This window comes from Solimonas variicoloris DSM 15731 (genome assembly GCF_000382285.1).
Classification (GTDB): Bacteria; Pseudomonadota; Gammaproteobacteria; order Nevskiales; family Nevskiaceae; genus Solimonas; species Solimonas variicoloris.
Genome location: NZ_KB907944.1, coordinates 1 through 50,051, shown reverse-complemented (window position 1 = coordinate 50,051; position 50,051 = coordinate 1). Strand labels below are relative to the sequence as shown.

The window sequence follows — 50,051 nt, the reverse complement described above, 5'->3', positions numbered from 1 at the left end:
GGAAAATCGGCGCGGCGGAAAACGCTTGCCGCCTCACCTGATCGCAGCCCTCGCGACGCTAGCATCCCCGGCTTCGCCGGGGCCCCTGCACGCTGCTCGGGCTGCTACTCCCACTCGATCGTCGCCGGCGGTTTGCCGGAGATGTCGTAGACGACGCGGGAGACGCCGCTGATTTCGTTGACGATGCGGCGCGAGCAGACGTCGAGCAGGTCGTACGGCAGGTGCGCCCAGTGCGCGGTCATGAAGTCGATGGTCTCGACCGCGCGCAGGGCGATGACCGGCTCGTAGCGGCGGCCGTCGCCGGTGACGCCGACGCTCTTCACCGGCAGGAACACGGCGAAGGCCTGGCTGGTCTTCTCGTACCAGCCGGCGCGGCGCAGTTCTTCGATGAAGATGTGATCGGCGAGGCGCAGCGTGTCGGCGGCGGCCTTGGTGACTTCGCCGAGGATGCGCACGCCCAGGCCCGGGCCGGGGAACGGGTGGCGGTAGACCATCTCGTGCGGCAGGCCGAGTTCGACGCCGATCTGGCGGACCTCGTCCTTGAACAGCTCGCGCAGCGGCTCGACCAGCTTGAGCTTCATGTGCGCCGGCAGGCCGCCGACGTTGTGATGGCTCTTGATGACGTGCGCCTTGCCGGTCTTGCTGCCGGCCGACTCGATGACGTCCGGATAGATCGTGCCCTGCGCGAGGAACTGCACGTTCTCGATCTTGGCCGACTCCTCGTCGAACACGTCGACGAACAGCTTGCCGATGATCTTGCGCTTGGCTTCCGGGTCCGACACGCCCTTGAGCGCATCGAGGAAGCGCGCCTCGGCGTTGACGCGAATGACGCGCACGCCGAGATGCTCGGCGAAGATCTTCATGACCTGGTCGCCTTCCTGATGGCGCAGCAGGCCGTGGTCGACGAACACGCAGGTCAGCTGCGCGCCGATCGCCTTGTGCAGCAGCGCGGCGACGACCGACGAGTCGACGCCGCCGGACAGACCGAGCAGCACATGGCCGTCGCCGACCTGCGCGCGCACGCGCGCGATCGCGTCGTCGATGATGCTATCCGGCTTCCACGCGTTGCCGCAGCCGCAGATCTCGTGCACGAAGCGCGAGTAGATGCGCTTGCCCTGCTTGGTGTGCGTGACCTCGGCATGGAACTGCAGCCCGTAGTAGCGGCGCGCTTCGTCGGCCATGCCGGCGAGCGGCAGGTCCGGCGTCGCAGCGATGCACTTGAAGCCTTCCGGCAGGCGGACGACGCGGTCGCCGTGGCTCATCCACACGTCGAGCAGGCCGTGGCCCTCGTCGTTGACGCGGTCCTCGATATCGCGCAGCAGCTGCGAATGGCCGCGTGCGCGCACCTCGGCGTAGCCGAATTCCTTCTGGTCGTGCGGCTCGACGGCACCGCCGAAGTGCTGCGCCATCACCTGCATGCCGTAGCAGATGCCGAGCACCGGCACGCCGAGCGTCCAGACCGCTGCCGGCACGCGCGGCGAACCTTCGGCGCATACCGATTCCGGACCGCCGGAGAGGATCACGCCCTTCGGCGCGAAGGCACGAACCGCCTCGTCGCTCATGTCCCAGGGATGCAGCTCGCAATAGACGCCGAGCTCGCGGACGCGCCGCGCGATCAGCTGGGTGAACTGCGAACCGAAGTCGAGGATGAGGATGCGATCGGAGTGGATATTCATGAAAACCCCAGGGACAGAGCTTATTTTACCGTGCGGCCCGAGCAGCGTCGTGGCCACCTTGGCGCGTTTGTTGATGGACAATGCGGCAGCGCGGCCGGGGGGCCGCTTCTTCATTCCCTTTCGGAACCTTCCTTTCGTAGCCATGATTCGATACGAGACGCACCTGCCCGCCTCGCGCCTGACGGCGCTGGCGGCCGCCCTCGCCGCCGGCCTCGCCGGCCCGGCCGCCGCCCAGGAGGCCGCGCCGGCCGAGCCGCTGCCGACGATCGCCCTGCCCGAGGACGCGCCGCCGCCGGTCGCCGTCGATGTTCCCGAGGCCGGTGCGCTCGAAGAGGTGATCGTCACCGCGCAGAAGCGCAAGCAGAGTCTGCAGGACGTGCCGGTCTCGGTCGGCGTCGTCAGCGCCGACACGCTCAGCGAGTCGGCGAGCTTCGATGCCGGCTCGATCGAGAACTTCGTCGCCAACGTCCAGATCGACGCCGACCCGCAGGGGCCGGTCGTCGGCATCCGCGGCTTCTCGACCGAGACCGACAACGTCGGCTTCGAGCCGGCGGTCGGCATCGTCATCGACCAGCTCGCGATCGGCCGCTCGGAATTCGTGCCGGACGGCCTGTTCGACCTCGACCGCGTCGAAGTGCTGCGCGGCCCGCAGGGCACGCTGTTCGGCAAGAACACGATCGCCGGCGTCATCAACTTCATCACCAGGGAGCCGGAAGACCGCTTCACCGGCGACCTCATGCTGACCGGCGCCGACCCGCTGCAGCGCCGCGCCGAGGCCGGCGTGACGGTGCCGATCATCGACGGCCTGTCGGCGCGTGCCGCCGGCGTCTACTGGAAGAAGGACGGCGACGTCGACAACTCGACGCTGAACCGCAAGGAAAACAGCTTCGTGCAGAAGGCCGGCCGCCTGAAGCTGGAGGCGACGCCGGGCGAGCGCTGGAAGATCAGCCTGTCCTCGCAGCTGTCCGACACCAGCGTCGACTACAACAACTGGCAGCTCTACGCCGCCTCGGCGGCGGCGCTGTCGTTCGCGCAGGACTACGACGCCAGCGCCGAGGACAATCCGCTCGACGCGCACACCACGCAGAACACGCCGGGCTACGTCAACCGCCATTCCAATCTGTCGCGCGGCGTCATCGAGTACGACGCCGGCGACTGGCTCGGCTCGCACGACGTGTCGTTCACGACGGTGCTCGGCCACGCCGGTTTCTCGATCCGCTCGTACTTCGATATCGACACCAGCGCCGCCGACATCATCAACACGCGCTTCAACGTCGACTACCAGCAGAACTCGATCGAATTCCGGCCGAGCGGCAAGGCCGATTCGCTGTTCGGCCTCGGCGGCGGCGTCGACTGGACGCTGGGCCTGTACGCCTACGGCGCCGACCTCGACAGCCATCTCGACACGCTGGCCGGCGACAACCTGCTGAGCTTCGCGGCGAGCTGCGCCGGCCTGCAGGCGCTCGGCCTGCCGACCCGCGACAACTGCCTGCTCGACGCGTTGCCGCATCTGCCCGCGATTCCGCTCAACGACCAGCTGCTGCGCGGCTTCTCGCAGACGACGGAAAGCTACGCGGCGTTCGGCCAGATGACCTGGAAGCTGAGCGAGCGCCTGTCGACGATCGCCGGCCTGCGCTACGGCTGGGAGAAGAAGCGCGCCGACTTCGACACCCAGAAAGTCGGGCTCGGCCTCGTCGCCGCCGTGGTCGGCGCCGACACCTTCACCGAGCACCTCGAACGCCAGGAGACCGACATCTCGCCGAAGCTCGGCTTCCAGTACGAGTGGTCGCGCGAGCTGATGAGCTTCGCCACCTACACGCGCGGCTACAAGGGCGGCGGCTTCAACGCCACCGCCGACAACGCCGACAATCTCTCGTTCAGGCCGGAAAAGGCCTCGGCCTGGGAGGCCGGCGTCAAGAGCCGCTGGCTCGACCGCCGCCTGACGCTGAACGCGACGGTCTACTACACCCAGGTCGACGATCTGCAGACCGTCGACAACCAGGGCACCAGCTTCCAGATCGGCAATGCGGCGACGGCACGCCTCGAAGGCGTCGAGCTCGAAACGCAGTGGCGCGCGCTGAGCTGGCTGCAGTTCGTCAGCTCGCTCGCCTACGGCCGCGCTGAATACGGCAGCTACAAGAACGCACCGGCCGCCCAGGAAGACGGCGATGCCGAGACCCAGGACCTGAGCGGCAAGACGCTCGCGCACGCACCGAAGCTCAGCGGCGCGCTGTCGCCGATCGTGACCATGCCGCTGCCGGCGAGCCTGTCGCTGAAGCTCGCCGCCGACCTGTCGTACCGCAGCGGCCAGTACTCGTCGGTCGACCTCGACTCGCACAGCCATCAGGACGGCTACTGGCTGGTCGGCGGCCGCGTCGTGCTGCTGCCGGACAGCGGCAACTGGTCGTTCGTCGTCAGCGGCAACAATCTGACCAACGAGCGCGCGCTCGATCTGGTGTTCGACCACGCCGTGTTCGCGAACAGCTACGTCGCCCAGCAGATCCCGCTGCGCAGCATCGCCGCGTCGATCCAGTACCACTGGTAAAGCCGGCCCGCAGAACGCAGAAGGGCGCCGCAAGGCGCCCTTCTCTGGGTTCGAACCGGCGTGGCCCGCACTCATTCCGAGTGCCGCCCGCGCGCACGCTGGCGTGCGCCGCCGCTGCCGGAAGGCCCGGCGTTGCGATCACTCGACGCGGTAATTCGGCGCCTCCTTGGTGATCGTCACGTCGTGCACGTGCGATTCCTTGATGCCGGCCCCGGTGATCTTCACGAAGCGCGTCTTCGTGCGCATCTCCTCGATGCTCCTGCAGCCGGTGTAGCCCATGCTCGCGCGCAGGCCGCCGATCATCTGGTGGACGATCGCCGCCATCGGCCCCTTGTACGGCACGCGACCCTCGATGCCTTCCGGCACCAGCTTCTCGACTTCGGTCGTGGTGTCCTGGAAGTAGCGGTCCTTGGAACCGTTGCTGCCGCCCATCGCGCCGAGCGAACCCATGCCGCGGTAGCTCTTGTACGAACGGCCCTGATAAAGCTCGACCTCGCCCGGCGCTTCCTCGGTGCCGGCCAGCATCGAACCGACCATCACCGCTGCGGCGCCGGCGGCGATCGCCTTGGCGAAGTCGCCGGAGTAGCGCACGCCGCCGTCGGAAATCAGCGGCACGCCCGACTTCTTCAGCGCCTCGGCGACTTCCATCACCGCGCTGATCTGCGGCACGCCGACGCCGGCGACGATGCGCGTGGTGCAGATCGAGCCCGGACCGATGCCGACCTTGACCGCATCGGCGCCGGCCGCGACCAGCGCCAGCGCGGCATCGCCGGTGGCGATGTTGCCGCCGACGACCTGCAGCTTGTCGCCGTACTGCTTCTTGATCGCCGCGACGCGGTCGATCACGCCCTTGCTGTGGCCGTGCGCGGTATCGACGACGACCAGATCGACGCCCGCCTCGACCAGCGCGCTGACGCGCTCCTCGGTATCGGCGCCGGTGCCGACCGCGGCGCCGACGCGCAGGCGGCCGGCGCTGTCCTTGCAGGCGCGCGGGAAGTCGACGGTCTTCTGGATGTCCTTGACCGTGATCATGCCGCGCAGCTGGAACTTGCTGTTGACGACCAGCACCTTCTCGATGCGGTGCTCCTGCAGCTTGGCGATCACTTCCTCGCGCGAGGCCCCCTCGCGCACGGTGACGAGGCGATCCTTCGGCGTCATCACGCGCGATACCGGCTCGTCGAAGCGCGTTTCGAAACGCACGTCGCGGCTGGTGACGATGCCGACCAGATTCTTGCCGTCGACGACCGGCACGCCGGAAATCCTGTTCTTGCGCGTCAGTTTGATGACCTCGCCGATCGTCATCGTCGGCGGCACGGTGATCGGGTCGACGATGACGCCGGCCTCGTGCTTCTTGACGGCGCGGACTTCGGCGGCCTGACGCTCGGCGGTCATGTTCTTGTGCACGATGCCGAGGCCGCCTTCCTGCGCCAGGGCGATCGCCAGACGGGCTTCGGTGACGGTGTCCATCGCCGCCGACAGCAGCGGGATGTTGAGACGGATGCCGCGCGTCAGCTGCGAGCTCAGGTCGACCTGCCGCGGCAGGACTTCCGAGTAGGCCGGAAGGAGAAGGACGTCATCGAAGGTGAGCGCTTCGGACTGGATACGCATGGCTGCGGACATGGCGGCTGCGGTCGTCTGGAAGCGCGTCATTATAGTCCAAAACCGTTCGCCGGCGCAGGCCGGGCCGTGAAATCGCTATGCTTGCGCGATGCCGAGACTCCCTGCCCCCGAGCGCGCCGGCGGGCGCACGATCTACCAGGTTTCCGAACTCGCCGAGCTGCTGCGCGCCCTGATCGAGGACGCGCTGCCCCGGGTCTGGGTCCAGGGCGAGATCTCCAACCTGTCGCGGCCGGCGTCCGGGCACTGGTACTTCACGCTCAAGGATGCGCGCGCGCAGCTGCGCTGCGCCATGTTCCGCAACGCCAATCTGCACGTGCGGCCGGCGCCGAAGGACGGCGACGCCGTCCTGCTGCGCGCGCAGCTCTCGTTCTATACGGCGCGCGGCGATCTGCAGCTGATCTGCGAGCACATGGAGCCGGCCGGAGAAGGCGCCCTGCTGCGCGCGTTCGAGGAACTCAAGCGCCGGCTGGCGTCCGAGGGCCTGTTCGACGAACACCTCAAGCGCGAGCTGCCGAAACGGCCGCGCGCGATCGGCATCGTCACCTCGGCGAGCGGCGCGGCGATCCACGACATGCTGACGACGCTGGCGCGACGCTATCCGCTGGCGCCGGTCTATCTGTATCCGGTGCCGGTGCAAGGCGCCGAGGCGCCGCCGGCGATCGTCCGTGCGCTCGCCGAGCTGCCGCGCCGCGCTGCGGTCGACGTGATCCTGCTGGCACGCGGCGGCGGCTCGCTCGAGGATCTCTGGGCCTTCAACGACGAGCGCGTCGCGCGGGCGATCCGCGCCTGCGCGGTGCCGGTGATCAGCGGCGTCGGCCACGAGGTCGACGTGACGATCGCCGACTTCGCCGCCGACCTGCGCGCGCCGACGCCGACCGCCGCCGCCGAACGCGCGGCGCCGGACATCGCCGATTGGCTCGCCGCGCTGCGCAGCCACGAGAACCGCATGACGCTGGCCGCCGAGCGCCGCCTGCAGCAGGCCGCGCAACGTCTCGATGAACAGCAGCGGCGCCTGCAGGCCCAGCATCCGGGCCGGCGCCTGCGCGAACGCGGCGCCCGCCTGCGGGAACTGCGCGAGCGCCTGCAGCACGCCGAGACGCGCCTGCTCGCGCGCCTCGCGCAGCGTCTCGAACATCGCGAGGCGACGCTGCGCGCGCATGCGCCGGCGCGGCGCCTGGCCATCGAACGCCACCGCCTCGAACGCCTGCAGGCGCGCGCGCACGAGACCCTGCGCCTGCAGGCGGCGGCGGCGCGCGCGCGCCTCGAACGCGCCGAATCGGTGCTGGCCAGCCTCAACCCGCGCGCCGTGCTCGAACGCGGTTACGCGATCGCGCTCGACGCCGACGGCCGCGCGCTGACCGACGCTGCGCGCACCGAGCGCGGCGCCACGCTGCACCTGCTGCTCGCGCGCGGCAGCGCCGACGCCGTCGTCACCGCCACCTCGGTGACACCGGCGTCAGCGAAAGATCCGCACTAAAGCCGGCGCAGAGCCGATAATGCGCGCCCCGCGGGCGCGCCGCCGGCTTGCCGGCCCGTGCCCCACCCTTGCGAGAACGACATGGCCTGGCTGCAACTGCGCGTGCACACGCGCCACCCCGAATTCGCCGACGAGATCCTGCTGGCGCACGACGCCGCGGCCGTCAGCTTCGTCGACGCGGTCGACGATCCGGTCCTGGAACCGGCGCCCGGCGAGACGCCGCTGTGGGCGCAGACGGTGACGCTGGGTCTGTTCGCCGAGGGCGTGGACCTGGCGCCGGTGCAGGCCAGCCTGCGCGAGCTGCTGCCGGACGGCGCCGAGGCGCGTTTCGAGACCGAGCTGATCGAGGATCAGGACTGGGTTCGCGTCTGGCTCAAGGACTGCCCGCCACTGCCGTTCGGCGACAAGCTCTGGGTCGTGCCGCATGAGAAGGTCGACGAGGTCACGCAGCCGGACGCGGTGATCCTGCGCCTCGATCCGGGCCTGGCGTTCGGCACCGGCACGCACCCGACGACGGCGCTGTGCCTGCAGTGGCTCGCCGCCCTCGACCTCGCCGGCAAGACCGTGCTCGACTTCGGCTGCGGCTCCGGCGTGCTGGCGATCGCCGCCCTGCTGCTCGGCGCCGAACGCGCGGTCTGCGTCGACATCGACCCGCAAGCGCTGCTGGCGACGCGCGACAACGCCGCCGCCAACGGCGTCGCCGACCGCATCGTCACCTTGCCGGCCGACGCCTTCGTGCCGCTGCCGGCCGACATCATCGTCGCCAACATCCTCGCCAATCCGCTGATCGCGCTGGCGCCGACGCTGGCCAGCTCGATCAGGCGCGGCGGCCACCTGGTGCTCGCCGGCCTGCTCGACCGCCAGGCCGAGGACGTGCGCGCGGCCTACGATGCCTGGTTCGATTTCGACGCCGACCTGAGCAAGGACGGCTGGACGCGGCTGGCCGCGCGGTGCCGCATGCCGGCGCTGATCCGACGCCACCGCATCGACGCCCGCCTGCTGACTTCCGGGCAGCCGTGGCCCGAGCAGTTCGCGGGCCTTCAGCAGGCCGGCATCGAGGCCGTCATCAATCTGGCGGCACCGACCTCGCCGAACTATCTGCCCGATGAAGCGGCGCGCTGGCAGGCGCTCGGCGTGCAGTACGCGGCGCTGCCGATTCCGTGGGAGGCGCCGACGCGCGAGCACGTCGAGCAGTTCTGCGCGCTGATGGACCGCTACGCCGGACAACACCTGCTGGTGCATTGCGCACTGAACCTGCGCGCCTCGGTGTTCGTGTACCTGTATCGCGTGCTGCGCCGCGGCGAAGCGCGCGACGCGGCGCTGGCCGATCTGCACGCGGTCTGGCAGCCGGACGCGGTCTGGCAGGCGCTGATCGACGCGACGCTGGGCTGAATTCACCAGAACCGCGCGGCGCCCGCCGGCTTTTGCGGGGGGCGCCGCGAGAGTATCATTGCCGCCCCCTTTTTCCGGTCAGACCCGCGACAGAGCCGTACGCGGGTTGGAGTATCTACGCATGTCTTCGCTCCGGTCCTCGGACATCAAGCCGCTCGGTCATTCCGTCTCCGACAGTCTGGACGACTTCTTCCGAACGCTGAACGGCCACATGCCGAAGAACCTGTACGACCTGTTCCTCGACCAGGTCGAACCGCCGCTGCTGAAGGCCACGCTGCGCTACTGCCATGGCAACCAGTCACGCGCCGCCGAAATGCTCGGCCTCAACCGTGCGACGCTGCGCAAGAAGCTCAAGCAGCACAAGATCAAGCCCGACGCGGTGAACTGATCGCCCCGCGATCAGCCGCCGCGATCACTCCGACTCCCCGCTTCCGACGAGCCGCCCGATGACTACCACTTCCCGCGCGCCGGTGCGCCGCGCCCTGCTTTCCGTTTCCGACAAGGCCGGCATCGTCGAGTTCGCGCGCGAACTCGCACAGCGCGGCGTCGAGCTGCTGTCGACCGGCGGCACCTACAAGCTGCTGCGCGAGGCCGGCCTCGACGCCGTCGAAGTGTCGGCGCACACCGGCTTTCCGGAAATCATGGACGGCCGCGTCAAGACCCTGCATCCGAAGATCCACGGCGGCCTGCTCGGCCGCCGCGACGTCGACGCCGAGGTGATGGCGCAGCACGGCATCGCGCCGATCGACCTGCTGGTCGTCAACCTCTATCCGTTCGAGGCGACGGTCGCCAAGCCCGACTGCACGCGCGAGGACGCCATCGAGAACATCGACATCGGCGGCCCGGCGATGCTGCGTGCGGCGGCGAAGAACCACGCCTGGGTCGCGGTGCTGACCGATCCGGCCGACTATGCCGCGGTGCTCGCCGAAATCGACGCCGGCGGCACCACGCTGGCGACGCGCTACCGCCTCGCGGTCAAGACCTACGCGCTGACCGCGCGCTACGACGGCGCGGTATCGGCTTATCTGTCGAGCCTGCACGACGACGGCGCGCGCGATGCGTTCCCGCCGGTGTTCGGCCTGCAGTTCGACAAGCTGCAGGACATGCGCTATGGCGAGAACCCGCACCAGCGCGCGGCGTTCTACCGCGAGCGCAACGCCGAGTCCGGCACGATCAGCGCCGCGCGTCAGCTGCAGGGCAAGGAGCTCAGCTACAACAACATCGCCGACGCCGACGCCGCGCTCGAATGCGTGAAGAGCTTCACCAAGCCGGCCTGCGTGATCGTCAAGCACGCCAATCCCTGCGGCGTCGCCGTCAACGAGTCCGGCATCCGCGAGGCCTACGAGCGCGCCTTCCGTACCGATCCGACCTCGGCCTTCGGCGGCATCATCGCCTTCAACCGCGAGCTCGACGGCGAGACCGCGAAGCTGATCGTCGAACGCCAGTTCGTCGAGGTCATCGTCGCGCCGCGCGTCAGCGAGGCCGCCAGGCAGGCGGTCGCCGCCAAACAGAACGTGCGCCTGCTCGAATGCGGCGAGTTCCCGGCGCAGCGCGCGCCGGCGCTCGACTACAAGCGCGTGTCCGGCGGCCTGCTGGTGCAGGATCGCGACGATCTGATCGTCACGCTCGGCCAGCTCAAGGTCGTGAGCAAGCGCGAGCCGACCGAGGCCGAGCTGCACGATCTGATCTTCGCCTACAAGGTCGCCAAGTTCGTGAAGTCGAACGCCATCGTCTACGCCCGCGAGCGCATGACGATCGGCGTCGGCGCCGGCCAGATGAGCCGCGTCTACTCGGCCAAGATCGCCGGCATCAAGGCCGCCGACGAGAAGCTCGAAGTGCCGGGCTCGGTGATGGCGTCCGACGCGTTCTTCCCGTTCCGTGACGGCATCGACGCCGCCGCGCGCGCCGGCATCACCGCCGTGATCCAGCCGGGCGGCTCGATGCGCGACGCCGAAGTGATCGCCGCCGCCGACGAGGCCGGCATGGCGATGGTCTTCACCGGCATCCGCCACTTCCGGCACTGATCGCGCGCGACCGGGGCGAGCGCGAACCAGCGCACAGCGGCGCGCGCTGTGCGCGGCCGCGGTGAGGCAAATGTCACAAGCGCGGCTCGGGCTATCCTTACACTGCGCGTTCCGCCGGGAGGGGGCAGGTCTGCTCCGGGACTCCCGATCCACCAGAACCAGGGGAATCCGATGAAACACCTTCGCATCACGCTTGCCGCCGGCCTGCTGGCCGCCGGCGCCGCACACGCCGAGCTCAGCGCCGGCGACCAGTACAACCTCGACCAGATCCGCTCCGGCGCGCCGGCCGCGATCCGCGCCGCCGCGCAGAACATCGAAGCCTCCGGCGCGTCCTCGCCGGTCGTGACCGACGCCCTCGCCGAGGTGCTGCTGAAGAATCAGTCGCAGTCCGGCAACGCTTATGTCGACGCGCTGTCGTGGAGCTGCAAGGCGCTCGCCGCGACCGGCAACAAGCGCTACTACTCGGCGCTCAAGCAGGTCAGCGACAACCCGCAGACGCACAAGAAGACGCGCAAGTACTGCAACAATGCCGCCGCCGGCCTCGGCGGCGCCGATGGCGAGCAGTACGCGCTCGGCATGGCGGCATCGGCCGCGACTGCGGCTGTGGTCCCGGCTGCGGCTCCGGCTGCGGCCGCCAAGAGCACGGCGGCGGCCGCCGCGCCGGCCGCTGCGGCCGCGGCCGACGGCGCCTACAAGCCGATCACCGAGGTCAAGCCGGAGATGTCGCAGCAGCAGGCGTTCGCGATCGCCGGTCCGCCGACTTCGACCAACGCGCACGTCACCGGCAAGGCCTGGATCCCGTTCAACTTCAAGGGCGGCGATTCCTATCGCACGATCGCCCACTACAAGGGCCAGGGCCGCATCATCTTCTCGAACACCAGCGCCTACAGCACCGGCCAGCGTGTGCTCGAGGTGCAGATCGACCCGAACGAGGCCGGCTACTGAGCCACCCGGGCAGCACGAAAAGAAGGGGCGCGGCCGCAAGGCCGCGCCCCTTTTCTTTTGGCCGATCCGCAGCGGGCCGGCGCTTCAGCGCGGCTCGATGCGAATGTCGCCGCTGAACGTGTGCAGGTCGATGCTGCCGCGACCACCGCCGAGCGTGGTCGACACCTTGCGCACGTCGCTGCCGGCGTCGCCGCCGGTGAACGCGTTGTGCAGATCGCCGCTGAAGGTCTTCATCGTCAGCTGCGCGCTCGGCGTCTTCGGCAGGCGCAAGTCGATGTCGCCGGACAGCGTCTCGGCGCTGAGCTTGGCGGCGTCCTCCAGCGAGAGGTCCAGGCTCATGTCGCCGGACACGCTCTGCAGCGACACGTCGCGGAACGCCCCGCCCTCGATCGACAGCTGTCCGGACACCGTCTCCGCCTTCAGCGTGCCGCGCACGCCGCTGGCCGTCAGATCGCCGCTGACCGAGTTCAGCGTGGTCTTGAACGACGGCGCCTTGACGGTGAGGTCGCCGCTGACGGTGCTGGCGTTGACCTCGCCGCTGCCGACGTTCAGCTGCACGTCGCCGCTGACGCTGCGCGCCGCGATCGGTCCGCTGGTGCTGCCGACCGAAATGTCGGCGCTGACCGCGTCGAGGCGCAGGCCGGCGCGCGCCGGCACGCGCAGTTCGAGGTAGGTCTGGTCGACGTGACCGCGCGTGCCGCCCGGATAGCGCACGTTGATGCTGAGGTTCTTCGCATCGCCGCCGATCTCCAGCTTCTCGGCGTCCTCGCCGAGCGTGCCGCTGATCGCGACTTCGTTGCGGTCCCAGCCGCGCACCGTGATCGTGCCGGCCATGTTGTTGACGCTGATCTGGCCGTCGGCGGCCAGCGCCCGCGTCTCGTTGATCGGGCTGCCGTCGCGGGCCAGGGCCGGGCCGGCGGCCAGCAGCAGACCGGCGGCGAGCGTCATCGGAAGGTGCATCTTCATCGTCTACTCCAGTGCGATCAGGTCGATTGCGCCGCGAGCATGCGGCGCAATTCGTCGCTGCGGCTCTGCGTCGTCGTCAGCAGACGGCGCAGCGACTCGGAATCGGGGTCCTGCTGCAGGGCCTTGCGGATCTGCTGCTCGGAACTGCGCGACAGCTGCAGGTTGGCCTTGACCAGCGCGCGGCTGCCCGGCACGGCCCGCAGGTCGGCCGCGGTGGCCGGCCCGGCGACCCGCGTCGCCGATGCGGCATCGGGTGGCGCCGGCGGCGGCAGCAGCGTCAGGCCGATGACGGCGGTGACGCAGGCGGCGGCGGCGAGGCCCATCCAGCCGTTCGCCGACAGCCGGCGGCGCGGCGCGATGCGCGCTTCGATGCCGGGCCACAGCTCGCGCTGCGGCGCCTCGCTGAAATCGAGGCCGCGCAGCGCCGCGCGCAGGGCGTCGTCGGCCTCTTCCGGGATCTCGTCGTCACGACGGTAATTCATGACAGCCATTCCTTCATCAGCTTGCGGGCGCGGTGCAGCTGCGCCTTCGAGGTGCCGACGGCGATGCCGCTCAGCTCGGCGATCTCCTCGTGCGAGTACCCCTCGACGTCATACAGCATCAGCACGGCTCGCGCACCCTTGGGCAGACGGGCGAGCGCGCGCTCCAGATCGAGGCGCTCGCCGACCCGCTGCTGCGGATGCTCGCCGAGCATCGCCTCGCCGGCATCGCTGCCGCCGTCGGCATCGGCCGTGGCCTCGTCGAACGTCACCCAGCGCTTCAGCAGGCGATGCTCGCCGAGCACGAGATTGACGGTCAGGCGATGCATCCAGGTCGAGAACTGTGCGTCGCCGCGGAAGCTGGCGAGCTTCTCCCAGGCGCGCACGAAGGCGTCCTGCGTGTACTGCTCGGCCTTGGCGCGGTCGCCGTCGACGAGACGCAGGCACAGGCCGTGGATGCGGGCGACGTGGCGCCGGTAGAGGCGCTCGAAGGCGCGCGCGTCACCGCGGACGGCACGGCGCACCGCCTCGGCATCGTCGTAATCCCCCTCCGCTTGTTGCGCGACCTGCACGTTCCATCCCCCGGCCACGCCCGCCCCGCCGTGGCGCGGCAGCCTAGCATTGCCGGCGCCGTCGCCGCCGAGTTGCCAGAGTGCCGCCGGACCTGCCGCCAGAGTGCTGAGGTTTGCCGTCATCGTCATGTTCCTTGTCCGCCTGATAGACGCGGCAGCGGCCGAAAACGTTTGAAGCGCCGGCAGCGGTCGGCGTCGCCCCCCTGCCCCGGGCCCGGCCGGCAGCGCGTGCGGACGCTCGCGTCGGCCGCTTCGGGGCGCGAATGGCGGACCGACGCAGATCAATGCCGGTCCGCGACGACCCTTCCTAAGCTGGGCGCCCTTGCCGTGAAGAGGGCCGGGCTCATGCGCGCCATCGATGTCGTCGATCGTCCGCTCCGCCGCCAGCTGCGCGCCGCCGCCGCCGCGGAACTCGAGCGCGCGCGCCAGCCCCTGCGGCGCGGCGGGCAGCGCAACGTGCACACGGTGCGCAAACACATCAAGCGCCTGCGCGCCTGGCGCCGGCTCGCGGCCGCCGACGACGCGGCGGCGCGCCGTCTCGAACGCCGGCTGCGCCGCGCCGCGCATCGCCTCGCCGCACAGCGCGACCGCACGGTGCTGGCCGCGATGCTGCAGCGCCTGCGCCGCGGCCGGCATCTGAACGCCGCCGAGCACGCCCGGCTGCTCGCCGCGCTGCCGGCGATCGACGACGCCGCCGGAGCGCAGGCCGAAGCCCGGCGCGCGCTGAAGCGCGGTCGCGCCGCGCTCGCCAATGTCCACTGGCCGCGGCAGGCGACGACGCTGCGCCGGCGCATCGTCGCCTGTCGCAGCACCTGCCGGCGCGATTTCGCGGCCGCCGCCGCCACGCCGCGCGCCGCGGTCCTGCACCGCTGGCGGCGCCATCTCAAGCGTCTCGGCTACCAGTACGAACTGCTCGGCGCGCTGCTGCCTCAGGCGTCCGCCGAAGCCGCGCCGCTGGCCGCGCTCGAAGCGACGCTGGGCCTGCATCACGACTGGTGGCTGCTGCAGCGCTGGGCCGAAACGACCGCGCTGCCGCCGCGCCTGAAGCGGCGGCTGCTCACGCTCGCCGCCCAGCGGCTCGACCGGCTCGCGGCGCTGGCGCTGCGGCGCGGCGCGACACTGTTCGCCTGAAGCCGCGCCGTTCGCTGCCGCCGCGTCGGCGGCGCCGTATCATGCGCGGCTTCGCCCCGTCGCCCGCCGCCATGCAGGAACTTGTCACCACCTGGTATCTGGAAATGCGCTCGCCGGCGGCCTTGCGCCGCGCCGCGCGGCCGCAGCCGGAACCGCTGATCCTGCGCGCCGAGCAGCCGCTGCCGATGCTGAACCGCTTCCTCTACACCGCGGTCGGCGGCCACTGGCACTGGCGCGACCGCCTCGGCTGGTCGTACGCGCAGTGGCTGCGCTGGCTCGACCGCCCCGAAGTGCAAACCTGGGTGCTGTACGTGCGCGGCACGCCGGCCGGCTACATCGAGCTCGAGAAGCAGGCCGGCGACGACGTCGAGATCGCCTACTTCGGACTGATGCGCGAGTTCACCGGCGCCGGTCTCGGCGGCCATCTGCTGAGCGTCGGTATCGAGCGCGCCTGGGCGATGGGCGCGCGCCGCGTCTGGGTCCATACCTGTTCGCTCGACGGCCCGCACGCGCTCGCCAACTACGAGGCGCGCGGCATGACGCGCTACGCCGAAGAACGCCACGCCGTCGAGCGGCCGGCCGCCGCCGACGGCCCCTGGCCCGGCTGGGATCGCGAGAGCGGCACCGATGCTCGCTAGCGGCCTCGCCGTGTTCGGCACCGTCGCCGCGGCGCATGCGCTCGGCGTGGTCAGCCCAGGCCCGGACTTCGCGATCGTCACGCGCCAGTCGCTGGCCTACGGCCGCGCCGCCGGCGTGTGGACCGCGGCCGGCATCGGCACCGGCATTCTCTTTCACGTCGCCTACGGCCTGTTCGGCCTGCGCTGGCTGATCGCGCACGCGCCGTGGGCGCTGACGCTGATCGCGCTGGCCGGGTCCGGCTTTCTGATCTGGATCGGCAGCCGCGCCATGCGCGCACAGCCGCTACCGGACACCGGCGACGATCCGCGCGCGGCGGCGCCCGGCGACTGGCGCCACAACTTCGGTACCGGCCTGGCTACCAATGTGCTGAACCCGAAGGCGACGCTGTTCTTCGTCGCGCTGTTCAGCGCCGTCGTCAGCGGACCGATGTCGATGCCGCTGACACTGGCGCTGGCGCTGTGGCTGCCGCTGGCGACGTTCGGCTGGTTCGCGACGCTGGCGCTGCTGCTCTCGCACGCCGGCCTGCGTCGCGCGCTGCGCCGCCATGCGCACCGCATCGATCATGCGATGGGCGTGGTGCTGATCGCGCTCGGTCTGCTGGTGCTGCTGCGCAGCGCCGGCGCATGGCTGTATCGCTAGGAAAGCTCCGAAAGGCGCGCCGTCGTCGCCAGTCGCCGCCGGCGACGAAACCAGCCGGCGGCGCACGACGCAGGACGACGTTTTCGGATCACCACGGCCACGGCGCGGCCAGGTGATGACGGCCTGATGCAAACCCTTCGCCAGCACCGGCCGCCGCACATCGCGGCGCCGCTCAGCGCTGCGCGCGCAGCCAGTCGAGGCGCTGCTGCCAGCGGGCGCGCTGCTCGGGCGCCAGCCCCGGCGAGTCGGCGACGCGCTGCAGGCGCGCGCGATCGGCGCCCGGCGACACGCGCAGGCGCCAGTATTCGGCGAGCGTGACCGGATCGGCCTCGCGCTCGATCAGTTCGAGCGCGTCGCCGGCGCGGCAGCGGCCGGGCGCGAGCACGCGGTAGTACCAGCCGGCGATGCCGTGCTCGGCAACGTAGCGCGTCAGGCCGTCGACGCCGAAGCGCGCATCGATCTTCCAGCACGGCGAACGCGGCTGACTGAGCTGCAGACGCGCGCTGCCGAAGGTGTAGACGTCGCCGATGCAGACCTCGGCCTCGGTCCAGCCGCGCGTCGTCAGGTTCTCGCCGATCGCGCCCGGCACGAATGCGGCGGCCTGCTCCGTGAACGCCGCGGCGAAGCGCGCGTAATGCTCGGCCGGGAAATGATGCAGCGCCTTTTCCGGCCCGCCGTGCACGCGGCGGTCGGCCTGCGCATCGCCGACGATGCCTTCGCGTCCGATCTCGGCCTCGCCGGCCAGCGGAGTCTTGAAGATGCCGGTCGGCCGCCCGTCGTCCGGCATCGGCCGCACCGCGCCGGCGTAGATCGCAGCGACGATCGCTTTCATGGCGGCGGATTCTCCGCCGCAGGCTGTGCCGCGTAAAGGCGCGATGCCGCTCAGGCTTTCGGCTTGGCGATGGCGCGCCAGAGCATCTCGAAGATCGGATTGGCCTGCGCCGTCAGCGATTCCTTCATGCCGCGATGCACGTACATCTGCACGAGGCGCGCCAGCGTGCCCATGATGACGTCGAGCACGTACTTCTCGTCGACCTCGTCGGTGATGACGCCTTTCTCGCGGCCTTCGTGCAGCACCTTGAGGAAGGTGCCGAACAGCTGCGGGTTGTCGAACTGCTCGTGCTTGCGCCAGGTGTTGACGTAGACCGAGCTCATCTGCAGCTGCATCAGCTTCGGGTTCTTCTCGTAGAAATCGAGGCTGACCCAGAACACCTTGCGCAGGCGCTCCTTGTAGTCCTCGATGCCCTGCAGGTGATCGATCATGCGCGCGGCGAGCTTGCCGAGCCAGATGTCGAGGCTGGAGAACAGCAGCGCTTCCTTGCTGCCGTAGTACTTGTAAATGGTCTGCAGCGAAACGTTGGCGGCGCGCGCGATCTCGATCAGGCCGACGCGATGGAATTCGCGCTCCGAGAAGATGTCGAGCACGGCCTGCTCGATGCGCACCCGGGTCGCCGCATCGAGCTGCGAGCGGTCCGCCAGCACTGCGTCACTACGGCGCATTCACTGCCTCCAAAGTAATTGAAATTACACCCGCGAAAGTCGTGCCATACGGCATCGTATTGACCGCGTCCGCGCTCGTGATTACATTCTCACGGTCGCGCGCACCCCGATGCGACAGCACTCGCTTCGCCGTTCTTCCGTTATCGGAAACGGCCAAATGGTAATTTCAGTTACCTATTCGCGCAAGCCCGAGGATTCCATGACCGAGGCATTCATCTACGACGCCGTGCGCACGCCGCGCGGCAAGGGCAAGAAAGACGGCAGCCTGCATCAGGTCACGCCGATCGAACTCGCCGCCACCTGCCTGCGCGCGCTCGAAGCGCGCAACGGCCTCGACACCTCGCGCGTCGACGACGTCGTGCTCGGCTGCGTCACGCCGGTCGGCGAACAGGGCGCCGATATCGCCCGCGTCGCCGCGCTCTACGCCGGCTGGGCCGAGACGGTCGCCGGCGTCACCCAGTCGCGCTTCTGCGCCTCCGGCCTGGAAGCGGTGAACCTGGCGGCGATGAAGGTCATGTCCGGCTTCGAGGATCTGGTCGTCGGCGGCGGCGTCGAGAGCATGTCGCGCTGGACCATGGGCTCGGACGGCGGCGCCTGGGCGATGGATCCGCGCGTCAACAACGCCACCGGCTTCGCGCCGCAGGGCATCGGCGCCGACCTGATCGCCACGCTCGAAGGCTTCAGCCGCGAGGACGTCGACCGCTTCGCGCTGCGCTCGCAGCAGCGCGCGACGCAGGCGCGCGCTGCCGGCCGCTACGCGAAATCGCTGGTGCCGGTCGTCGATCTCAACGGCATGACCGTGCTCGACCACGACGAATTCATCCGCCCGGAGACCACGCTCGAAGGCCTGGCGCAGCTCAAGCCCTCGTTCGCGCAGATCGGCCAGATGGGCTTCGACGCCACCGCGCTGCGCAAGTACACGACGGTCGAGCGCATCGACCACGTGCATCACGCCGGCAACTCCTCGGGCATCGTCGACGGTGCCGCCGCGGTGCTGGTCGGCAACAAGAAGATCGGCCGCCAGCTCGGCCTGAAGCCGCGCGCACGCATCCGCGCCGCGGCCGTCATCGGCTCGGAGCCGACCATCATGCTGACCGGCATCGGCCCGGCGGCGCAGAAGGCACTCGCCAAGGCCGGCATGAAGGCCGCCGACATCGACCTGTTCGAGATCAACGAAGCCTTCGCCGCGGTCGTGATGCGCGCGATCCGCGATCTCGACATCGACGCCGAACGCGTCAACGTCAACGGCGGCGCGATCGCGCTCGGCCATCCGCTCGGCGCGACCGGCGCGATGATCCTCGGCACCGTGCTCGACGAGCTGGAACGCCAGGACAAGCAGACCGGCCTGGTGTCGCTCTGCGTCGGCGCCGGCATGGGCATCGCCACGATCATCGAGCGGGTTTGAGGAGCACCGACATGGAAGCAACGAATCCCAGCGCCGTGCGTTTCGACAAGGACGCCGACGGCATCGTCACGCTGACGCTCGACATGCCGGGCCGCTCGATGAACGTGCTCAACGAAGCCTTGAGCGCGCCGCTCGGCGACGCCATCGCCCGCATCGAGCAGGACGCCACGGTCAAGGGCGTGATCGTCAGCTCCGGCAAGAAGGAATTCCTCGCCGGCGCCGACATCGACAAGGTCTACGCGATGACGCAGGCCGAGGAGGCCTACGCGCTCGCCGAGACCTTCAAGGCGCTGCTGCGCCGCCTCGAAACCTGCGGCCGGCCGGTGGTCGCGGCGCTCAACGGCACCGCGCTCGGCGGCGGCCTCGAACTCGCGCTCGGCTGCCACTGGCGCATCGCCATCGACGATCCGAAAGCCAAGTTCGGCCTGCCCGAGGTCAAGCTCGGCCTGCTGCCCGGCGGCGGCGGCACGCAGCGCCTGCCGCGCCTGATCGGCATCCAGGCGGCGCTGCCGCTGATGCTCGAAGGCAAGGAACTGAAAGCCGCGCAGGCGCGCCAGCAGGGCATCGTCAACGAGCTGGCCAGCGATCACGACGACATGATGGCCAAGGCGCGCGCCTGGATCGCCGCCAACCCGAAGCCGGTGCAGCCCTGGGACGACAAGAAGTTCAAGTGGCCGGGCGGCGACTCGAAGAGCCCGGCGAACGCCCAGATGTGGGCGATCGCGCCGTCGCTCGCCAACGCCAAGTCCTGGGGCAACTACCCCGCCGTCGCCAACATCCTGTCCTGCGTGTTCGAAGGCGGCATCGTCGACTTCGACACCGGCTGCCGCATCGAATCGCGCTACTTCGCCAACTGCGTGGTGTCGCCGGTGTCGAAGAACATGATCGGCGCGCTGTGGTTCCAGCTCGGCAGCATCAACAAGGGCCGCTCGCGTCCGGACGGCATCGAGCGCGGCAAGGTGCACAAGCTCGGCGTGCTCGGCGCCGGCATGATGGGCGCCGGCATCGCCCACGTGTCGGCGCAGGCCGGCATCGAGGTCGTGCTGCTCGACACCACGCTGGACAACGCCGAGCGCGGCAAGGCCTATTCGGCCGGGCTGCTCGACCAGGCGATCAAGAAAGGCCGCCTGACGGCGCAGGGCAAGGACGAGCGGCTCGCCCGCATCAAGCCGACGGCCGCGTACGAGGATCTGCAGGGCTGCGATCTGGTGATCGAAGCCGTGTTCGAGGACCGCGCGATCAAGGCCGACGTCACCCGCCAGGCCGAGGCGCAGCTGGCCAGGAAGGCCATCGTCGCGTCGAACACCTCGACCCTGCCGATCACCGGCCTGGCGCAGGCCAGCGCGCGGCCGCAGCACTTCATCGGCCTGCACTTCTTCTCGCCGGTCGACAGGATGCCGCTGGTCGAGATCATCAAGGGCAAGAAGACCTCGCCGGAAACGCTGGCGCGCGCCTTCGACTACGTGCAGCAGATCGGCAAGACGCCGATCGTCGTCAACGATGCGCGCGGCTTCTACACCTCGCGCGTGTTCGCGACCTACGTGATGGAAGGCCTGGCGCTGCTGCAGGAAGGCGCGCACCCGCGCTCGATCGAGGTCGCCGGCCTGCAGGCCGGCATGCCGGTCGGCCCGCTGGCGCTGCAGGACGAAGTTTCGCTGTCGCTGTCGCTGCACATCCTCGAGCAGACGCACAAGGACTTCGAAGCCGAGGGCAAGGCTTACGCCGGCCATCCGGCGAACGCCGTCATCGAGAAAATGGTGCGCACGCTCGACCGTCCGGGCAAGAAAGCCGGCCGCGGCTTTTACGACTACCCGTCCGCCGCCGGCGGCCAGAAGCAGCTGTGGCCCGGCCTGGCGGCGCAGTTCCCGCTCGCCGCCGCGCAGCCGGCACAGGCAGAGATGATCGACCGCCTGATGTTCGCGCAGGCCAACGAGGCGGCGAAGTGCTACGAGGAAGGCGTCGTCGAGAGCGTCGCCGACGCCAATATCGGCTCGATCTTCGGCTGGGGCTTCGCGCCGCAGCAGGGCGGTGCACTGCAGTTCATCAATGCCTATGGCGTCGCGCGCTTCGTCAAGCGTAGCCGCGAACTGGAGAAGCGCTACGGCGCCCGCTTCAAGCCGGCGCGGCTGCTGGTGAAGATGGCCAAGGACGGGAGCCGCTTCGATGCTTAACGCCGCACTCGCGCAGGGCCGCTACATGAGCGACGAGCTGCGCATGTTCCAGGACACGGCGCGGCGCTTCATGCAGACCGAGGTCGCGCCGCACATCGCGCGCTGGGACGCGCAGGGCCATGTCGACCGCGAGCTGTGGCACAAGGCCGGCGCGCTCGGCCTGCTGTGCCCGAGCGTGCCGGCCGCGTACGGCGGCGGCGACGGCAACTTCGCGTTCGAGAAGATCCTGATCGAGGAGCAGGCCCGCGTCGGCTGCAGCGCCTGGGGCCTTTCGCTGCACAACGGCATCGTCGCGCATTACCTGCTCGCCTACGGCAGCGAGGCGCAGAAGCTGGAGTGGCTGCCGAAGCTGGCGAGCGGCGAACTGGTCGGCGCGATCGCGATGACCGAACCCGGCACCGGCTCGGATCTGCAGAGCGTGCGCACGACGGCGATCGCCGACGGCGACGACTACGTCATCAACGGCCAGAAGGTCTTCATCACCAACGGCCAGCAGGCCGGCCTGATCGTCGTGGTCGCCAAGACCGATCCGAACGAGAAGGCCAAGGGCGTATCGCTGCTGGTGGTCGAGACCGACCGCGCCGAGGGCTTCCGCCGCGGCCGCAACCTGGAAAAGGTCGGCATGCACGGCCAGGACACCTCGGAACTGTTCTTCGAGAACGTGCGGGTGCCGAAGGCGAATCTGCTCGGCCGTTCCGAGGGCCTTGGTTTCGCGCAGCTGATGGAGCAGCTGCCGCAGGAGCGCCTGATCGTGGCGCTCGGCGCGGTCGGCGCGATCGAACTGGCGCTCGACCTGACGACCGCCTACGTCAAGGAGCGCAAGGCCTTCGGCAAGCGCGTCATCGACTTCCAGAACACGCGCTTCAAGCTCGCCGAAGCGCGCACCGAGGCGATGCTCGGCCGCGTGCTGGTCGAGCGCTGCACCGAGCTGCTGCTGGAGAAGAAGCTCGACGCGGTGACCGCGGCGATGGCCAAGTACTGGACCACCGACAAGCAGTTCGAGATCGCCGACCTGTGCCTGCAGCTGCACGGCGGCTATGGTTACATGGATGAGTACCCGATCTCGCGGCTGTGGCGCGACTCGCGCGTGCAGCGCATCTACGGCGGCACCAACGAGATCATGAAGGAGCTGATCGGCCGCTTCCTCTGAGGAAGGGCCGAAATCACTCCGTCATCGCGCGGCACCGCAGGCGACACAGCGATCCGGCGGCGCATGCCACCGGCAATGCCTCCGGATCGCCGCGGCCGCGGCGCCGCGCGATGACGATGGATGCACTTTTTCGAGAGGGTCCCTTGAGGACCGTCGGCAGTTTTCGATTCGAAGCAGGAGACGCGCGATGTTCGGCACAGTGATGAAATGGATGCAGGCCAAGCGGATCCTGCCGCAGATTTCCGACACCGAGCGCCAGGCGCTCGAAGCCGGCTCGGTCTGGATCGACGGCCAGTTCTTCGCCGGCCGCGCCGATTTCGCCAAGATCCTGGCGCAGCCCTACGGCCAGCTGACGGCAGAGGAGCAGGCCTTCCTCGACGGGCCGTGCAACGAGCTGCTGGCGATGTTCGACCGCTACCAGATCCAGCGCACGCGCCGCATTCCCGACGAGGTCTTCGCGTTCATCAAGCAGAAGGGCTTCATGTCCTTCCTGATTCCGAAGCAGTACGGCGGCCTGGAGTTCTCGACGCTGGCGATCTCGACGATCATGGCCAAGCTGTCGGCGTACAACGGCGCGGTCGGCACCTTCGTGGTGATCCCGAATTCGCTCGGCGCCGCCGAGCTGATCAAGCACTACGGCACGCAGGCGCAGAAGGATCACTACCTGCCGAAGCTGGCGCGCGGCGAGTACGTGCCCTGCTTCGGTCTGACCGAGCCGACCGCCGGCTCGGACGCGGCCAGCATCAAGGCCGAAGGCCGGGTCTTCCGCGACGCCGACGGCGCGACCAAGATCCGCCTGAACTTCCGCAAGCGCTACATCACGCTGGCGCCGATCGCCAATCTCGCGACCATCGCCTGCCGCCTGCACGATCCGGAGCAGCTGCTCGGCAAGGGCGAGGACGTCGGCATCACCTGCGTGCTGCTGCACCAGGGCACGCCGGGCTTCAGCAACGGCGACCATCACGAACCGATCGGCGATCCGTTCTACAACGGCCCGCTGATCGGCAAGGACGTGGTCGTGCCGGTCGACAACATCATCGGCGGCGTCGCCTACGCCGGCCAGGGCTGGCGCATGCTGATGGAACAGCTCGCCGGCGGTCGCATGGTCTCGCTGCCGGCCGGCGCGGTCGGCGGCGCGCGCCTGACCGCCGCCGTCACCGGCGCCTATTCGATCGTCCGCCAGCAGTTCGGCATTCCGATCGGCCACATGGAAGGCGTCGAAGAGAAGGTCGGCCGCATCGCCGCGCTGTCGTACATGATGGAAGGCGCGCGCGTGTTCGGCTGCACCGCGGTCGACCAGGGCATCCAGCCGCCGGTCGTGTCCTCGGTGATGAAGGCCTACACCACCGAGCTCGGCCGCCAGCTCGTCATCGACGGCATGGACGTGTTCTCCGGCGCCGGCGTCATGCAGGGCCCGAACAACATCCTCGGCATGATGTACAAGTCGGCGCCGGTGTCGATCACCGTCGAAGGCGCCAACATCATGACGCGCACGCTGATGATCTTCGGCCAGGGTGCCACGCGCTGCCATCCGTACGCGCTCAACGTCGTGCACGCGGTCGAGAACAGCGACGTGCCGGCGTTCCGCAAGAACCTGCTCGGCTGGATCGGCCACTTCGCCAAGGGCCTGCTGCGCGCCGAGTGGCACTTCCTGACGCGCGGCGCCTTCGTCAGCGTGCCGGACGTCGCGCCGCCGACGCGCCGCTACTACCAGCGCCTCGGCTGGACGGCGGCGCGCTTCGGCGTGCTCACCGATCTGGCGATGTTCGCGATCGGCGGCAAGCTCAAGGCGCGCGGCAAGCTGACCGGCCGCTACGCCGACGCGCTGGCCTGGCAGATCCTCGCGATCGGCGCGCTGCGCCGCTACGAGGCCGAAGGCCGCAAGCCCGAGGACCTGCCGCTGGTGCAGTACGCCTGCGAATACGCGCTGGCGCAGGTGCAGGACGCCTTTGTCGGCATCTACCAGAACTTCGACGGTCCGCTCGGCGCGTGGATGAAGACGATCGGCGTGTTCGAGGCGCGCGCCAACCCGGTCGGCGCGATGCCGGGCGACGCGCTGTCGGCGCGCGCCGCGCGCACCGTCCAGCACTACGGCCCGCAGTACGAGCGTCTGGCCGCCAACGTCTTCCTGCCGACCGACGACCGCGTCGGCATCGGCCGGCTGCTGAAAGCCTTCCGCCTGCTCGGCGCCGCGCAGGGCGCGCACGATCGCATCGTCCAGGCGCAGCGCGCCAGGCAGCTGCCGCGCGGCCGCGCGCCGGCCGAGCTCGCCGACGAAGCCGTGCGCGCCGGCCTGCTCGGCGCCGCCGAGGCGCAACAGCTCAAGGACGCCCATGCCGCGCGCCTGGCGGCGATCGAAGTCGACAGCTTCGCGCCGGCCGAGTACTACGGCACCTTCAAGCGCGACAGTGCCGCCGAGTACCGCGCCGTCGCCAACGGCTGAGGGCGCAGTCCGCACGACGGGCGCGGCCACGCGGCGCGCCCGTCGTGCCGCGCCGCGAACGGCGCAGGCACAATAGCGCGATGCCCACCCTGCGCCTCAACGACTACGACCTCGCCTACGTCGAGACCGGCAGCGGCACGCCGCTGGTGATGATCCATGGCTCGCTGTGCGACTACCGCTACTGGTCGCCGCAGATGCAGGCCTTCGGCACGCAGCGACGCGCGATCGCCGTGAGCCTGCGCCACTGCTGGCCGGAAGCCTGGGACGGCAGCGGCGACGGCTACAGCGCCGAGCAGCACGTCGACGATCTGATCGCCTTCATCGACGCGCTCGATGCCGGCCCGGTCGATCTGCTCGGCCATTCGCGCGGCGGCTATGTCGCGCTGCGCGTCGCGCAGCGTGCGCCGCAGCGCGTCGGCCGGCTGATCCTCGCCGAGCCGGGCGGCCTGCCCGACGCCTCGCTGGTCGCGGCGCCCGACGCGATCCGCGCCCACACCGAGGCGCGCACGCAGGCGGCGGCGGCGCTGATCGCCGCCGGCGACGTCGACGGCGGCCTCGCCGTGTTCATCAACGGCGTCAGCGGCACGCCGATCTGGGAACGCATGGCGTCCGGCTTCAGGCGCATGGCGACCGACAACGCGCGCACGCTGCTCGGCCAGGTCCGCGAAGCACGACCGCAGCTGACGCGCGCCGGGCTCGAAGCGATCACGCAGCCGACGCTGCTGATCGGCGGCGCGCTGACGCCGCCGCCGTTTCCGAAACTGCTCGACCTGCTGCAGACCCACATCGCCGGCGCGCGGCGCGTGACGATCGCCGGCGCCACGCACGCGATGAACCTCGCCGCGCCACGTCCGTTCAACGCTGCGGTCCTCGACTTCCTCGCCTGATCCTGCCGCCATGACCAATCCCCTGCTCGCCGGCCTCAAGGTCCTCGACGTCTCGCGCCTGCTGCCGGGCCCGTTCTGCACGCTCTACCTCGCCCAGCTCGGCGCCGAGGTCGTCAAGATCGAGGAACCGAACGGCGGCGACTACACGCGCGCGCTGTCGCCCGAGCTGTTCGCGCTGGTCAATCGCAACAAGCGCTCGCTGACGCTGGACCTGCGTCAGGCGCCGGGCGTGGAAATCTTCCACCGCCTCGCCGCCGAGGCCGACGTCGTCATCGAATCGTTCCGGCCCGGCGTGATGGATCGCCTCGGCTGCGGCTATGACGCGCTCAAGGCGCTCAACCCGAAGCTCGTCTACGCGGCGCTGACCGGCTACGGCCAGACCGGTCCGTACCGCGATCGCGCCGGCCACGACATGAACTACTGCGCCTACGCCGGCGCGCTCGACCAGATCGGCAACGCCGCCGGTCCGGCGCTGGCCAACACGCAGATCGCCGACCTCGCCGGCGGCGCGCTGAGCTGCGCGCTCGGCATCCTCGCCGCCGTGCACGGCGCGCGCGCGTCGGGCCGCGGCTGCTACGTCGACGCGGCGATGCTCGACGGCACGCTGGCGCTGCAGGTCGCGGCGCTGTCGACGCTGCGCGCACTCGGCCGCACGCAGCCGCGCGGCGCCGACATGCTCAGCGGCGCGCTGCCGAATTACAGCCTCTACGAATGCGCCGACGGCAAATGGTTCGCGCTCGGCGCGCTCGAACCGAAGTTCTGGCAGGCCTTCTGCACCGCCGCCGGCCAGCCCGAGCTCGGGCGCCGCGTGCCGGCGCCGGGCGCGGCCGGCGAGACGACGCGCGCGGCGACGGCGGCGCTGTTCAGGACGCGCACGCGCGACGCATGGGAAGCGCTGCTGGCGCCGGCCGACGCCTGCGCCAGCGGCGTCTACACGCTCGAAGAAGCGCTCGCCAACGAACAGGTGCAGGCGCGCGGCCTCGTCGAGGACTGCGGCGGCAAGCCGGCGATCGCGCATCCGCTGCGCTTCGTCGACGCCGCGCCGAGCGCCAGCACGCCGGCGCCGGCGCTCGGCGCCGACACGGGCGCGCTGCTCGCCGCGCTCGGCATCGATGAAAATGCCTACGCCGCGCTGAAGGCCGCCGCCGTCTGCTGAGCACGGCGCGCCGCCGCCTCCGAGGCGGCATCGTGCGGCGCGATCCCGCGCAAGCCGTGGCGCAGCCCCGAGCGGCACCGCGCGGCCAGGCCGGAGCCCTGCCGCGCCGCCGCGCCTCGTCCGCGCCGCGGCCTTCGCATCCCGATGTCCGCGCCGGACCGTGCCGCGCACGCCGTCACGGCCGCGGCATCGACGGCGGTGCCTCCGTTCAGGGGCGCCGCATCCGGCACGCCCCGCGCTCGTCGAAACGCCGCGCCCCTGGCCCGATCGTCGCCGCGATGTCGCCGGGGTTGGCGAGCCTGCAACGCCGCATCGACAGGCAGCCGCAGCCGATGCAGTCGCTGAGCGCATCGCGCAGCGTCGTCAGCTGGTGGATGCGAGCATCGAGCTCGCCGCGCCAGGCAGCCGACAGCCGTGCCCAGTCGGCGCGCGTCGGCGTGCGCGCGTCCGGCAGCCGCGCCAGCGCCTCGCCCACCATCGCCAGCGGAATGCCGACGCGCTGCGCAGCGCGAATGAAGGCGACGCGACGCAGGCTGTCGCGCGTGTAGCGGCGCTGGTTGCCGCCCGTGCGGCGGCTCGACAGCAAACCCTTGGCTTCGTAGAAGTGCAAGGCCGAGACGGCGACGCCGCTGCGCTCGGAAAGCTGGCCGATCGTCAATTCCGCGGACGTCATTGCCTTCATCCTTGACCTCGACTTTAGTTGAGGTCCTATGCTCGCCGTCCCGGTCATCGACGGTCAAGGCACTGCGAAGGAGAGACGCGATGGGGGCGGCACTGAACAAAGACACGTTCGCGGTCCGGCGCATGCAGGCGGTGCGCCTGGCACGCTACGGCGAACCCGAAGTGCTCGCCGTCGACGCGCTCGAACGGCCGCGTCCCGGCGCCGGCCAGCTGCGCGTGCGCGTCCACGCCGCCGCCGTGCAGCCGGTCGATGCGCAGCTGCGCGCCGGCCGTCTCGCCGGCCGGCTCGCGCCGCTGCCGCTGCGTCTGCCGCTGCAGCTCGGCAACGCCTTCGCCGGCACGGTCGACGCGCTCGGCGACGGCGCCGACGAATTCGAGGTCGGCGACGCCGTGCTCGGCTGGGCGCTGCTCAGCTGCTATGCCGAATACGTCGTCGTCAGCCCGGCGCAGATCGTCGGCAAGCCGCCGGCGATGCCCTGGGATGTCGCCGCGGTGCTGCCCGGCGCGCCGCTCGCCGCGCAGGCGGCGCTGCGCGCGCTGAACGTCGGCCGCGGCGAGACCGTGCTGATCCACGACGCCGCCAACGACACCGGCGCCGCCGCCGTGCAGCTGGCCCGCCGCCACGGCGCGACGGTGATCGGCACGGCGGCGCGCGCGCAGCACGACCGCCTGCGCCGCCTCGGCGCGCAGCCGCTCGACGCCGGCGCCGGTCTGGCGGCGGCGCTGCACGCGCTCGCCGTCCCGCTCGACGCCGCGCTCGACGCGCGCCCGGAAGCCGCGGGCGACGACGCCCTCGCCGCGCTGCTCGCGCACGGCATCGAAAGCGGACGCATCGGCACGCTCGCCGACGCCGAGGCGGCGCAGGCGCACGGCGTCCGCCATCTGCGTCCGCGCCGCTCGCTCGCCGCGCTCGACGAGCTGGTCGACCTGCACGCCGCCGGCGTCCTGCGCGTCGCCGTGCGCCACCGCTATGGCCTGCACGAAGCGGCCGCGGCCCATCGCCTGATCGAGCAGTCGGCCGACGGCGGCGCCGTGGTGCTGATCGTCGCCGACGATTAGGCCCGGTCGACGCAGCGGCGGACGCGAAACGTGTCCTGGCGTGCCGGGGCGGCGGCGCGCCCGCGGACGCGCGCTCGCCGCTCAGGCGGCGTCGTGCAGGACGATGCCGAGCGTGTGGCGCTGCCCGGCGTGCACGCGGCTGACGCCGTGGCGCAGCCGGGCGCGATACCAGCCGCGACTGCCGGCGAGCGGGCGCTCGTGCACGGCGAGGATCGCCGCGGCGCCGGCCGGCACGCGCAGCACGTGGCCGAGCGACTGCTGCCGCGGGCGTTGCTCGACGAGCAGCAGCTCGCCGCCGGCGAAGTCGCGCTCGGGATCGCTGAGCTGGATCACCACCTGCAGCGGGAACCAGCGCGCACCGTAGAGATCCTGATGCAGGCAGTTGTAGTCGCCGGCGCCGTAGCGCAGCAGCAGCGGCGTCGGCCGCCGCTGGCCGGCGGCATGGCAGGCGGCGATGAAATCTTCGTGCCGCGGCGGATAGCGGTCGGCGACGCCGAGCCGCTGCGCCCACGTCTCGGCCAGCGGCTGCAGGCCGGCGTAGAACGCCGCGCGCAGCGCCTGCACCGGCGGCGGCAAGGGATAGCCGAAGTACTGGTATTCGCCGCGGCCGAAGCGGTAACGCGCCATGACGATGCGCGAGCGAAAGTGCGCCGGCTCGTCGTACAGCGCCGCCAGCGCCGCGCGCTCACCGGCGTCGAGCAGCGGCGGCGTCAGCGCATGGCCGTCGGCGTCGAGCGCGGCCTGCAGCGCCGGCCAGTCGAGCGCCGCGACCCGCGCGGCGAGCGCGCCCGCGTCGGGCAGGCCGGCCGCGCTCACGGCGCCACCGCCCACAGCAGCGTCGCGGCATGGCCGCGATACGGTCGCCAGGCTTCGGCGCGCGCACGCAGCGCGCGCGGCGTGGCGACGCCGGCGGCGCGCAGCAGGCCGATGTCGCTGTCCGGCAGGGCGTCGGGATCGCGGCCGAGGCGGATCGCCAGATAGGCGCGCGTCCACGGCCCGAAGCCGCGCCGCCCGGCGAGCTGCGCGTCGAGCGCCGGCCACGGCGCGTCGAGATCGACATCGCCGCGCGCGACCGCGTCGGCGAACGCGCGAATCGCGGCGACGCGCGCGCCCGGCATGCCGAGCGCCGAGAGATCGGCGCTGACGATCGCCGCCGGCGTCAGCGCGCCGCAGCGTGCGACCAGACGCGCCGTCAGCGTGCGCGCCGCCGCGACCGTGACCTGCTGGCCGAGCAGCGTGCGCACGACCAGTTCGAACGGCGACCAGCAGCCGGGCGGGCGAAAGCCCGGACAGCGCGCGAGCCGCGGCGCGAGCAGCGGATCGGTGCCGAGCGCCGCGGCGATCGCGGCGCCGTCGTGCTGCGGCACGAACAGGCGCTCGACGCGACGCCGCGCCGCGTCGGCGGCCAGGCCGTGCCCGGTGACGATCAGCTGCGCGCGCGCCGCATCGTAGTCGACACACACCGCGGCGCCGGCCTCGACGCGCCGGTAGGTGCCGTCGGCGATCGCCTCGACACCTTCGATCAGGCGCGTCGCGAAATAGCCGAGCAGCGCCGGCCACGGGAAGGGCGTGCGCACCGGCAGCGCCAGGTGCAGCGTCGGCTCAGGCGCGTTCACGATGGGCGCGCTCCAGATCGATCAGCACGCGCTTGCGCGGCAGGCCCCAGCGGTAGCCGGCGAGCTGGCCGTCGCCGCGGATCACGCGATGGCAGGGAATCAGCAGGGCGACGCCATTGCTCGCGCAGGCGCGCGCCACGGCGCGCACCGCGTTCGGCCGGCCGAGCGCCTGCGCGACCTCGGCGTACGAGCGCAGCTCGCCGTACGGGATCGTCTGCAGGTACTTCCAGACTTCGAGCTGGAAGGCGGTGCCGCGCGTGTGCACCGGCAGTCCGAGCTGCGGCCGGCGGCCGGCCAGATGCTCGCCGAGCGCGTGCATCCAGTCGTCGAACAGCGCCTGCTGCGCGGCGTCCATCGGCGTCAGGCGCGCCGCCGGATACTCGGCGGCGAGTTCGGCCTGCAGCGCGGCATCGTCGTCACCGAACTGCAGGAAGCAGATGCCGCGGTCGGTGGCGCCGATCAGCACCCGGCCGAGCGGCGTGTCGCCGCCGGCATAAGAGATCGCCACGCCGTGGCCGCCGGCGCGATATTCGGCCGGCGTCATGCCGAGCCGCGTGTCGATCTTTTCGTAGACGCGGCTGCCGGAGCCGTAGCCGGCGCCGTAGATCGCGTCGCTGACGGTCGGCGCCGCGCGCAGCTCGCGGCGCAGCGCCTGCAGCCGGCAGGCCTCGGCGTACTCGCGCGGACTGAGGCCGACGATCGCCTTGAAGCGCCGCTGGAAGTGGAACGGACTCAGGTGCGCGCGCTGCGCCAGCGCCGCCAGCGTCAGCTTCTCGTGCGCGTGCGCCTCGATGTGGCGGCAGACTTCGGCGATGCGCTGCGCCTCGCGCGCGCCGGCGTCGTCGCGCGGACGGCAGCGCTTGCAGGGGCGCAGGCCATCGCCTTCGGCGGCCTGCGCATCGGCGTAGAAGCGCACGTTGTCGCGCTTCGGCAGCCGCGACGCGCACGACGGGCGGCAATAGACGCCGGTCGTGCGCACGCCGTAGACGAAGCGGCCGTCCTGCGCGGCATCGCGCTGCTGCAGCGCGCGCCAGCAGGCGGTCTCGTCGAGCGTCGGGGTGTTCATGGGCGATGGTCCGCGTTGAAGTATGCGCGGCAGTCTGGTCCGGCGCGACGCGCGGCTCCATCCGGAGCTTGCGCGCTGATCAGGCGGCGGCGGACACGCTGTCGTCGCCGGCGAGCACGACGCGGTCGCGGCCGCCCTGCTTGGCCGCATACATCGCCGCGTCGGCGCGCTCGAGCCAGCGTTCGATGCGCTCGGCCGGCCGGCGCACGGCGACGCCGATGCTCAGCGTCAGCGGCCGGCCGCCGGCGTCGATGTCGAGGCGCGCGATGTCGCGGCGCAGCGCCTCGGCCCAGGCCAGCGCCTCGGCGGCGCTGCAGTCGTAGAGCGCGACGACGAACTCCTCGCCGCCGTAGCGCGCCGCCCGGTCGCCGCGGCGCAGGCGCGCCTTCAGCGCCGCACCGACCCAGCTCAGGGCCTCGTCGCCGTGCGCATGGCCGTAGCGGTCGTTGAGCGCCTTGAAGTGGTCGAGGTCGGCATAGACGATGACGTCGGCCGGCTGCGCCTGCAGCGCGTCGCGCCAGCCGCGCCGGTTCGGCAGGCCGGTCAGCGCATCGGTGCCGGCCAGGCGATGCGCCTGTTCGAGCGCGCCGCGCAGCGCATAGGCGCGATCGCCGAGGCCGAGCATCAGCACGAAGGCCTCGAACAGCGCCGCGCCGAGCGCGCCGTAGTCGCCGAGCGCGGTACCGGGCGGCGCATCGAGCACGCTGGCGCTGTCGAGCGCGGTGATCGTCAGCAGCGGCATCCAGCCGACGAAGAAGAAGCCGGCATAGCGCGAGCCGCGCCACCAGGCCCAGCCGGCGGCGAGCAGCAGCAGCGGACCGGACAGCATCAGCAGCGGATTGATGAGCTGCCGCACCAGCGCGCGCAGCGCCTCGCCGCCGAACTGCGCCGACAGCGTCGGCAGCAGCACCGCCCAGCCGACCGCGAGCACCAGCCAGCGCATGCGCGGCGCGTGGCGGCGCAGATCGGCGAAACCGCTGAGGAACACGGTCGCGGCCCAGACCGCGACGCCGGTCGCCAGCCGCCCCCACCACTGCGGCGCCGCCGCCAGCGGCGCGACCGGCAGCGGCGAGTAGGCCAGGCCGGTGACCATCAGCTGCAGCAGCGCGTAGCTGCCGAGATAGAGCGCGTAGGCGAAGAACGCCGGCTCGCGCAGCAGCGCGCCGACCGGCAGCGCCAGCAGCGCGAAAGCCGCCAGCGTCGCCAGCAGCGCGCCGCTGCTCAGCGTCGCCATGGTGTCGCGCAGCGCCAGCTGCGGCGGTGCCAGCAGGGCAAACTGCGGCCGGCTGTCGAGTTCGGCATGCGGCCACCAGCGCAGCAGCAGCGCGCCGTCGCGGCGCGCGTCGGCGTCGAGCGGAAAGACGATGCCGCCGAGCAGGCCCCAGTCGCTGCCGGCGCGGCCGTCGCTCCAGCACCGGCGCTCGCGCTCCTGGCCAGCCTCGAAGCGCGACACCGCGCCGAAGCCCGGCTGCTCGATCGCCAGCAGCTGCTCGCCGTCCGGCCAGGTGCCGGCGGCCGGCCGCACGCGTACCCAGCCGCCGGCGCCGCCGCGCGGCAGCCGGACGCCGGCCGCGTACGGCTGCCAGGCTGCGCCCGGCTGCGTCTCGCCGGCCGCGGCCGCGGCCGCCTGCCAGTCGACCTGCAGCGGCGGCGACGCGGCAAGCGTGGCGACGTGCGGCGAGCGGCCGAGCACCCAGCCGTAGAGAGCGACGACCAGCGCCGCGGCGAGCAGCGCCGTCAGCGCGCGCCACGACGGCAGAGGCGCGGACCGCGCCCTCATCGGCGATCCCCGCGCCGCGCGCGCGCCGACCGCCGGCCGGACCGGACGACTCGAGTGGCGCGATGGGGGGACGTCGACACGGGCGCGAGTGTGGGGTGCGTGCCGCCGCCGGCGGGCAAACGACCGCCGACCGGCGGTCGCGGCGCGACCGGCGCGCTCATGCGCGGTGCAGGATCACGCGCGCCGCGTTGCGCCCCGGTGCGCCGCTGACGCCACCGCCCGGGTGCGCGCCGGCGCCGCACAGGTAAAGGCCCGGCAGCGGCGTGCGGTAGTCGCCCCAGCCGGGCACCGGGCGGAAGCCGAACAGCTGGTGCAGCGACATCGCGCCGTGAAAGATGTTGCCGCCGGTCAGCGCGAAGCGCCGCTCCAGTTCGAGCGGCGACAGCACCTGGCGATGCAGCACGGCGTCGCGGAAGTTCGGCGCATAGGCGGTCACCGCGTCGATGCAGCGCTCGGCGAAAGCGTCCGCCTGCGCGTCCCAGTCGCCTTCGGCGAGCCGGTACGGCGCGTACTGCACGAACAGCTGCGCGATGTGATGGCCGGGCGGCGCCAGCGTGCGGTCGACCGACGTCGGGATCGTCAGCTCGACCAGCGGCGCCTGCGACGGCCAGCCGCGGCGCGCGTCGGCGTAGGCCTGCTCGATGTAGTCGCGCGTCGGGCCGATGTGGATCGTGCCGCGATGCGCAGCGCCGACCTCGTCCTTGCCCGGCCGGCTCGCGAAGTCCGGCAGCTCGGACAGCGCCAGATTGATCTTCATCACTGGGCTCGCGTAGTCGATCCGCTCGACGGCGGCGCGGAACGCGTCGGGCAGCGTGCCGGCCTCGAGCAGCTGCAGGAAAGTCACCGCCGGCGTGGCGTTGGAGACGATCGTGCGCGCGGCGAGGCGCTCGCCGGACGCCAGGCGCACCGCCGCGGCACGGCCGCGCTCGACCTCGATGCGCGCGACCGGCGCACCGGTGCGGATCGTCGCGCCGGCCGCTTCGGCGCTGCGCCGCAGCGCCTCGCTGAGCGCGCCCATGCCGCCCTCGACATAGCCCCAGACGCCGCGCGCGCCGCCGGCGACGCCCATCACGTGATGCAGCAGCACGTAGCCGGTGCCCGGCGCCGACGGCGGCGCGAACGCGCCGATGACCGCGTCGGTCGCCAGCGTCACCTTCAGCGCCTCGGACTCGAACCAGCGGTCGAGGATCGGACTGGCCGCGCCGGTCAGCAGTTCGAGCGCCGCCGGCAGGTCGTCGCCGAGCCGGCGCAGCGCGCGATGGAAGCGCAGCAGCCGGCGCAGATTGCGCAGACGCTCGGGCAGGCCGCGGCGGCGCAGGCCGGGCGGCACCGGCAGCAGCTCCGGCGGCACGTCCTCGAGCGCCGGCTCGAGCGCCTCGGCGACGCGCGCCAGCCAGGCCTCGTAGCGCGGCCAGGCCACGGCGTCGCGCGCCGAGAAGGCGGCGATCTCGCGCCGGTTGAGCTCGGCGTCCGGCCCGAGCAGCAGGCTGCGCCCGTCCGGCAGCGGCGTGAACGACGAGGGATTGCGCGGCAGTACCTTGTAGCCGTGGCGCGCCAGTTCGAGCTCGTGCTCGACCGCGGGCAGCAGCAGCGAAATCAGGTATGAGGCGGTCGACGCGCGATAGCCCGGCGCCAGCGCCTCGGTGACCGCCGCGCCGCCGACCTGCTCGCGGCGTTCGAGCACCAGCACGCGGCGGCCGGCGCGCGCCAGATAGGCCGCGCAGACCAGACCGTTGTGACCGCCGCCGATGACGACGGCATCCCAGACCTCGCTCATGGCGTGCCCAGCGCCTCGGTCGGCATCGCGATGCGGCCGATCGCGGTGTCGGCGACGCTGCCGAAATAGAGCGTGCCGCCGTAGTGGACCACGCTGGTGACCGGCCCGTAGGCGGGCCGCACATGGGGCTGCTCCGGCGGCGCCTCGTATTGCAGGTTCTGCAGCAGCCGGCCGTCGAAATCGAACGACAGCGCCCAGCTGCGCGGGCGCAGCTTCGGCCACAAGAACGTCGGCACGCGGTACAGCAGCGTGCGCAGGCCCGGATGCGCGGCCATCGCGTCGAGTTGCGGCAGGCGCGGCGCGTACAGCGCCAGCCACACGCAGCCGTGATCGTGGTCGATGCTGAGGTTGTCGGGGAAGCCCGGCAGGTTGTCGACGAACACCTCATGCCGGCCGGCGCGCGCGCCCTTGAGCCAGTAGCGCAGCACGCGGTAGGCGCCCATCTCGGAAACCAGCACGTACTCGCCGCCCGGCCCGACGGCGACGCCGTTGGCGAAATGCAGGCCGCGCAGCAGCGTGCGCGTCTCGCCGGTCTGCGGGTCGTAGCGCAGCAGGCGGCCGCTGTCGCCGTGCTCGAGGATGTCCGCCATCGCCTGCCGGTAGCCGAAGCGCGCCGAGGCGTCACTGAAGTAGAGGTAGGGATCGGCGGCCGACTGGTCGACGTCGTCGACGAAGCGGAACGGGATGCCGTCGGCGCCGCTGCTGAGCACCTTCACGGCGCCGCCATCGGTGATCTGCAGCAGGCCGCGCATCGCGTCGGCGACGAACACGCCCTTGGCGCTGACGCTGATGCCGAGCGGCCGTCCGCCGGTGTCGGCGAGGACTTCGCCGTGCTCGCCGTTGAGATCGAAGCGCATCACGCGGCCGTCCTCGTAGCCGGCATAGAGCCGGCCCTGGGTGTCGATCGCCAGGCCTTCCGGGCCGGTGCCGACGCCGTCGGCGAGGCGCTCGAGATCGCGCAGCTGGCCGTTCTGCGGATACTGCTCGGTCGGCGGCGGCAGCGGCGCCTGCCAGGCGACCGGCCGGATCGGCACCGGCCAGAACGCCAGATACAGCACGAGCAGCGCCAGCGTCAGTCCGAACCGTCTGCGTCCGTGCTTCATCGCGCCCTCCCCGGATCGCGGCTCGCGCCCGACCGCACGCCCGCCGCAGGATGCACCGGCGCAGCATGCCCGCGGCGCGCAGTGAGGTCGAGGGGCATCGGCCTACAGCCAGCCGCGCGCCGCGAAACTGGCCGGCGCGCCCTCGCCGATCACCAGATGATCGAGCACGCGCACATCGATCGTGCCGAGCGCCTGGCGCAGGCGCTCGGTCAGCGCGCGGTCGGCGGCGCTCGGCTCGGCATGCCCGCTCGGATGGTTGTGCGCGAAGATCACCGCCGCCGCCTGATGGCGCAGCGCCGCCTTGACGACCTCGCGCGGATAGACGGCGGCGCCGTCGAGCGTGCCGCGCGCCAGTTCCTCGAAGGCCAGCACGCGGTGCTGCGCGTCAAGGAACAGCGCGGCGAAGACCTCGTGGTCGAGATCGCGCAGCCGCGCGCGCAGGAAACGCCCGGCCGCCAGCGGATCGCTGAGCGCCTCGCCGTGACGCAGTTCCTCGGCCAGATGGCGGCGCGCCAGCTCCAGCACCGCCTGCAGCTGCGCGTACTTGGCGGTGCCGAGGCCCTTGCCGGCGCAGAAGCGCGGCAGATCGGCGCGCAGCAGCGCGCGCAGGCCGCCGAAGCCGTCGATCAGCTCGCGCGCCAGCGCCACCGCACTCTTGCCGGCGACGCCGGTGCGCAGAAAGATCGCCAGCAGTTCGGCATCGCTCAGGCTGGCGGGGCCGCGCGCGAGCAGTTTCTCGCGCGGACGCTCGCCGGCCGGCCAGTCGCGGATCGCCATGGCTCCTCCCCGGGCCTTGCCCCGCTGCAAGCCCGCTAGAATGTTGCGATGAACGCCGCGACCCCAACCGTGCCGAATCTCGCAGAACGCCGCATCGTGCTCGGCGTGACCGGCGGCATCGCCGCCTACAAGGCCGCCGACCTGACGCGGCGCCTGCTCGAAGCCGGCGCCGAGGTGCAGGTCGTGATGACCGCCGGCGCCCAGGAATTCGTCACGCCGCTGACCTTCCAGGCGCTGTCCGGCCGCCCGGTGCGCACCTCGCTGCTCGACCCCGCCGCCGAAGCGGCGATGGGTCACATCGAGCTCGCGCGCTGGCCGGACCTGATCCTGATCGCGCCGGCCTCGGCCGACGTCATCGCCCGCCTCGCGCACGGCCTCGCCGACGATCTGCTCAGCACCCTGTGCCTGGCAACCGACAAGCCGATCGCGATCGCGCCGGCGATGAACCGCCTGATGTGGGCGAACCCGGCGACGCAGGCCAACGTCGCCACGCTGGTGGCGCGCGGCGTGCAGGTGATCGGCCCCGGCGCCGGCGCGCAGGCCTGCGGCGAGATCGGCGACGGCCGCATGACCGAGCCGCTGCAGATCCGCGAGGCGGTCGCGCAGCGCTTCGGGCACGGCCCGCTCAGCGGCGTGAAGGCCGTCGTCACCGCCGGCCCGACGCGCGAACCGATCGACCCGGTGCGCTTCATCACCAATCGCTCGTCCGGCAAGATGGGCTACGCGCTCGCCGCCGCGCTGCGCGCGCTCGGCGCCGAAGTGACGCTGCTCAGCGGGCCGACCAGCCTGGCGACGCCGGCCGGCGTCACCCGCATCGACATCGAGACCGCGCAGGAACTGCTCGACGCCGCGCTGCAGACGGCGCGCGGCGCGCAGATCTTCGTCGGCGCCGCCGCGGTCGCCGACTACCGCGTCGACGGCGTCGCCGACGAGAAGATCAAGAAGAACGACGCCACCCTGCAGCTGACGCTGCACCGCAATCCGGACGTCATCAGCGCCGTGCGCGAACAGGACGCGCGGCTGTTCGTGGCCGGCTTCGCCGCCGAGACCGAGAAGCTCGAAGAACACGCGCGCGGCAAGCTCACGCGCAAGAAGCTCGACCTGATCGCCGCCAACTGGGTCGGCCGCGGCCGCGCCTTCGATCGCGACGACAACGCGCTGTCGGTCTACTGGCCGGGCGGCGGCCGCGAGCTGCCGCACGCCAGCAAGACCGAGATCGCGCGCCAGCTCGCGGCGCTGATCGCCGAGCGCTTCCACGCCCGCGCCGCCGCGCCGGCCTGAGGCGCGGGCGCTCGCCCTTTTTTCGCTTTCCGTCCGGCGTGCCCGACGCGCCGGCCCCACTCCGCACCGCTCCGCCATGAAGCAGAACATCCGCCTGAAGATCCTCGACGCGCGCATCGGCAGCGAATATCCGCTGCCGGCCTACGCCACCGACGGCGCCGCCGGCCTCGACCTGCGCGCGCTGCTCGACGCGCCACTGACGCTGGAGCCCGGCGCCACCACGCTGCTCAAGACCGGGCTGGCGATCCACATCGCCGATCCGGCGCTCGCCGCGGTGATCCTGCCGCGCTCCGGGCTCGGCCACAAAAACGGCATCGTGCTCGGCAATCTCGTCGGCCTGATCGATTCCGACTACCAGGGCGAGCTGATGGTCTCGTGCTGGAACCGCAGCCAGGCGGCGTTCACGATCAATCCCGGCGAGCGCATCGCGCAGCTGGTGTTCGTGCCGGTCGTGCAGGCGCAGTTCGAGATCGTCGACGACTTCGCGGCGAGCGCGCGCGGCAGCGGCGGCTTCGGCCACACCGGCCGCCACTGAGCGGCAGCGCCGGCGCATAATCCGCGCGCTTCCACGTCCCTTTTCGTCGCCCCCGCTGCTGACCATGCCCATCGACCTGACCCACGCGCAGACCATTGCCCGCGTCCTGACCGAGGCGCTGCCGTACATCCGCCGCTTTGCCGGCAAGACCATCGTCGTCAAGTACGGCGGCAACGCGATGAAGGACGACACCATGATCGCGTCGTTCGCGCGCGACATCGTGCTGATGAAGCTGGTCGGCATGAACCCGGTCGTCGTCCATGGCGCCGGCCCGCAGATCGGCTCGCATCTCGAACGGCTCGGCAAGAAGAGCGAGTTCATCCAGGGCATGCGCGTCACCGACGAGGAGACCATGGATGTCGTCGAGATGATGCTCGGCGGCCTCGTCAACAAGGCCGTGGTCGCCGCGCTGAACCTGCAGGGCGGCCGCGCCGTCGGCCTGACCGGCAAGGACGGCAGCCTGATCCGCGCCCGCCGCATGCAGATCGCCGGCCACGACCTCGGCCAGGTCGGCGAAGTCGAGAAGATCGACCCGCGCATCATCACGCACCTCGAAGCCGGCGGCTTCATCCCGGTGATCGCGCCGGTCGGCGTCGGCGACAACGGCGAGGCCTACAACATCAACGCCGACGTCGCCGCCGGCAAGCTCGCCGCCGTGCTGCAGGCCGAGAAGATCATCTTCCTGACCAACGCGCCGGGCGTGCTCGACAAGCAGGGCCAGGTCATGACCGGCCTGACCGTGCCGCAGGTCGAGGGCCTGATCGCCGACGGCACGATCTCCGGCGGCATGGTGCCGAAAGTCCGCTACGCGCTCGACGCGGTCAACAGCGGCGTGAAGTCGGCGCATATCATCGACGGCCGGCTCGACCACTCGGTGCTGCTGGAGTTGTTCACCGACCAGGGCATCGGCACGCTCATCCACGGCTGACCGAACGGCGCGCCGCCGCCCGGAGCCCGATTCAAGGAGACGCCTCATGGATATCGGCTTCATCGGACTCGGCGGCATGGGCCGCGGCATCGCCGCCAATCTGCTCAAGGCCGGCCATCGCGTCGTTGTCTGGAACCGCTCGCAGACGCCGGTTCACGAACTGGTCGCGCTCGGTGCCGAGGCTGCCGCCACGGTCGACGAAACGCTGCGCGGCACCGCGCTGTTCTCGATGCTCGCCGACGACGCGGCGCTGCGCGAGGTGCTGCTCGACAGCGGCGCGCTGGGCCGCGCCGCGACCGGACTCGTGCACGTCAACCTGGCGACGATCTCGACCGCGCTGGCGCGCGAACTCGACGAGCGTCACGCCGAGAACGGCCTCGGCTACGTCTCGGCGCCGGTGTTCGGCCGTCCGGACGCGGCGGCCGCCGGCACGCTGCAGGTGCTCGCCGCCGGCCGCGAGGACGCCGTCGATCGCGTGCTGCCGCTGCTCGCGGCGATCGGCCAGAAGACCTGGCGGCTCGGCGCGGACCCGGTGCGCGCCAACGCACTGAAGATTTCCGGCAACTTCATGATCGCCGCCGCGCTGGAGGCGATGGGCGAAGCCGCGGCACTCGGCCAGGCCTACGGCGTCAGCCCGACCGAGCTGATCGAAATGCTGACCGGCACGCTGTTCGCCGCGCCGGTCTACAAGAACTACGGGGCACTGATCGCCGAGCGGCGCTACGAGCCGGCCGGCTTCAAGCTGCGCCTCGGACTCAAGGACGTGCGTCTGGCGCTGGCCGCCGGCGATGCGGCGCAGGTGCCGTTGCCGCTGGCCAGCCTGCTGCGCGACGCGATGCTCGAAGGCCTCGCCGCCGGCGACGGCGATGCCGACTGGTCGGTCATCGCCCGCCTCGCCGCGCGCCGCGCCGGCCAGCCCGAAGGCGGCGAGCGCGCGCGCTTCGACTAGGGCCGCAACGCCAGGCGCGCTGACAGGCCCTAGGGCGACGGCTTCGGCGCGACCTGCTGCGCGCGCAGCGCGCGGTAGCGCGCCAGGTCGTCACCGTATTTCTCGGCGACTTCGCGCTTCTCGGCGTCGAACTCGGCGTGCGCCTGGCGGTTCGCATCCAGCGTGCGCTTCAGGTCTTCGAGCTTCTGCGTCAGCGCCGACCCCGGCGTCTTGCCGGCCTTGAGCAGACCGTCGATGCGCGCCTGCTGCTGGGCGACGGCCTTCTCGTTATCGGCGATGGTGCGCGCGGCGAGCCGCTGGCGGCCGTCGAGCATGGCGATGCGCTCGTCGCGCGCGCGTTCGATGTCCTTCTCGCTGTTGTAGGTGCCGAGCAGGAAGCGGTCGTAGTCGCGCTGCTTCTGCGCCCGGCGCGCGGCTTCCTCGCGCTCGCGCGCCGCCTGCGCCTCGGCGGCGTATTCGGCGTCGGTCTTCTCGCGCGGCTTGACCTCGCGCACGCGGCCCTGGCCGTCGAACACCTGGCGCTCCTGGCCGACGTACTGCGGCGGCACCGAATCGCCGCAGGCGCGCTGGCCGCGCTCGTCGGTCCAGCACTGCACGCGATGATTCTGCGCCGCCGGCGGCGCAGCCACGGCGCCGGCTGACAGCGCCACGCCCACAACCACCGCCAGTCCCCGCTTCGACAAGCTTCGCATCAGCCGTTCCGTCTCGAACCCCGGCGCCGATTATGCGGCATCGGCCGCGCCGACCCGGGCGCCGGCGACGACCTGCCCGCCGCCGGGGACGGACGGCGGCAGGGCGATCGGCGGCGCGACGATTTCCCAGTAAAGTCGCGGCATGTCCGCCCTGCGCCGTTCGTCGCTGCCGCCGTCTCGCGTCCTCTGGATCGCGCTGGCGATCACCGGCCTGGCGACGGCGCTGTGCCTGACGCTGGCCAGCGGCCAGCCCTATCTCGGCGTCAAGCTCGCCGCCGAGCACCCCGATGCGCCGCCGCGCGTGCTGGCCGCCAAAGGCCCGGCTGCCGACCTGCTGCGGCGCGGCGACGTGCTCGTCGCGCTCGACGGCGAGGCCGGCCACGTCGCCCTGCGCGGCGACGACCTGGCGGCGGAACCCGACATCGCCTATGCCGATTACGCGAGCTTCGCCGCATTCATGGTCCGCCAGCAGCGACTGGCGACGCTGCAGGCCGGGCCGCAACTGCGCCTGCTGCTCGCCGACGGTCGCAGCGTGACGCTGCGGCCGCGCGTGCACCGGCCGATCGCCGATCTGCCGTTCACGTTCTGGCTGCAGGTCTTCGCCGCCGCCGCCTGCTGGATGGTCGGCGCCGCGATCTGGGCGTTCCGCCGCGAGCAGCCGGCCTCCGTGTACCTGCTGATCACCGGCTTCGGCACGCTGCTGATGGCCGGCAGCGCCGCGGTCTACAGCAGCCGCGAACTGGCGCTGCCGGCGACGCTGTTCGGCTGGCTCTCGCAGCTCAACCAGGGCGGCGCGCTGATCTGCGCCGGGGCCTTCGCCGCGGTGCTGTTCCACTACCCGCGCAGCCTCGGCGCGCCGCGCTGGAGCGCGCTGCTGGTGCTCGGCTACGCCGGCCTCTGGCTCCTCGAGGCGCTGCACCTGCTGCCGTTCGCCAATCGCGGCGTGCAGGCCGCGATCCTGCTCAGCGTGCTGCTGGCGGCGGCGCTGGCGATCGTGCAGTGGCGCGGCGCGCGCGGTGATCCGCTGCGCCGCGCCGCGCTGCAGTGGTTCCTGCTGTCGTGGTTCCTCGGCAGCAGCGCCTACATGTTCGTGGTGCTGATTCCGGCGCTGGCCGGCATCGATACCGGAGAGCTGCAGGCCTACGGCTTCGGCCTGATGTGGCTGGTCTCGTTGGGCCTCGCGCTCGGCATCGCCCGCTACCGCCTGTTCGACCTCGAAACCTGGTGGTTCCGCGCCCTGGCGCTGGTCGGCGGCGGCGCCGCGGTGGTGATCTTCGACCTGCTGTTCGTCTCGGTGCTCGACATGAGCCAGCCGGCGGCGCTGGCGATGGCGCTGGCGATCGCCGGCTGGCTGTACTTTCCGCTGCGGCAATGGCTCGCCACGCGGGTCCTGCAGCGCTTCGGCCTGCGCCGCATGCGCGACGTGCCGGCGCTGCTGCGCGAGATCATCGCCGACTCGCCGCTGGCCGCCGAACGCCTGTTGCCCGAATCGCTGCGCCGGCTGTTCGCGCCGCTGCAACTGGTGCCGCTCGAAGCAGGGGTGCCGGACAAAGTGCGCATCGTCGCCGACGGCACCGTGCTGCGCGTGCCCGGCATCGGCCGCTGGCCAGGCTGGGAAGTGCACTGGGCCGACCACGGCAACCGCCTGTTCCACCGTCAGGACGCGCGTCTGGCGGCGGCGGTGCGCGCGGTGCTCGAACGCATCGTCGCCTATCAGGATGCGGTCGAGGCCAGTATCGAGCGCGAGCGCACGCGCGTCGCCGCCGATCTGCACGACGACGTCGGTGCGCGCCTGCTGACGCTGCTGCACCGCGCCGACGGCGAGCAGGCGCAGGCGATCCGCGAAACGCTGGCGAGCCTGCGCCTGATCGTGCACGGCCTCGGCGCCGAACCGCAGCCGCTCGCCGAGGCGCTCGCCGAGTGGCGCGCCGAACTGCACGAGCGCTGCGAAGCGGCCGGCGTGCGCGTGATCTGGGACGAGGTCCAGCCGCTGCCGGACTGGCGCCTCGATGCCACGCACCAGCTGCACCTGGCGCGCGTGCTGCGCGAAGCGATCAGCAACGCGCTGCGTCACGCGCATCCGACGCTCATCGAAGTCCGCCTGTCGAGCGAGCACGGCCAGCTGCTGCTGAGCATCGCCAACGACGGCAGCTGCCGGCCGCCGCCGCAGTGGCGCAGCGGCAACGGCCTGCGCAGCATGCGCAGCCGCACGCAGAAGCTCGGCGGCGAGCTGGACATTCGCGGCGAAGCGGGCCGCGTCGTGCTGCGGCTGCGCGTGCCGCTCGACACGTCCCCCCATTCCGGGGCTGACCCGGCGCGGAGCGATGCATGAAACTGCACGCCGAACGAACAGAGCAGCACACGCAAAGGACAGCGGGCATGCAGCGCGGCTTGGTGATCGAAGATCTCGCGTCCACGGCGGACTGGCTGCGGCGCGCGCTGCGCGAGGCCTTTCCCGGCATGGCCATCGAACATGCCGAGACCGTGGCCGAGGCGCGGCTCGCGCTGGCGCGCGCGCCGGCCGCCATCGCGCTCGTCGACCTCGACCTGCCGGACGGCTCCGGCATCGACCTGATCGCCGAAATCAGCGCGCGCCATCCGGGCTGCCAGTGCATCGTCACCACGATCTACGGCGACGACCGCCACCTGTTCCCGGCGTTGCGGGCCGGGGCGCAGGGCTATCTGCTGAAGGACCAGCCGGTCGAGCGCCTGGTCGCCGCGCTGCAGGCGATCGACCGCGGCGAACCGCCGCTGTCGCCGGCGATCGCACGGCGCCTGCTCGGCATGTTCGCGCCCAACGGCGCGACGCCGGAGGAGCAGAAGCTGACCGCGCGCGAGCGCGAGACGCTGACGCTGATCGCCAAGGGCCTGCGCTTGGCCGAGGTCGCCGAGCAGCTCGGCGTGACGCGCAACACCGCCGCCGGCTTCGTCAAGGCGATCTACCGCAAGCTCAACATCTCGAGCCGCGCCGAGGCGGCGCTCGAAGCGACGCGCCTCGGCCTCGTCAAGAACGCGTTCTGAACGGCCTCAGGCGCCGACGCCGTACTGCGCCTGGTAGGCGCGGATCGCGTCGAGCGTGCCGGCCGGCACCTGCGCGGCGCCGCCGGCCGACAGGTAGCTCAGCATCGTCTGCACGTTGACCAGCGACACGACGCGGATGCCCGAGTCGCGCTCCATTTCCTGCACCGCCGACAGGCCGCTCGCCCCCTTTTCCTGGCGATCGAGCGCGATCACCGCGGCGGTCGGCTGCGCACCGGCGCTCTTGAGCAGGCGCACCGCCTCGCGCAGCGCGGTGCCGGCGGTCAGCACGTCGTCGACGATGACGACGCGGCCCGCCGGCGGCGCGCCGACCAGCGTGCCGCCCTCGCCGTGGTCCTTGGCTTCCTTGCGGTTGTACGCGTACGGCACGTCACGCGCGCCGCCGGGCGCGGCCGGATCGGCCAGCGCGCAGGCGACGGCGGTGACCAGCGGAATGCCCTTGTAGGCGGGTCCGAACAGCATGTCGTAGGCGAGCCCCGAGGCGGCGAGCGCCTGCGCGTACGCCTGCCCGAGCGCGCGCATCGCCGCACCGGAGGAGATCTTGCCGAGATTGAAGAAGTACGGCGACTGGCGACCGGACTTCAGCGTGAAGGTGCCGAACTTGAGCACTTCGTGCTCGAGCGCGAGGCGCAGGAACTCGGTCTGGTAGGCGGGCATCGACATGGCGGACACGGGAGCGAAAACGAAGGGCCGGTATGATACGGGCTTCCCCCGCCCAGCCCCAGCCTTCCGCCCCCTTCGAGGACCTGCCGTGCGTGTGATCTCGCTCAATGCCAATGGCATCCGCTCCGCCGCTCGCAAGGGCCTGTTCGACTGGCTGCCGCAGCAGAACGCCGACTTCCTGTGCCTGCAGGAGATCAAGGCGCAGCTCAGTGACCTGGAAGGCGACGTCACGTTTTCGCCGGCCGGCTGGCACGCGCACTTCAATCATGCGCAGAAGAAAGGCTATGCCGGCGTCGGCATCTTCTCGCGCCGCGAGCCGGACCACGTGCTCGACAAGCTGGGCGTTGCCGAGTTCGACGACGAGGGCCGCTATCTCGAACTGCGCTACGGCGCGCTGTCGGTCGTCTCGCTGTACGTACCGTCCGGCTCGTCCGGCCCCGACCGGCAGGCGAGCAAGGACCGCTTCCTCGCGTTCTTCCTGCCGGTCCTGCGCGACTGGCTGGCGTCGGGCCGCCAGTACATCGTGGTCGGCGACTGGAACATCGCGCACAAGAACATCGACCTCAAGAACTGGCGCGGCAACCAGAAGAACTCCGGCTTCCTGCCGCACGAGCGCGCGTGGATGGACCAGCTGCTCGGCACCGAGGCGCCCGGCCTGGGCTGGGTCGACGCCTATCGCCAGCTGCATCCGGCGACCGAGGGCGAGGCCTACACCTGGTGGAGCAACCGCGGCCAGGCCTGGGCCAAGAACGTCGGCTGGCGCATCGACTACCAGATCGTCACGCCGAACCTGCGCGACAAGATCCGCACGACCTCGATCTGGAAGGACACGCGCTTTTCCGATCACGCGCCGCTGACGATCGACTACGCGCTGTAGGCGCGTGCCGCCGGCGTCCGGCGCTCAGCCGGCGTCGGCGCGCACGTCGTTCTCGGCGATCGACTGCTCGACCAGACCCGTCCGCCACAGCCAGGCGTAGAGCAGCACGCCTGGCAGCGCGGCGAGCGTCGTCAGCAGGTAGAAGTCGACGTAGCCGAACCACTCGATCAGGCGCCCGGCCGTGGTGCCGGTGAGGAAGCGGCCGACCACCGAGGCCGCCGCCGACAGCAGCGCGAACTGCGTCGCCGTGAAGCTGAGATTGCACAGCGCCGACAGGTAGGCGACCACGGCCACGCCGCCGATGCCGCTGGCGATGTTCTCGAAGCCGATCGTGAAGGCCAGGAACTCGTTGCTGTGGCCGATCTGCGCGAGCACCGCAAACGACAGGTTCGACACCGCCATCAGGATCAGGCTGACCATCACCGAGCGCTTCATGCCGAGCCGCGCGTACAGCATGCCGCCGATGAAGATGCCGATCAGGTACGCGAAGAAGCCGAAGCCGACGTCGTAGGTGGCGATCTCCTCGTTGCTGAAGCCGAGATCGTCGAGCAGCAGACGCACGGTCAGATTGGCGAGCGTGTCGCCGATCTTGTGCAGCAGGATGAACAGCAGCACCAGCCAGGCACCGTTGCGGCGGAAGAACTCGGTGAGCGGATTGACGACGGCCCCGAACAGCTCGGCCCAGCCCTTGCTCGGCGCCGGCGCGCGATGCCGCGACGGCTCGCCCATCAGCAGCGCGACCAGCACCGCCGGCAGCGCGAAGCCCGCGCACAGCACGTAGGCCGCGCTCCAGCCGAAATGCGTGGCGACGATCAGCGCGAGCCCGCCGGCGGTCGCCGAGCCGATGCGCCAGCCGTACTGCGACATGCCGGAGCCGACGCCGAGCTGGTGCGGCTGCAAAAGCTCGATGCGGTAGGCGTCGATGACGATGTCGAAGGTCGCGCCGGCGACGCCGACCAGCACCGCCGCCAGCACGACGCCGCCGAGATTCGCAACCGGATCAGCGAGGCCCAGCGCCGTCACCGCGGCGACGACGAACAGCGCCGACAGCCACAGCCAGGCGCGACGCCGGCCGTAGCGGCCGAGCAGCGGCAGGCGCACGCGGTCGATCGCCGGCGCCCACAGGAACTTGAGGTTGTAGACGAGAAAGGCCAGCGAGAACGCGGTGATGCTGGCCTTGCTGATGCCGTCCTGCTTGAGCCGCGTGCTCAGCGTCGCGCCGAGCATCGCGTACGGGAAGCCCGACGAGACACCGAGCAGCAGCGCCGCCAGCGGCGCCGCCTCGAAATACGGTTGCACGGAAACCGGCAGCCGCGCGCGCAGCGCGGTCACGAAACTCGTCATGGATGATCCGGGAAAGAAGCGCGTACAGCGTAGCGCAGGCGCGCGACGCGTGCCGCGTGCCGCGCGGGCGCAGCCGGGCGCGGCTTCAGGCGGCAAGCGCCGCGCGGTGCTGCAGGCGCACGAAGACCTCGGCGAAGCGCCGGCCGATGTCGTTGTGAGCGGGCACGTCGCGCGCGCGGTGATAGACCGGCAGCTCGAGCCGGTCGATGTTGTCGGCGCGCCCGGCGTGCGTGGCGCCGAGCAGCTTGAGGTGGCGGACAATGCGGTCGTGGTCGGAGGCCACGTCGTAGTAGAAGGTGCGAATGCCGTTCTGCCAGGCCGTCAGGTGCAGACAGGCCTGCAGCACGAAGCCGGCACCGCGGCCCTGGTAGTCGTCGGCGATCGTGATCGCGACGTCGGCGGCGCGCGGATCGCCGTTGAGGCGCACGTAGCGCGCGATGCCGATGCCCGGCTCCTCGGGCTTGTCGAGATTGATCGCGCCCCAGGCGGCGTGATTGATCTGGTCGATCTGCACCAGGCGCGCGATCTGCTCGTCGCTGAGCCGGTCCGGATCGCCGTTCGGGAAGCGGCGCCGGCGCGCCAGCTGCGACAGCCGCGCGAAGCCCTCGCGCAGGCGCGCCGCGTCGTCCGGACGGATCGGCCGCACCAGGATCGGCAGGCCGTCGTCGAGCACGTACCTGAACGCCCCGGACAGCTGCGGCGTACGCCAGGCATCGAACATCGCGATCTCCTCGGCGCGCGGCGCGCGCTCAGTCGTCGCGCAACAGGTCGAGCGGGTTGTCCCAGTGTGCCGGGCGCCCGGCACTGATCCCGTCGCGCTCGCCGTAGTCATCGCGCTCGATGTCGAGCGCCCCCGAATAGTCCTCGGGCGGCGCGCAAGGCCGCGCGGCTAGCGCCATCCAGGTCTCGAAGTCGTAATCCTCGAGCGTGCCGTCGTAGTGCTGGACTAGCACCAGCTCGGCCTGCGCATCAATGCCGATGACTTCGAAGGGTTCGCCGTCGGCCTCGAACCACTGGCCTATCGTCAGATCACCCAGCCATTCCGCCATGATCCACCTCCTGCGCCGCGCACGCGGTGCCCGTCCTTTCTACGCCGCGGCGCCGGGAGCGGCAAGCCATTGCGCCGGGGGCGCGGCGCAAGCGCCTGAAAGCGCGCGGATTCGCGGAACGCGGGCGGGCCGGCGCTAGGGGCAGGGCAGCGGATACTGCTGGTGCAGCGCCTCCAGCGCGCGCAGCAGCTTCGGCGATAGCGCCAGCGCGGCGCTGTCGAGGTTGCGGCGCAGCTGCTCCGGCGTGGTCGCGCCGATGATCGTCGCCGTCACGAACGGCCGCGCGTGCACGAAGGCGAGCGCCATCTGTGCCGGATCGAGACCATGCTCGCGCGCCAGCTCGACGTAGGCGCGCGTCGGCGCCTCCGCCTGCGCGCCGGCGTAGCGCGTGAAGCGCGTGAACAGCGCCATGCGCGAGCCGGCCGGCTTCACGCCGCCGAGATACTTGCCGGACAGTACGCCCATCGCCAGCGGCGAGTACGCGAGCAGGCCGACGTCCTCGCGCTGCGCGAACTCGGCAAGACCGACCTCGAAGCTGCGGTTCAGCAGGCTGTACGGATTCTGGATGCTGGCGATGCGCGGCAGGCCCTGCTCGCGGTGCAGGCGCAGGTACTCGGCAACACCCCACGGCGTTTCGTTCGATACGCCGATGTGGCGGATCTTGCCCTGCTGCTGCAGCCCGGCGAGCGCCTCCAGCGTTTCGGCGATCGGCACGCCGCCGTCGCTGCCGTCGGCGTCGTAACCGAGACGTCCGAAATAGTTCGTCGGCCGCTGCGGCCAGTGCACCTGATAGAGGTCGATGACCTCGGTCTGCAGGCGCCGCAGCGAAGCTTCACAGGCGGCGACCAGCGACGCGCAATCGAGCTTCGGGCCGCCGCGCACGTACGGAAACGCGCCCGGCCCGATGACCTTGCTGGCGAGCACGATGTCATGGCGCCGGCCGCTCTTGCGCAGCCAGCTGCCGATGATTTCCTCGGTGCTGCCGTAAGTTTCCGCACGCGGCGCGACCGGATACATCTCGGCGGTGTCGAGAAAGTTGACGCCCGCGTCGAGCGCCATCTCGATCTGCGCATGCGCTTCCGCCTCGCTGTTCTGCTCGCCCCAGGTCATGGTGCCGAGGCAGATCGGGCTGACGGACAGTTCGGTGCGACCGAGGCGGCGATGCGGAAGATTCATGGGCGGCGCGGCGCGAGAGGTTCGCGCGCAGTGTACGCAAACGTGTCAGCGCGCTCAGGCGGCGCGGGCGAGATCGCGTGCTTCGATCAGGCGCCGGATCGCCGGCTTGAAGATCAGCTCCATCGCGCGCTCCTGCTGCGGCCCCGGCACGACCAGCGTCTGCGCGTGCGAGCGGAACGCGCCGGGCACCTCGCGCAGCAGCAGTTCGAAGTCGGCGTGCACGCGCGAGTGATCGTTGAAATGAATGACGACAAGGCTTTCCTCGGACAGCGGAATCTCGCGCAGCGCGAACGGGTTGCTGGTATCGACGAGCGGCACGCGCTGGAAGTTCACGTCGGTCCGCGAGAACTGCGGGACGATGTAGTTCACGTAGTCCGGCATGCGGCGCAGGATCGTGCGCGTCACTTCTTCCGGGTGATAGCCGCGCTCGTCGGTATCGCGCTTGAGCTTCTGGATCCATTCCAGATTGATGACCGGCGTCACGCCGATCAGCAGATCCATGTGCGCGGCAATGTTGACCTCGTCGCCGACGTAGGCGCCGTGCAGCCCCTCGTAGAACAGCAGGTCAGTAGTCGGTCCTGAAATATTCAATTCACCGCCGCCAGCCGCCGACCCGGCGGCCATGCCCCCCTCGTCACTGACCACCCGCTCAAGCATCCCGACCAGAAGCCAGAGTGCAAAAAGGGCCTTCAGTCCCAACCGGGCAATGGCCCGCATCAACCAGCGCAGGTTGTAGCCGGCGGCACACAACACCGGATGCAGCACATCCCCTTCCGATCCTTTGAGCCAGTTCCGCCGTAGTCCGCAGTCGTCCTTCAGGTGCCCGATCACCGGCTCCACGG

45 protein-coding genes and 1 pseudogene are annotated in these 50,051 nt (G+C 71.2%); 24 read left to right on the top strand and 22 right to left on the bottom strand.

Features of this window, described 5'->3' with window-relative positions:
* Positions 1 to 104 precede the first annotated feature (104 nt).
* Entirely contained in the window at positions 105 to 1,676 is a 1,572-nt protein-coding gene (gene guaA, locus H149_RS0116610; protein ID WP_020650899.1) for a glutamine-hydrolyzing GMP synthase, read from the bottom strand.
* A gap of 142 nt (positions 1,677 to 1,818) precedes the next feature.
* Between guaA and H149_RS0116605 the strand changes: the two genes are divergently transcribed.
* Positions 1,819 to 4,221 carry a TonB-dependent receptor gene (locus H149_RS0116605; protein ID WP_020650898.1) on the top strand — a complete coding sequence of 801 codons (2,403 nt, stop codon included), beginning with the start codon at positions 1,819 to 1,821 and terminating at the stop codon, positions 4,219 to 4,221.
* A gap of 138 nt (positions 4,222 to 4,359) precedes the next feature.
* Here H149_RS0116605 and guaB read toward each other — a convergent pair whose 3' ends face one another.
* Positions 4,360 to 5,829: an IMP dehydrogenase gene (gene guaB / locus H149_RS0116600; protein ID WP_026353250.1), complete on the bottom strand. Its 1,470-nt coding sequence runs from the start codon at positions 5,827 to 5,829 to the stop codon at positions 4,360 to 4,362.
* A 100-nt stretch (positions 5,830 to 5,929) separates the two neighbouring features.
* Between guaB and xseA the strand changes: the two genes are divergently transcribed.
* The 6 genes and pseudogenes from xseA to H149_RS23850 all read left to right on the top strand — a co-directional run bounded on the left by xseA (position 5,930) and on the right by H149_RS23850 (position 11,679).
* A complete protein-coding gene (xseA, locus tag H149_RS0116595; protein ID WP_020650896.1) occupies positions 5,930 to 7,318 on the top strand; it encodes an exodeoxyribonuclease VII large subunit in 1,389 nt (462 codons plus the stop codon).
* Between the two features lie 81 nt (positions 7,319 to 7,399).
* Positions 7,400 to 8,269: pseudogene (gene prmA / locus H149_RS21445) on the top strand (50S ribosomal protein L11 methyltransferase); the annotation flags it as partial.
* Positions 8,270 to 8,275: 6 nt separating this feature from the next.
* Positions 8,276 to 8,710 carry a protein tyrosine phosphatase family protein gene (locus H149_RS24475; protein WP_436278847.1) on the top strand — a complete coding sequence of 145 codons (435 nt, stop codon included), beginning with the start codon at positions 8,276 to 8,278 and terminating at the stop codon, positions 8,708 to 8,710.
* 121 nt (positions 8,711 to 8,831) lie between these two features.
* Positions 8,832 to 9,098 (top strand): helix-turn-helix domain-containing protein, encoded by a 267-nt coding sequence (locus H149_RS0116585; protein ID WP_020650894.1) that lies wholly within the window; start codon positions 8,832 to 8,834, stop codon positions 9,096 to 9,098.
* Between the two features lie 58 nt (positions 9,099 to 9,156).
* On the top strand, positions 9,157 to 10,734 hold the full coding sequence (purH, locus tag H149_RS0116580; protein ID WP_026353249.1) for a bifunctional phosphoribosylaminoimidazolecarboxamide formyltransferase/IMP cyclohydrolase: 1,578 nt from the start codon (positions 9,157 to 9,159) through the stop codon (positions 10,732 to 10,734).
* Positions 10,735 to 10,905: 171 nt separating this feature from the next.
* Positions 10,906 to 11,679 (top strand): hypothetical protein, encoded by a 774-nt coding sequence (locus tag H149_RS23850; protein WP_020650892.1) that lies wholly within the window; start codon positions 10,906 to 10,908, stop codon positions 11,677 to 11,679.
* Positions 11,680 to 11,763: 84 nt separating this feature from the next.
* Here the strand turns inward: H149_RS23850 and H149_RS0116570 are convergent, their stop codons facing one another.
* The 3 genes from H149_RS0116570 to H149_RS0116560 are packed head-to-tail and all read right to left on the bottom strand — an operon-like array spanning position 11,764 to position 13,825.
* On the bottom strand, positions 11,764 to 12,645 hold the full coding sequence (locus tag H149_RS0116570) for a DUF4097 family beta strand repeat-containing protein (RefSeq protein WP_020650891.1): 882 nt from the start codon (positions 12,643 to 12,645) through the stop codon (positions 11,764 to 11,766).
* A gap of 17 nt (positions 12,646 to 12,662) precedes the next feature.
* Positions 12,663 to 13,127: a hypothetical protein gene (locus H149_RS0116565; protein WP_020650890.1), complete on the bottom strand. Its 465-nt coding sequence runs from the start codon at positions 13,125 to 13,127 to the stop codon at positions 12,663 to 12,665.
* Positions 13,124 to 13,825: an RNA polymerase sigma factor gene (locus tag H149_RS0116560; protein ID WP_020650889.1), complete on the bottom strand. Its 702-nt coding sequence runs from the start codon at positions 13,823 to 13,825 to the stop codon at positions 13,124 to 13,126. The genes H149_RS0116565 and H149_RS0116560 overlap by 4 nt, the downstream gene beginning before the upstream one ends.
* Positions 13,826 to 14,041: 216 nt before the next feature.
* Here H149_RS0116560 and H149_RS0116555 point away from each other — a divergent pair, with 216 nt between their 5' ends.
* The 3 genes from H149_RS0116555 to H149_RS0116545 are packed head-to-tail and all read left to right on the top strand — an operon-like array spanning position 14,042 to position 16,105.
* The gene (locus H149_RS0116555; RefSeq protein WP_020650888.1) at positions 14,042 to 14,827 is read left to right on the top strand and encodes a CHAD domain-containing protein; all 786 of its coding nucleotides are present in this window, start codon (positions 14,042 to 14,044) and stop codon (positions 14,825 to 14,827) included.
* 41 nt (positions 14,828 to 14,868) lie between these two features.
* Positions 14,869 to 15,465, top strand: coding sequence for a GNAT family N-acetyltransferase (locus H149_RS0116550; RefSeq protein WP_020650887.1), 597 nt, complete (start codon positions 14,869 to 14,871; stop codon positions 15,463 to 15,465).
* Positions 15,455 to 16,105 carry a LysE family translocator gene (locus tag H149_RS0116545; RefSeq protein WP_020650886.1) on the top strand — a complete coding sequence of 217 codons (651 nt, stop codon included), beginning with the start codon at positions 15,455 to 15,457 and terminating at the stop codon, positions 16,103 to 16,105. The genes H149_RS0116550 and H149_RS0116545 overlap by 11 nt, the downstream gene beginning before the upstream one ends.
* A 172-nt stretch (positions 16,106 to 16,277) precedes the next feature.
* On the opposite strand, the gene H149_RS0116540 is transcribed toward H149_RS0116545, so the two are convergent.
* Together H149_RS0116540 and H149_RS0116535 are read right to left on the bottom strand one after the other, a co-directional pair.
* Positions 16,278 to 16,937 (bottom strand): MOSC domain-containing protein, encoded by a 660-nt coding sequence (locus tag H149_RS0116540; protein ID WP_020650885.1) that lies wholly within the window; start codon positions 16,935 to 16,937, stop codon positions 16,278 to 16,280.
* Positions 16,938 to 16,987: 50 nt separating this feature from the next.
* Positions 16,988 to 17,605 (bottom strand): TetR/AcrR family transcriptional regulator, encoded by a 618-nt coding sequence (locus tag H149_RS0116535; protein ID WP_026353247.1) that lies wholly within the window; start codon positions 17,603 to 17,605, stop codon positions 16,988 to 16,990.
* 199 nt (positions 17,606 to 17,804) lie between these two features.
* Between H149_RS0116535 and H149_RS0116530 the strand changes: the two genes are divergently transcribed.
* The 6 genes from H149_RS0116530 to H149_RS0116505 all read left to right on the top strand — a co-directional run bounded on the left by H149_RS0116530 (position 17,805) and on the right by H149_RS0116505 (position 26,817).
* Positions 17,805 to 19,010, top strand: a complete 1,206-nt coding sequence (locus H149_RS0116530; protein WP_020650883.1) for an acetyl-CoA C-acetyltransferase — start codon at positions 17,805 to 17,807, stop codon at positions 19,008 to 19,010.
* A gap of 11 nt (positions 19,011 to 19,021) precedes the next feature.
* Positions 19,022 to 21,181, top strand: a complete 2,160-nt coding sequence (locus tag H149_RS0116525) for a 3-hydroxyacyl-CoA dehydrogenase NAD-binding domain-containing protein (RefSeq protein ID WP_020650882.1) — start codon at positions 19,022 to 19,024, stop codon at positions 21,179 to 21,181.
* Positions 21,182 to 21,206: 25 nt separating this feature from the next.
* Complete coding sequence (locus H149_RS0116520) at positions 21,207 to 22,331, top strand: acyl-CoA dehydrogenase family protein (RefSeq protein WP_020650881.1); 1,125 nt, start codon at positions 21,207 to 21,209, stop codon at positions 22,329 to 22,331.
* 187 nt (positions 22,332 to 22,518) lie between these two features.
* Positions 22,519 to 24,774, top strand: coding sequence for an acyl-CoA dehydrogenase (locus H149_RS0116515; RefSeq protein WP_020650880.1), 2,256 nt, complete (start codon positions 22,519 to 22,521; stop codon positions 24,772 to 24,774).
* Positions 24,775 to 24,854: 80 nt separating this feature from the next.
* Positions 24,855 to 25,661: an alpha/beta fold hydrolase gene (locus H149_RS0116510; RefSeq protein WP_020650879.1), complete on the top strand. Its 807-nt coding sequence runs from the start codon at positions 24,855 to 24,857 to the stop codon at positions 25,659 to 25,661.
* A gap of 10 nt (positions 25,662 to 25,671) precedes the next feature.
* Positions 25,672 to 26,817, top strand: a complete 1,146-nt coding sequence (locus H149_RS0116505; protein ID WP_020650878.1) for a CaiB/BaiF CoA transferase family protein — start codon at positions 25,672 to 25,674, stop codon at positions 26,815 to 26,817.
* Positions 26,818 to 27,025: 208 nt separating this feature from the next.
* On the opposite strand, the gene soxR is transcribed toward H149_RS0116505, so the two are convergent.
* Positions 27,026 to 27,490: a redox-sensitive transcriptional activator SoxR gene (soxR, locus tag H149_RS0116495; protein WP_020650876.1), complete on the bottom strand. Its 465-nt coding sequence runs from the start codon at positions 27,488 to 27,490 to the stop codon at positions 27,026 to 27,028.
* 89 nt (positions 27,491 to 27,579) lie between these two features.
* Between soxR and H149_RS0116490 the strand changes: the two genes are divergently transcribed.
* Complete coding sequence (locus H149_RS0116490) at positions 27,580 to 28,557, top strand: NADP-dependent oxidoreductase (protein WP_020650875.1); 978 nt, start codon at positions 27,580 to 27,582, stop codon at positions 28,555 to 28,557.
* Positions 28,558 to 28,638: 81 nt separating this feature from the next.
* On the opposite strand, the gene H149_RS0116485 is transcribed toward H149_RS0116490, so the two are convergent.
* From H149_RS0116485 to radC, 7 genes are all read right to left on the bottom strand, one after another.
* Positions 28,639 to 29,424 carry a 2OG-Fe(II) oxygenase gene (locus tag H149_RS0116485; RefSeq protein ID WP_436278846.1) on the bottom strand — a complete coding sequence of 262 codons (786 nt, stop codon included), beginning with the start codon at positions 29,422 to 29,424 and terminating at the stop codon, positions 28,639 to 28,641.
* Positions 29,370 to 30,173, bottom strand: coding sequence for a DNA-3-methyladenine glycosylase family protein (locus tag H149_RS0116480; protein ID WP_020650873.1), 804 nt, complete (start codon positions 30,171 to 30,173; stop codon positions 29,370 to 29,372). The genes H149_RS0116485 and H149_RS0116480 overlap by 55 nt, the downstream gene beginning before the upstream one ends.
* Complete coding sequence (ada, locus tag H149_RS0116475; RefSeq protein WP_020650872.1) at positions 30,160 to 31,239, bottom strand: bifunctional DNA-binding transcriptional regulator/O6-methylguanine-DNA methyltransferase Ada; 1,080 nt, start codon at positions 31,237 to 31,239, stop codon at positions 30,160 to 30,162. Before ada ends, H149_RS0116480 begins: the two co-directional genes overlap by 14 nt.
* Before the next feature lie 79 nt (positions 31,240 to 31,318).
* Positions 31,319 to 33,019: a GGDEF domain-containing protein gene (locus H149_RS21435; protein ID WP_020650871.1), complete on the bottom strand. Its 1,701-nt coding sequence runs from the start codon at positions 33,017 to 33,019 to the stop codon at positions 31,319 to 31,321.
* 157 nt (positions 33,020 to 33,176) lie between these two features.
* Complete coding sequence (locus H149_RS0116465; RefSeq protein ID WP_020650870.1) at positions 33,177 to 34,796, bottom strand: phytoene desaturase family protein; 1,620 nt, start codon at positions 34,794 to 34,796, stop codon at positions 33,177 to 33,179.
* Entirely contained in the window at positions 34,793 to 35,899 is a 1,107-nt protein-coding gene (locus H149_RS0116460) for an SMP-30/gluconolactonase/LRE family protein (RefSeq protein ID WP_020650869.1), read from the bottom strand. Before H149_RS0116460 ends, H149_RS0116465 begins: the two co-directional genes overlap by 4 nt.
* Before the next feature lie 102 nt (positions 35,900 to 36,001).
* On the bottom strand, positions 36,002 to 36,676 hold the full coding sequence (gene radC / locus H149_RS0116455; RefSeq protein WP_020650868.1) for a RadC family protein: 675 nt from the start codon (positions 36,674 to 36,676) through the stop codon (positions 36,002 to 36,004).
* A gap of 48 nt (positions 36,677 to 36,724) precedes the next feature.
* On the opposite strand from radC, the gene coaBC reads away from it, so the two are divergent.
* The 4 genes from coaBC (at position 36,725) to H149_RS0116435 (ending at position 40,369) form a co-directional block, all read left to right on the top strand.
* Positions 36,725 to 37,957, top strand: a complete 1,233-nt coding sequence (gene coaBC, locus H149_RS0116450) for a bifunctional phosphopantothenoylcysteine decarboxylase/phosphopantothenate--cysteine ligase CoaBC (RefSeq protein WP_020650867.1) — start codon at positions 36,725 to 36,727, stop codon at positions 37,955 to 37,957.
* 76 nt (positions 37,958 to 38,033) lie between these two features.
* On the top strand, positions 38,034 to 38,492 hold the full coding sequence (gene dut / locus H149_RS0116445) for a dUTP diphosphatase (protein ID WP_020650866.1): 459 nt from the start codon (positions 38,034 to 38,036) through the stop codon (positions 38,490 to 38,492).
* A gap of 64 nt (positions 38,493 to 38,556) precedes the next feature.
* Positions 38,557 to 39,420 (top strand): acetylglutamate kinase, encoded by an 864-nt coding sequence (gene argB, locus H149_RS0116440; protein ID WP_020650865.1) that lies wholly within the window; start codon positions 38,557 to 38,559, stop codon positions 39,418 to 39,420.
* Positions 39,421 to 39,466: 46 nt separating this feature from the next.
* Entirely contained in the window at positions 39,467 to 40,369 is a 903-nt protein-coding gene (locus tag H149_RS0116435) for an NAD(P)-dependent oxidoreductase (RefSeq protein WP_020650864.1), read from the top strand.
* Between the two features lie 29 nt (positions 40,370 to 40,398).
* Here the strand turns inward: H149_RS0116435 and H149_RS0116430 are convergent, their stop codons facing one another.
* Positions 40,399 to 41,019 carry a hypothetical protein gene (locus H149_RS0116430; RefSeq protein WP_154654885.1) on the bottom strand — a complete coding sequence of 207 codons (621 nt, stop codon included), beginning with the start codon at positions 41,017 to 41,019 and terminating at the stop codon, positions 40,399 to 40,401.
* A gap of 184 nt (positions 41,020 to 41,203) precedes the next feature.
* Between H149_RS0116430 and H149_RS0116420 the strand changes: the two genes are divergently transcribed.
* Positions 41,204 to 43,393, top strand: a complete 2,190-nt coding sequence (locus H149_RS0116420) for a sensor histidine kinase (protein WP_020650861.1) — start codon at positions 41,204 to 41,206, stop codon at positions 43,391 to 43,393.
* Positions 43,394 to 43,440: 47 nt separating this feature from the next.
* Positions 43,441 to 44,082, top strand: a complete 642-nt coding sequence (locus H149_RS0116415) for a response regulator (RefSeq protein ID WP_020650860.1) — start codon at positions 43,441 to 43,443, stop codon at positions 44,080 to 44,082.
* A 6-nt stretch (positions 44,083 to 44,088) separates the two neighbouring features.
* Here H149_RS0116415 and pyrE read toward each other — a convergent pair whose 3' ends face one another.
* On the bottom strand, positions 44,089 to 44,757 hold the full coding sequence (gene pyrE / locus H149_RS0116410; protein ID WP_211213625.1) for an orotate phosphoribosyltransferase: 669 nt from the start codon (positions 44,755 to 44,757) through the stop codon (positions 44,089 to 44,091).
* 94 nt (positions 44,758 to 44,851) lie between these two features.
* On the opposite strand from pyrE, the gene H149_RS0116405 reads away from it, so the two are divergent.
* Positions 44,852 to 45,640, top strand: coding sequence for an exodeoxyribonuclease III (locus H149_RS0116405; protein WP_026353242.1), 789 nt, complete (start codon positions 44,852 to 44,854; stop codon positions 45,638 to 45,640).
* 24 nt (positions 45,641 to 45,664) lie between these two features.
* On the opposite strand, the gene H149_RS0116400 is transcribed toward H149_RS0116405, so the two are convergent.
* The 5 genes from H149_RS0116400 to H149_RS21430 all read right to left on the bottom strand — a co-directional run bounded on the left by H149_RS0116400 (position 45,665) and on the right by H149_RS21430 (position 49,833).
* Complete coding sequence (locus H149_RS0116400; RefSeq protein WP_020650857.1) at positions 45,665 to 46,984, bottom strand: AmpG family muropeptide MFS transporter; 1,320 nt, start codon at positions 46,982 to 46,984, stop codon at positions 45,665 to 45,667.
* A gap of 85 nt (positions 46,985 to 47,069) precedes the next feature.
* The gene (locus H149_RS0116395; RefSeq protein ID WP_020650856.1) at positions 47,070 to 47,705 is read right to left on the bottom strand and encodes a GNAT family N-acetyltransferase; all 636 of its coding nucleotides are present in this window, start codon (positions 47,703 to 47,705) and stop codon (positions 47,070 to 47,072) included.
* Positions 47,706 to 47,733: 28 nt separating this feature from the next.
* A complete protein-coding gene (locus H149_RS0116390; protein WP_020650855.1) occupies positions 47,734 to 48,033 on the bottom strand; it encodes a DUF6763 family protein in 300 nt (99 codons plus the stop codon).
* 135 nt (positions 48,034 to 48,168) lie between these two features.
* Positions 48,169 to 49,209, bottom strand: a complete 1,041-nt coding sequence (locus H149_RS0116385) for an NADP(H)-dependent aldo-keto reductase (RefSeq protein WP_020650854.1) — start codon at positions 49,207 to 49,209, stop codon at positions 48,169 to 48,171.
* 54 nt (positions 49,210 to 49,263) lie between these two features.
* On the bottom strand, positions 49,264 to 49,833 hold the full coding sequence (locus H149_RS21430; protein ID WP_020650853.1) for a nucleoside/nucleotide kinase family protein: 570 nt from the start codon (positions 49,831 to 49,833) through the stop codon (positions 49,264 to 49,266).
* Positions 49,834 to 50,051 lie beyond the last annotated feature (218 nt).

What these genes read in the sequence shown, in the direction of transcription:
- H149_RS0116435 (WP_020650864.1), top strand. Translation starts at nt 39,467, where the DNA reads ATGGATATCGGCTTCATCGGACTCGGCGGCATGGGCCGCGGCATCGCC.
- H149_RS0116420 (WP_020650861.1), top strand. Translation starts at nt 41,204, where the DNA reads ATGTCCGCCCTGCGCCGTTCGTCGCTGCCGCCGTCTCGCGTCCTCTGG.
- coaBC (WP_020650867.1), top strand. Translation starts at nt 36,725, where the DNA reads ATGAACGCCGCGACCCCAACCGTGCCGAATCTCGCAGAACGCCGCATC.
- H149_RS0116565 (WP_020650890.1), bottom strand. Translation starts at nt 13,127, where the DNA reads ATGAATTACCGTCGTGACGACGAGATCCCGGAAGAGGCCGACGACGCC.
- H149_RS0116400 (WP_020650857.1), bottom strand. Translation starts at nt 46,984, where the DNA reads ATGACGAGTTTCGTGACCGCGCTGCGCGCGCGGCTGCCGGTTTCCGTG.
- ada (WP_020650872.1), bottom strand. Translation starts at nt 31,239, where the DNA reads ATGAACACCCCGACGCTCGACGAGACCGCCTGCTGGCGCGCGCTGCAG.
- H149_RS0116605 (WP_020650898.1), top strand. Translation starts at nt 1,819, where the DNA reads ATGATTCGATACGAGACGCACCTGCCCGCCTCGCGCCTGACGGCGCTG.
- H149_RS0116560 (WP_020650889.1), bottom strand. Translation starts at nt 13,825, where the DNA reads ATGACGATGACGGCAAACCTCAGCACTCTGGCGGCAGGTCCGGCGGCA.
- H149_RS0116525 (WP_020650882.1), top strand. Translation starts at nt 19,022, where the DNA reads ATGGAAGCAACGAATCCCAGCGCCGTGCGTTTCGACAAGGACGCCGAC.
- H149_RS0116555 (WP_020650888.1), top strand. Translation starts at nt 14,042, where the DNA reads ATGCGCGCCATCGATGTCGTCGATCGTCCGCTCCGCCGCCAGCTGCGC.
- H149_RS0116545 (WP_020650886.1), top strand. Translation starts at nt 15,455, where the DNA reads ATGCTCGCTAGCGGCCTCGCCGTGTTCGGCACCGTCGCCGCGGCGCAT.
- H149_RS0116570 (WP_020650891.1), bottom strand. Translation starts at nt 12,645, where the DNA reads ATGAAGATGCACCTTCCGATGACGCTCGCCGCCGGTCTGCTGCTGGCC.
- xseA (WP_020650896.1), top strand. Translation starts at nt 5,930, where the DNA reads ATGCCGAGACTCCCTGCCCCCGAGCGCGCCGGCGGGCGCACGATCTAC.
- H149_RS0116520 (WP_020650881.1), top strand. Translation starts at nt 21,207, where the DNA reads ATGAGCGACGAGCTGCGCATGTTCCAGGACACGGCGCGGCGCTTCATG.
- H149_RS0116415 (WP_020650860.1), top strand. Translation starts at nt 43,441, where the DNA reads ATGCAGCGCGGCTTGGTGATCGAAGATCTCGCGTCCACGGCGGACTGG.
- H149_RS0116390 (WP_020650855.1), bottom strand. Translation starts at nt 48,033, where the DNA reads ATGGCGGAATGGCTGGGTGATCTGACGATAGGCCAGTGGTTCGAGGCC.
- H149_RS0116535 (WP_026353247.1), bottom strand. Translation starts at nt 17,605, where the DNA reads ATGCGCCGTAGTGACGCAGTGCTGGCGGACCGCTCGCAGCTCGATGCG.
- H149_RS0116465 (WP_020650870.1), bottom strand. Translation starts at nt 34,796, where the DNA reads ATGAGCGAGGTCTGGGATGCCGTCGTCATCGGCGGCGGTCACAACGGT.
- H149_RS0116510 (WP_020650879.1), top strand. Translation starts at nt 24,855, where the DNA reads ATGCCCACCCTGCGCCTCAACGACTACGACCTCGCCTACGTCGAGACC.
- H149_RS24475 (WP_436278847.1), top strand. Translation starts at nt 8,276, where the DNA reads ATGCCGGCGCTGATCCGACGCCACCGCATCGACGCCCGCCTGCTGACT.
- guaA (WP_020650899.1), bottom strand. Translation starts at nt 1,676, where the DNA reads ATGAATATCCACTCCGATCGCATCCTCATCCTCGACTTCGGTTCGCAG.
- H149_RS21430 (WP_020650853.1), bottom strand. Translation starts at nt 49,833, where the DNA reads ATGGCCGCCGGGTCGGCGGCTGGCGGCGGTGAATTGAATATTTCAGGA.
- soxR (WP_020650876.1), bottom strand. Translation starts at nt 27,490, where the DNA reads ATGACGTCCGCGGAATTGACGATCGGCCAGCTTTCCGAGCGCAGCGGC.
- H149_RS0116540 (WP_020650885.1), bottom strand. Translation starts at nt 16,937, where the DNA reads ATGAAAGCGATCGTCGCTGCGATCTACGCCGGCGCGGTGCGGCCGATG.
- purH (WP_026353249.1), top strand. Translation starts at nt 9,157, where the DNA reads ATGACTACCACTTCCCGCGCGCCGGTGCGCCGCGCCCTGCTTTCCGTT.
- H149_RS0116460 (WP_020650869.1), bottom strand. Translation starts at nt 35,899, where the DNA reads ATGAAGCACGGACGCAGACGGTTCGGACTGACGCTGGCGCTGCTCGTG.
- radC (WP_020650868.1), bottom strand. Translation starts at nt 36,676, where the DNA reads ATGGCGATCCGCGACTGGCCGGCCGGCGAGCGTCCGCGCGAGAAACTG.
- H149_RS0116385 (WP_020650854.1), bottom strand. Translation starts at nt 49,209, where the DNA reads ATGAATCTTCCGCATCGCCGCCTCGGTCGCACCGAACTGTCCGTCAGC.
- guaB (WP_026353250.1), bottom strand. Translation starts at nt 5,829, where the DNA reads ATGCGTATCCAGTCCGAAGCGCTCACCTTCGATGACGTCCTTCTCCTT.
- H149_RS0116530 (WP_020650883.1), top strand. Translation starts at nt 17,805, where the DNA reads ATGACCGAGGCATTCATCTACGACGCCGTGCGCACGCCGCGCGGCAAG.
- H149_RS0116550 (WP_020650887.1), top strand. Translation starts at nt 14,869, where the DNA reads ATGCGCGGCTTCGCCCCGTCGCCCGCCGCCATGCAGGAACTTGTCACC.
- H149_RS0116515 (WP_020650880.1), top strand. Translation starts at nt 22,519, where the DNA reads ATGTTCGGCACAGTGATGAAATGGATGCAGGCCAAGCGGATCCTGCCG.
- dut (WP_020650866.1), top strand. Translation starts at nt 38,034, where the DNA reads ATGAAGCAGAACATCCGCCTGAAGATCCTCGACGCGCGCATCGGCAGC.
- pyrE (WP_211213625.1), bottom strand. Translation starts at nt 44,757, where the DNA reads ATGCCCGCCTACCAGACCGAGTTCCTGCGCCTCGCGCTCGAGCACGAA.
- H149_RS21435 (WP_020650871.1), bottom strand. Translation starts at nt 33,019, where the DNA reads ATGAGGGCGCGGTCCGCGCCTCTGCCGTCGTGGCGCGCGCTGACGGCG.
- H149_RS0116505 (WP_020650878.1), top strand. Translation starts at nt 25,672, where the DNA reads ATGACCAATCCCCTGCTCGCCGGCCTCAAGGTCCTCGACGTCTCGCGC.
- H149_RS0116585 (WP_020650894.1), top strand. Translation starts at nt 8,832, where the DNA reads ATGTCTTCGCTCCGGTCCTCGGACATCAAGCCGCTCGGTCATTCCGTC.
- H149_RS0116490 (WP_020650875.1), top strand. Translation starts at nt 27,580, where the DNA reads ATGGGGGCGGCACTGAACAAAGACACGTTCGCGGTCCGGCGCATGCAG.
- H149_RS23850 (WP_020650892.1), top strand. Translation starts at nt 10,906, where the DNA reads ATGAAACACCTTCGCATCACGCTTGCCGCCGGCCTGCTGGCCGCCGGC.
- H149_RS0116395 (WP_020650856.1), bottom strand. Translation starts at nt 47,705, where the DNA reads ATGTTCGATGCCTGGCGTACGCCGCAGCTGTCCGGGGCGTTCAGGTAC.
- argB (WP_020650865.1), top strand. Translation starts at nt 38,557, where the DNA reads ATGCCCATCGACCTGACCCACGCGCAGACCATTGCCCGCGTCCTGACC.